The sequence below is a fragment of the Methylobacterium sp. M6A4_1b genome (assembly GCF_053345175.1).
Genome location: NZ_JBKEZQ010000008.1, coordinates 109,627 through 163,449, shown reverse-complemented (window position 1 = coordinate 163,449; position 53,823 = coordinate 109,627). Strand labels below are relative to the sequence as shown.

57 protein-coding genes (2 of these 57 cut by a window edge) are annotated in these 53,823 nt (G+C 71.6%); 23 read left to right on the top strand and 34 right to left on the bottom strand.

Features of this window, described 5'->3' with window-relative positions:
• The 3 genes from ACLBWX_RS10920 to ACLBWX_RS10910 form a co-directional block, all read left to right on the top strand.
• Positions 1-1,168: the 3' portion of an NAD-dependent malic enzyme gene (locus ACLBWX_RS10920; protein ID WP_447677083.1), read on the top strand. Its footprint begins 455 nt before the window's first position; the window shows 1,168 of its 1,623 coding nt (coding positions 456-1,623); the start codon falls outside the window, past its left edge; its stop codon occupies positions 1,166-1,168.
• 326 nt (positions 1,169-1,494) lie between these two features.
• Positions 1,495-2,532: an Hsp33 family molecular chaperone gene (locus tag ACLBWX_RS10915; protein WP_447677082.1), complete on the top strand. Its 1,038-nt coding sequence runs from the start codon at positions 1,495-1,497 to the stop codon at positions 2,530-2,532.
• Between the two features lie 174 nt (positions 2,533-2,706).
• Positions 2,707-3,921, top strand: coding sequence for a hypothetical protein (locus tag ACLBWX_RS10910; RefSeq protein WP_447677081.1), 1,215 nt, complete (start codon positions 2,707-2,709; stop codon positions 3,919-3,921).
• Between the two features lie 71 nt (positions 3,922-3,992).
• Here ACLBWX_RS10910 and speG read toward each other — a convergent pair whose 3' ends face one another.
• Genes speG through apaG form a run of 3 tightly spaced genes read right to left on the bottom strand, consistent with a single transcriptional unit; the run spans position 3,993 to position 6,157 of the window.
• On the bottom strand, positions 3,993-4,577 hold the full coding sequence (gene speG / locus ACLBWX_RS10905) for a spermidine N1-acetyltransferase (protein WP_447677080.1): 585 nt from the start codon (positions 4,575-4,577) through the stop codon (positions 3,993-3,995).
• Between the two features lie 13 nt (positions 4,578-4,590).
• Complete coding sequence (gene argE / locus ACLBWX_RS10900; protein WP_447677079.1) at positions 4,591-5,760, bottom strand: acetylornithine deacetylase; 1,170 nt, start codon at positions 5,758-5,760, stop codon at positions 4,591-4,593.
• Between the two features lie 4 nt (positions 5,761-5,764).
• The gene (gene apaG / locus ACLBWX_RS10895) at positions 5,765-6,157 is read right to left on the bottom strand and encodes a Co2+/Mg2+ efflux protein ApaG (protein ID WP_055950877.1); all 393 of its coding nucleotides are present in this window, start codon (positions 6,155-6,157) and stop codon (positions 5,765-5,767) included.
• Between the two features lie 144 nt (positions 6,158-6,301).
• On the opposite strand from apaG, the gene ACLBWX_RS10890 reads away from it, so the two are divergent.
• Together ACLBWX_RS10890 and ACLBWX_RS10885 are read left to right on the top strand one after the other, a co-directional pair.
• Positions 6,302-6,721 carry a hypothetical protein gene (locus ACLBWX_RS10890; RefSeq protein ID WP_447677078.1) on the top strand — a complete coding sequence of 140 codons (420 nt, stop codon included), beginning with the start codon at positions 6,302-6,304 and terminating at the stop codon, positions 6,719-6,721.
• Between the two features lie 101 nt (positions 6,722-6,822).
• Entirely contained in the window at positions 6,823-7,929 is a 1,107-nt protein-coding gene (locus ACLBWX_RS10885) for a 2'-deoxycytidine 5'-triphosphate deaminase (RefSeq protein ID WP_447677077.1), read from the top strand.
• A gap of 50 nt (positions 7,930-7,979) precedes the next feature.
• Here the strand turns inward: ACLBWX_RS10885 and ACLBWX_RS10880 are convergent, their stop codons facing one another.
• Positions 7,980-9,065: a YeiH family protein gene (locus ACLBWX_RS10880; protein WP_447677076.1), complete on the bottom strand. Its 1,086-nt coding sequence runs from the start codon at positions 9,063-9,065 to the stop codon at positions 7,980-7,982.
• Positions 9,066-9,199: 134 nt separating this feature from the next.
• Here ACLBWX_RS10880 and ACLBWX_RS10875 point away from each other — a divergent pair, with 134 nt between their 5' ends.
• Entirely contained in the window at positions 9,200-9,442 is a 243-nt protein-coding gene (locus tag ACLBWX_RS10875) for a hypothetical protein (protein WP_447677075.1), read from the top strand.
• A gap of 14 nt (positions 9,443-9,456) precedes the next feature.
• Here the strand turns inward: ACLBWX_RS10875 and sorB are convergent, their stop codons facing one another.
• From sorB to ACLBWX_RS10840, 7 genes are all read right to left on the bottom strand, one after another.
• Positions 9,457-9,789, bottom strand: coding sequence for a SorB family sulfite dehydrogenase c-type cytochrome subunit (sorB, locus tag ACLBWX_RS10870; protein WP_447677074.1), 333 nt, complete (start codon positions 9,787-9,789; stop codon positions 9,457-9,459).
• 23 nt (positions 9,790-9,812) lie between these two features.
• Positions 9,813-11,018: a SorA family sulfite dehydrogenase catalytic subunit gene (gene sorA, locus ACLBWX_RS10865; protein WP_447677073.1), complete on the bottom strand. Its 1,206-nt coding sequence runs from the start codon at positions 11,016-11,018 to the stop codon at positions 9,813-9,815.
• Between the two features lie 38 nt (positions 11,019-11,056).
• On the bottom strand, positions 11,057-11,785 hold the full coding sequence (locus tag ACLBWX_RS10860; RefSeq protein ID WP_447677072.1) for a GntR family transcriptional regulator: 729 nt from the start codon (positions 11,783-11,785) through the stop codon (positions 11,057-11,059).
• Positions 11,786-11,946: 161 nt separating this feature from the next.
• Positions 11,947-12,936 carry an Ldh family oxidoreductase gene (locus ACLBWX_RS10855; RefSeq protein WP_447677071.1) on the bottom strand — a complete coding sequence of 330 codons (990 nt, stop codon included), beginning with the start codon at positions 12,934-12,936 and terminating at the stop codon, positions 11,947-11,949.
• 5 nt (positions 12,937-12,941) lie between these two features.
• The gene (locus ACLBWX_RS10850) at positions 12,942-13,913 is read right to left on the bottom strand and encodes an NAD(P)-dependent oxidoreductase (RefSeq protein ID WP_447677070.1); all 972 of its coding nucleotides are present in this window, start codon (positions 13,911-13,913) and stop codon (positions 12,942-12,944) included.
• Positions 13,914-14,002: 89 nt separating this feature from the next.
• Positions 14,003-15,265 carry a UxaA family hydrolase gene (locus ACLBWX_RS10845; RefSeq protein ID WP_447677069.1) on the bottom strand — a complete coding sequence of 421 codons (1,263 nt, stop codon included), beginning with the start codon at positions 15,263-15,265 and terminating at the stop codon, positions 14,003-14,005.
• A gap of 25 nt (positions 15,266-15,290) precedes the next feature.
• Entirely contained in the window at positions 15,291-15,608 is a 318-nt protein-coding gene (locus ACLBWX_RS10840) for a UxaA family hydrolase (protein WP_056468338.1), read from the bottom strand.
• A gap of 294 nt (positions 15,609-15,902) precedes the next feature.
• Here ACLBWX_RS10840 and ACLBWX_RS10835 point away from each other — a divergent pair, with 294 nt between their 5' ends.
• Complete coding sequence (locus ACLBWX_RS10835) at positions 15,903-16,646, top strand: sulfite exporter TauE/SafE family protein (RefSeq protein ID WP_447677068.1); 744 nt, start codon at positions 15,903-15,905, stop codon at positions 16,644-16,646.
• Between the two features lie 17 nt (positions 16,647-16,663).
• Here ACLBWX_RS10835 and ACLBWX_RS10830 read toward each other — a convergent pair whose 3' ends face one another.
• The 9 genes from ACLBWX_RS10830 to ACLBWX_RS10790 are packed head-to-tail and all read right to left on the bottom strand — an operon-like array spanning position 16,664 to position 25,185.
• The gene (locus tag ACLBWX_RS10830; protein ID WP_447677067.1) at positions 16,664-17,680 is read right to left on the bottom strand and encodes an ABC transporter substrate-binding protein; all 1,017 of its coding nucleotides are present in this window, start codon (positions 17,678-17,680) and stop codon (positions 16,664-16,666) included.
• Positions 17,681-17,721: 41 nt separating this feature from the next.
• Positions 17,722-19,362, bottom strand: a complete 1,641-nt coding sequence (locus tag ACLBWX_RS10825) for a thiamine pyrophosphate-binding protein (RefSeq protein ID WP_447677066.1) — start codon at positions 19,360-19,362, stop codon at positions 17,722-17,724.
• Positions 19,363-19,401: 39 nt separating this feature from the next.
• Positions 19,402-21,132 carry an L-aspartate oxidase gene (locus ACLBWX_RS10820; RefSeq protein WP_447677065.1) on the bottom strand — a complete coding sequence of 577 codons (1,731 nt, stop codon included), beginning with the start codon at positions 21,130-21,132 and terminating at the stop codon, positions 19,402-19,404.
• Entirely contained in the window at positions 21,132-21,737 is a 606-nt protein-coding gene (locus ACLBWX_RS10815; RefSeq protein WP_447677064.1) for a fumarate hydratase C-terminal domain-containing protein, read from the bottom strand. Before ACLBWX_RS10815 ends, ACLBWX_RS10820 begins: the two co-directional genes overlap by 1 nt.
• A 26-nt stretch (positions 21,738-21,763) precedes the next feature.
• Positions 21,764-22,636 carry a fumarate hydratase gene (locus tag ACLBWX_RS10810; RefSeq protein WP_447677063.1) on the bottom strand — a complete coding sequence of 291 codons (873 nt, stop codon included), beginning with the start codon at positions 22,634-22,636 and terminating at the stop codon, positions 21,764-21,766.
• A 25-nt stretch (positions 22,637-22,661) separates the two neighbouring features.
• Positions 22,662-23,042 carry a succinate dehydrogenase, cytochrome b556 subunit gene (locus tag ACLBWX_RS10805; RefSeq protein ID WP_447677062.1) on the bottom strand — a complete coding sequence of 127 codons (381 nt, stop codon included), beginning with the start codon at positions 23,040-23,042 and terminating at the stop codon, positions 22,662-22,664.
• Positions 23,039-23,368 (bottom strand): succinate dehydrogenase, encoded by a 330-nt coding sequence (locus tag ACLBWX_RS10800; RefSeq protein WP_447677061.1) that lies wholly within the window; start codon positions 23,366-23,368, stop codon positions 23,039-23,041. Before ACLBWX_RS10800 ends, ACLBWX_RS10805 begins: the two co-directional genes overlap by 4 nt.
• A complete protein-coding gene (locus ACLBWX_RS10795; RefSeq protein ID WP_447677060.1) occupies positions 23,365-24,150 on the bottom strand; it encodes a succinate dehydrogenase/fumarate reductase iron-sulfur subunit in 786 nt (261 codons plus the stop codon). Before ACLBWX_RS10795 ends, ACLBWX_RS10800 begins: the two co-directional genes overlap by 4 nt.
• Before the next feature lie 3 nt (positions 24,151-24,153).
• The gene (locus tag ACLBWX_RS10790) at positions 24,154-25,185 is read right to left on the bottom strand and encodes an ABC transporter substrate-binding protein (RefSeq protein ID WP_447677059.1); all 1,032 of its coding nucleotides are present in this window, start codon (positions 25,183-25,185) and stop codon (positions 24,154-24,156) included.
• A gap of 105 nt (positions 25,186-25,290) precedes the next feature.
• Here ACLBWX_RS10790 and ACLBWX_RS10785 point away from each other — a divergent pair, with 105 nt between their 5' ends.
• Positions 25,291-26,079: a GntR family transcriptional regulator gene (locus tag ACLBWX_RS10785; protein WP_447677058.1), complete on the top strand. Its 789-nt coding sequence runs from the start codon at positions 25,291-25,293 to the stop codon at positions 26,077-26,079.
• Positions 26,080-26,110: 31 nt separating this feature from the next.
• On the opposite strand, the gene ACLBWX_RS10780 is transcribed toward ACLBWX_RS10785, so the two are convergent.
• Complete coding sequence (locus ACLBWX_RS10780) at positions 26,111-26,974, bottom strand: ABC transporter permease (protein WP_447677111.1); 864 nt, start codon at positions 26,972-26,974, stop codon at positions 26,111-26,113.
• Between the two features lie 28 nt (positions 26,975-27,002).
• Positions 27,003-27,797, bottom strand: a complete 795-nt coding sequence (locus ACLBWX_RS10775; RefSeq protein WP_447677057.1) for an ABC transporter ATP-binding protein — start codon at positions 27,795-27,797, stop codon at positions 27,003-27,005.
• Between the two features lie 505 nt (positions 27,798-28,302).
• Between ACLBWX_RS10775 and ACLBWX_RS10770 the strand changes: the two genes are divergently transcribed.
• The 8 genes from ACLBWX_RS10770 to ACLBWX_RS10735 all read left to right on the top strand — a co-directional run bounded on the left by ACLBWX_RS10770 (position 28,303) and on the right by ACLBWX_RS10735 (position 35,441).
• Positions 28,303-29,313: a 2-keto-3-deoxygluconate permease gene (locus ACLBWX_RS10770; protein WP_447677056.1), complete on the top strand. Its 1,011-nt coding sequence runs from the start codon at positions 28,303-28,305 to the stop codon at positions 29,311-29,313.
• A gap of 1 nt (position 29,314) precedes the next feature.
• The gene (locus ACLBWX_RS10765) at positions 29,315-30,595 is read left to right on the top strand and encodes a four-carbon acid sugar kinase family protein (RefSeq protein WP_447677055.1); all 1,281 of its coding nucleotides are present in this window, start codon (positions 29,315-29,317) and stop codon (positions 30,593-30,595) included.
• Complete coding sequence (gene pdxA, locus ACLBWX_RS10760; protein ID WP_447677054.1) at positions 30,592-31,593, top strand: 4-hydroxythreonine-4-phosphate dehydrogenase PdxA; 1,002 nt, start codon at positions 30,592-30,594, stop codon at positions 31,591-31,593. The genes ACLBWX_RS10765 and pdxA overlap by 4 nt, the downstream gene beginning before the upstream one ends.
• A gap of 107 nt (positions 31,594-31,700) precedes the next feature.
• Positions 31,701-32,474, top strand: coding sequence for a DeoR/GlpR family DNA-binding transcription regulator (locus tag ACLBWX_RS10755; protein ID WP_447677053.1), 774 nt, complete (start codon positions 31,701-31,703; stop codon positions 32,472-32,474).
• Positions 32,475-32,561: 87 nt separating this feature from the next.
• Positions 32,562-33,029, top strand: a complete 468-nt coding sequence (locus ACLBWX_RS10750) for a hypothetical protein (protein WP_447677110.1) — start codon at positions 32,562-32,564, stop codon at positions 33,027-33,029.
• Positions 33,030-33,498: 469 nt separating this feature from the next.
• Entirely contained in the window at positions 33,499-34,770 is a 1,272-nt protein-coding gene (gene oxlT, locus ACLBWX_RS10745; RefSeq protein WP_447677109.1) for an oxalate/formate MFS antiporter, read from the top strand.
• 141 nt (positions 34,771-34,911) lie between these two features.
• Positions 34,912-35,109 (top strand): hypothetical protein, encoded by a 198-nt coding sequence (locus ACLBWX_RS10740; protein WP_447677052.1) that lies wholly within the window; start codon positions 34,912-34,914, stop codon positions 35,107-35,109.
• Positions 35,110-35,273: 164 nt separating this feature from the next.
• Entirely contained in the window at positions 35,274-35,441 is a 168-nt protein-coding gene (locus ACLBWX_RS10735) for a hypothetical protein (protein WP_447677051.1), read from the top strand.
• A gap of 117 nt (positions 35,442-35,558) precedes the next feature.
• On the opposite strand, the gene ACLBWX_RS10730 is transcribed toward ACLBWX_RS10735, so the two are convergent.
• From ACLBWX_RS10730 to ACLBWX_RS10715, 4 genes are all read right to left on the bottom strand, one after another.
• Positions 35,559-35,966 carry a hypothetical protein gene (locus tag ACLBWX_RS10730; RefSeq protein ID WP_447677050.1) on the bottom strand — a complete coding sequence of 136 codons (408 nt, stop codon included), beginning with the start codon at positions 35,964-35,966 and terminating at the stop codon, positions 35,559-35,561.
• Between the two features lie 258 nt (positions 35,967-36,224).
• Complete coding sequence (pgl, locus tag ACLBWX_RS10725; protein ID WP_447677049.1) at positions 36,225-36,953, bottom strand: 6-phosphogluconolactonase; 729 nt, start codon at positions 36,951-36,953, stop codon at positions 36,225-36,227.
• A 73-nt stretch (positions 36,954-37,026) separates the two neighbouring features.
• Positions 37,027-38,001: a phosphogluconate dehydrogenase (NAD(+)-dependent, decarboxylating) gene (gene gnd, locus ACLBWX_RS10720; protein ID WP_447677048.1), complete on the bottom strand. Its 975-nt coding sequence runs from the start codon at positions 37,999-38,001 to the stop codon at positions 37,027-37,029.
• A 172-nt stretch (positions 38,002-38,173) separates the two neighbouring features.
• Positions 38,174-40,507, bottom strand: a complete 2,334-nt coding sequence (locus ACLBWX_RS10715; protein ID WP_447677047.1) for an NADP-dependent malic enzyme — start codon at positions 40,505-40,507, stop codon at positions 38,174-38,176.
• Between the two features lie 389 nt (positions 40,508-40,896).
• Here ACLBWX_RS10715 and ACLBWX_RS10710 point away from each other — a divergent pair, with 389 nt between their 5' ends.
• On the top strand, positions 40,897-41,151 hold the full coding sequence (locus ACLBWX_RS10710) for a DUF3297 family protein (protein ID WP_055950921.1): 255 nt from the start codon (positions 40,897-40,899) through the stop codon (positions 41,149-41,151).
• Between the two features lie 3 nt (positions 41,152-41,154).
• Here ACLBWX_RS10710 and ACLBWX_RS10705 read toward each other — a convergent pair whose 3' ends face one another.
• Complete coding sequence (locus ACLBWX_RS10705; RefSeq protein ID WP_447677046.1) at positions 41,155-41,847, bottom strand: hypothetical protein; 693 nt, start codon at positions 41,845-41,847, stop codon at positions 41,155-41,157.
• A 517-nt stretch (positions 41,848-42,364) separates the two neighbouring features.
• Here ACLBWX_RS10705 and ACLBWX_RS10700 point away from each other — a divergent pair.
• A complete protein-coding gene (locus ACLBWX_RS10700) occupies positions 42,365-42,622 on the top strand; it encodes a hypothetical protein (protein WP_447677045.1) in 258 nt (85 codons plus the stop codon).
• A gap of 113 nt (positions 42,623-42,735) precedes the next feature.
• On the opposite strand, the gene ACLBWX_RS10695 is transcribed toward ACLBWX_RS10700, so the two are convergent.
• Positions 42,736-43,056 (bottom strand): hypothetical protein, encoded by a 321-nt coding sequence (locus ACLBWX_RS10695; RefSeq protein ID WP_447677044.1) that lies wholly within the window; start codon positions 43,054-43,056, stop codon positions 42,736-42,738.
• Positions 43,057-43,106: 50 nt separating this feature from the next.
• Positions 43,107-44,921, bottom strand: a complete 1,815-nt coding sequence (gene aspS, locus ACLBWX_RS10690) for an aspartate--tRNA ligase (RefSeq protein ID WP_447677043.1) — start codon at positions 44,919-44,921, stop codon at positions 43,107-43,109.
• A 184-nt stretch (positions 44,922-45,105) separates the two neighbouring features.
• Between aspS and ACLBWX_RS10685 the strand changes: the two genes are divergently transcribed.
• Together ACLBWX_RS10685 and rnd are read left to right on the top strand one after the other, a co-directional pair.
• Positions 45,106-45,564, top strand: coding sequence for a hypothetical protein (locus ACLBWX_RS10685; RefSeq protein ID WP_447677042.1), 459 nt, complete (start codon positions 45,106-45,108; stop codon positions 45,562-45,564).
• Between the two features lie 79 nt (positions 45,565-45,643).
• Entirely contained in the window at positions 45,644-46,795 is a 1,152-nt protein-coding gene (gene rnd / locus ACLBWX_RS10680; RefSeq protein WP_447677041.1) for a ribonuclease D, read from the top strand.
• A 30-nt stretch (positions 46,796-46,825) separates the two neighbouring features.
• On the opposite strand, the gene ACLBWX_RS10675 is transcribed toward rnd, so the two are convergent.
• Positions 46,826-48,643 carry a hypothetical protein gene (locus ACLBWX_RS10675; RefSeq protein WP_447677040.1) on the bottom strand — a complete coding sequence of 606 codons (1,818 nt, stop codon included), beginning with the start codon at positions 48,641-48,643 and terminating at the stop codon, positions 46,826-46,828.
• Between the two features lie 135 nt (positions 48,644-48,778).
• Positions 48,779-49,105 carry an iron-sulfur cluster insertion protein ErpA gene (gene erpA / locus ACLBWX_RS10670; protein ID WP_447677039.1) on the bottom strand — a complete coding sequence of 109 codons (327 nt, stop codon included), beginning with the start codon at positions 49,103-49,105 and terminating at the stop codon, positions 48,779-48,781.
• 258 nt (positions 49,106-49,363) lie between these two features.
• Here erpA and ACLBWX_RS10665 point away from each other — a divergent pair, with 258 nt between their 5' ends.
• A complete protein-coding gene (locus tag ACLBWX_RS10665; RefSeq protein WP_447677038.1) occupies positions 49,364-50,641 on the top strand; it encodes a deoxyguanosinetriphosphate triphosphohydrolase in 1,278 nt (425 codons plus the stop codon).
• Positions 50,642-50,666: 25 nt separating this feature from the next.
• On the opposite strand, the gene ACLBWX_RS10660 is transcribed toward ACLBWX_RS10665, so the two are convergent.
• Together ACLBWX_RS10660 and ACLBWX_RS10655 are read right to left on the bottom strand one after the other, a co-directional pair.
• Positions 50,667-51,293 carry a PilZ domain-containing protein gene (locus ACLBWX_RS10660; protein ID WP_447677037.1) on the bottom strand — a complete coding sequence of 209 codons (627 nt, stop codon included), beginning with the start codon at positions 51,291-51,293 and terminating at the stop codon, positions 50,667-50,669.
• A gap of 92 nt (positions 51,294-51,385) precedes the next feature.
• Complete coding sequence (locus ACLBWX_RS10655; protein ID WP_447677036.1) at positions 51,386-51,994, bottom strand: PAS domain-containing protein; 609 nt, start codon at positions 51,992-51,994, stop codon at positions 51,386-51,388.
• Positions 51,995-52,283: 289 nt separating this feature from the next.
• On the opposite strand from ACLBWX_RS10655, the gene ACLBWX_RS10650 reads away from it, so the two are divergent.
• Complete coding sequence (locus tag ACLBWX_RS10650; protein WP_447677035.1) at positions 52,284-53,099, top strand: rhomboid family intramembrane serine protease; 816 nt, start codon at positions 52,284-52,286, stop codon at positions 53,097-53,099.
• A 209-nt stretch (positions 53,100-53,308) separates the two neighbouring features.
• The gene (locus ACLBWX_RS10645; protein ID WP_447677034.1) at positions 53,309-53,740 is read left to right on the top strand and encodes a CBS domain-containing protein; all 432 of its coding nucleotides are present in this window, start codon (positions 53,309-53,311) and stop codon (positions 53,738-53,740) included.
• Between the two features lie 66 nt (positions 53,741-53,806).
• Here the strand turns inward: ACLBWX_RS10645 and ACLBWX_RS10640 are convergent, their stop codons facing one another.
• A protein-coding gene (locus ACLBWX_RS10640) for a patatin-like phospholipase family protein (protein ID WP_447677033.1) crosses the window boundary here: on the bottom strand, positions 53,807-53,823 show its 3' end. 1,015 nt of this gene lie beyond the right edge of the window; the window shows 17 of its 1,032 coding nt (coding positions 1,016-1,032); its start codon lies off the right edge, out of view; it ends in the stop codon at positions 53,807-53,809.

Here is a 53,823-nt window from a genome sequence, read left to right as displayed (position 1 = left end):
CGCGAACGGCGCGCCGATCCCGATCGGCAAGCTCCAGCTCTACACGGCCTGCGCGGGGGTGCCGCCGGGATGCCTGCTGCCGGTCCACCTCGACCTCGGCACCACCAACGCCGCCCTGCGGGCCGATGCGCTCTATACCGGCCTTCGCGAGGCACCGCCCGAACCGGACGCGGTGGACGCCGTCGTGGACGCGTTCATGGCGGCGGCCAACGCGGTGTTCCCGGGCGTCTGCGTGCACTTCGAGGATTGGAAGGGCGACGACGCGATCCGACTCCTCGCCCGCTACAAGGACCGCTACCTCGTCTACAACGACGACATCCAGGGGACGGCGGGCGTCGCCCTCGCGGGGCTCGCCACCGCCCTGCAGATCAAGGGGGAGACGCTGGCCGATCAGCGGATCCTCTTCGCCGGCGCGGGCTCGGCCGGCATCGGCATCGCCGGCCTGATCGTCGAGGCCATGGTGCGGGAGGGCGCGGATGCCGACACGGCCCGGAGCCGCATCGCGATGTTCGACGTCGATGGGCTCATCGCGGCCGGGCGCGACGACCTCAACCCCTCGCAGCGGCCCTACGCCCACGACTGGACGCCGACCCGGGACCTCGCCGAGGCGGTCGCGCAGGTCAAGCCCACCGTCCTCGTCGGCGTCTCCACCGTCGGCGGCCTCTTCACCGAATCGGTGGTGAAGGCCATGGCGGGCCTCTGTGCGCAGCCGGTCATCTTCCCGCTCTCCAACCCCACGGACAACGCCGAGTGCACGCCGGAACAGGCCTATGCCTGGACGGGCGGCCGGGCGCTCGTCGCCTGCGGCGTCCAGTTTCCGGAGGTCGCGATCGAAGGCCGGACCCTCCATCCGGGGCAGGCGAACAACGTCTACATCTTCCCCGCCATCGGCCTCGCCGTCTATGCGACCCGGCCCAGCCGCATCGACGACGCGCTGTTCATCGCCGCCGCATACGGCACGGCCGATCAGGTCAGCCGGGCCGACCGCGACCGGGGCATGCTGTTCCCGCGCCAGACCCAGATCCTGGAGACGGAACTGACCACCGCGACGCGCGTGGCCGAGGCCATCTTCGACGCGGGACAGGCGACCGTCGCGCGCCCGGCCGACATCCGCGCCTTCCTCAAGGGTCTGCGCTACAGGCCGCGCTACGAGGCCGAGCCGGGCTGAGGCCGTCGGCGGATCGGGGCAGGCGGAAAATCCGGAGAGGGCCGCCGATCGTCACGGAGGCGCTTCGGGACGCGGGAAGGGCGTGCGAAACCGGCCGATACACGCCATATAGGGTCGGCGGACGGCCCGAGCGCGGACGGGCCCGCGTCCTGCCTCCCTTCCGCATGCCGCGTGTCCGAGCGGCGGTGACGGCTCCCCGCGGCCGGTTCCGGTCATCCCCCGCCGGGGAGATCGGGCCGGGTCCGTGGAGCCGCCGTGCCGCGCGACGGGCGCCGGACAGGGAAGAGGCCCCCGTCTCTCATCCGTCGAACCCGCGCGGAGTCAGCATGAGCACCGGACAGACCCCCACCGGACAGATGTCCGCCCAGCGCGAGACCCCCGTCGCCATCGAGGGCGACGACGACGTGGTGCTGCCCTTCGCCGTCGAGGCGCTGGACGTGCGCGGCCGGGTGGTCCGCCTCGGCCCCGCCGTCGACACCATCCTGCGCCGCCACGGCTATCCCGACGCGGTGGCGCGCCTCCTCGGGGAGGCCGCGGCCCTCACCGTGCTCCTCGGCTCGTCCCTGAAGTTCGAGGGCCGCTTCCAGCTCCAGACCAAGACCGACGGCCCGGTCGAGATGGTGGTCGTCGACTTCGAGGCGCCCGACCGCCTGCGCGCCACCGCGCGCTTCGACACGGCGCGGGTGGAGGCCCTCGGCGTCGGGCCGCTGCAGGACCAGGACCTGATCGGGCAGGGCCACCTCGCCATGACCATCGACCAGGGCCCGGCCAGCAGCCGCTACCAGGGCGTCGTCGCCCTGGAGGGCCAGAGCCTGGAGGAGGCGGCGCACCAGTATTTCCGCCAGTCCGAGCAGATCCCGACCCAGGTCCGCCTCGCGGTGGCCGAGCAATATGCCGGCGGCGCCCGGACCTACCGGGCCGGCGGCCTGCTGGTGCAGTTCCTGCCGCAATCCATCGACCGGGCGCGCCTCGCCGACCTGCCCCCGGGCGACATCCCCGAGGGTCACGTGCACCTCGACGCGAACGGCGTGCCCGAGGACGATGCCTGGGTCGAGGCGCGCAGCCTCGTCTCCACCATCGAGGACCACGAGCTCGTCGACCCGGAGGTCTCGGCCGAGCGCCTGCTCTACCGCCTGTTCCACGAGCGCGGCGTGCGGGTGTTCGAGGCGCAGGGCGTGCGCGAGCAGTGCCGCTGCTCGCCCGAGCGCGTGATGGGCATGATCACCTCGTTCTCGCCCCAGGAGCGCCGGGACATGATCGCCGATGACGGTCGCATCGGCATCACCTGCGAGTTCTGCTCGCGGCGCTACGACCTCGATCCGGCGGCGGTGGAAGCCGAAGTGGCGGCTCAGTCCGGAAACTGACGACGATGCTGCCGCAGCAGGTGTCGCGGCAGCATCGCCAAGCTTGACTGTCGTAGAGTACAAGACGCTGCAAGTGATCGCCCTTGCAGCCGAGGTTTGTATTTGAACCGTTTCTGAGGTTTCGACGTTTGGGGTTCCTCAAGAGTGCTCAACAAGAGCTCAGGAGGAACGTCGATGAAGACATTCGTGGTTGGCAAGAATCTCGTCGTTGGCTTGACCGCCCTGCTGATGACGACCTCGGCCTACGCCCAGGGTGCGGGCCAGGCCGGCGGCAGCGAGGCGGGGGGCCGCGGCGGTTCGGCCGCGCGCAGCCAGGGCGGCACCGACGGGATTTCGGGCGGAAGCGCCGCGGGCAATGCCGGGACCCGCGGCGAGACGGGCGGCCGGGCCGAGGCCGGCGGACGCCGCGAGGGGGGGCGCATGGAGACCGGCGGCCGCGGCGACACGGCGGCCCGGGATACCCAGGGCCGGGAATCCCAGAGTAGGGAATTCCAGGGCAGGGATTCGCAGTCCCGCGGCACCGACCGGGGTGACCGCGACGGCGCGCGCGGCGACCGGGCCACCCGGACCTCGTCCCGGGACGACCGGGTCAGCGGCCGCGAGCCGCGCGAGCGCGTCTCGGTCGACACCCGCAGCGAATCCCGCCGCGAGCGTTTCGAGGGCGGGCGCCGCTCCGGCCGCTTCGTCGTCATCGGCGGCCAGCGCGTGGTCTACGGCTCGCCGGAATACCGTCGCCTCGTCACCATCGAACACCGCGGCGGCGACCGCGTGGTCGAGCGCTCGCGCCGGCGCTACGTGACCATCCGGGGTCAGCGCGTCCTCTACGGCTCGCCCCGGTACCGTCGCCTCGTCAGCATCGAGGAGACGACCACCCGCCGTCCCGGCACCCGCTTCGTGGTCGTGCGCGGCCAGCGCGTGGTCTACGGCTCGCCCGAGTACCGCCGCCTGACGGTGACCGAGCGCCGTGGCGGCACCGTCGGTGCCCGCTTCGAGGAGCGGAGTTTCCGGGGCAAGGCCGTCTCGTCCCGCACCGACGAGCGGCGTGACACCCGGCAGGAGACCACGCGAAACGTCCGCGCGAACCAGGAGACGTCGCGCGACGGCATCCGCAACGCCGATCCCCGCCGGCAGGGCGGCCGCGACGGCGCCTCGGCCGAGCGGGACACGAACCGCGGCCGCGGGACGGAGGGCTCGGGCATCCGCAACGCGGCCGACCGGTCGGGCGGCGCCGAGCGCGGCACCATGAACACCGGCGGCCGGACCGGCGGCCCCGAGCGCGGCATGAATGCCGGCGCGCAGGACGGCAAGAACGGCAGCAAGAACGGCAGCATGAGCGGTGGCGGTGCCGGCGAGCGCACGGGCGGGCAGGGCGGCGCGGGCCGCAACTGAACGCAGAACGTGGCGCCGGGCCTCGTCGCAGAGGTCCGGCGCTGCGCCATGTCCGGACACGCCGCCGGGCTTCAGGCCTTCAGGACCGGATCGGAGATGTCGCCGCCGCCCCGGCGGGCGAGGTAGGCCGGCTGGAACAGGCACATCCGCACCGCGTCGCGGTACTTGCCGTTGACGAAGAACTCGTCCTTCAGGATGCCCTCGGGCTCGAAACCGCAGCGCTCGTAGATCCGCACCGCGCGGGCATTGTCCTTGTCGACATGCAGGTAGAGCTTGTGGATGTTCAGGACGCTGAAGGCGTAGTCCATGGCGATGCGCGTGGCGCGCGGGGCATAGCCCTGGCCCTGGAAGGCCGGGTGGATCGCGATCTGGAATTCACAGCGTCGGTGCAGGTGGTTGATCTCCACGAGCTCGACGAGGCCGGCGGGCGCGCCCTCCGAATTGGCGATGATGAAGCGCCGCTCGGTCTGGTTGTGGATGTTGCGCTCGTAGAGCTGCGCCAGTTCGGCGAAGGACTCGTAGGCCTCCTCGAACCAGTAGCGCATGATGCTGTCGTTGTTGTTGAGCTGATGCACGAACATCAGGTCCTCGCGCTCCAGCGGGCGCAGCTTCACCGGCCCGTCCGCCGCGATGGTGCGGGGCGTGAAGACGGTCATGATCCGAAGGCCCTCATGGCGCCACGCATTCGGCGATGAGGCGGTCCATGAAGGCCTCACCGGCGCGCAGCGCCGCCAGGGTGATGTACTCGTCCGGCTGATGGGCCTGGTCGATGGAGCCGGGGCCGCAGACCACGGTGGGGATGCCGGCGACCTGGAAGCGCCCGGCCTCGGTGGCGTAGGGCACCGAGATCGTGTGGTTGCGCTCCGCCACCCGGAGCGCCAGCCGCTCGGCCGCCGAGCCGGGCTCGGGCGCGAGGCCCGGCACCGAGACCTCCTCCAGCGTCTCGATCCGCCCGTAATCGCCGTAGCGGTTGAGCCGGTCGCGCAGCACCGTGCGCACCTTGGCCTCGAACAGGGCCGGGATCTCGCCCATGTCGAGGTCGGGCAGGCCGCGGAACTCCCAGTGGAAGGTGCAGACCTTGGGCAGGATGTTGCGGGCCGTGCCGCCCGCGATGGTGCCCACATGCACGGTGGTGGCGGGCGGGTCGAAACGCCCCGAGGCATCGCCCCGGGCGATCATCGCGTCGGCGATCCGGTTCAGCTCCGCGACGAGGTCGGCCGCCGCCATCACGGCGTTGGCGCCGAGCATGGGTTTCGCCGAATGCGCCTCGTGCCCGTGCACGGTCGTGAGGTAGGTGACGATGCTCTTGTGCGCGTCGGCCACCTCCAGGTCGGTGGGCTCGCCGACGATGACGGCGGCCGGGCGCGGCAGGTCGGCCCCGAAGCGCGCGATGGTGTCGGTCACGCCCAGGCAGGTGGTCTCCTCGTCGTAGGACAGGAGGATGTGGATCGGGCGCTTGAGGTCGGCGGCGCGAAAGCGCGGGATCGCCGCGAGCGCCAGGGCGCAGAAGCCCTTCATGTCGACGGCGCCGCGCCCGTAGGCGCGCCCGTCCGCCACCCGCAGGGTGAAGGGGTCTGTGCTCCAGGCCTGGCCCGTCACCGGCACCACGTCGGTATGGCCCGAGAGCACGACGCCGCCGTCGACCATCGGGCCGATGGTCGCGAACAGGGCCGCCTTGTCGCCGGTCGCGTTGGGCACCCGGACGAAGGGCACGCCGAGACCGTCGAGGGAGGCCGCCACGCTGTCGACGAGCGCGAGATTCGATTTCGCGCTCTCGGTGTCGAAGGCCACGAGCCGCGCCAGCCAGTCGAGGGTCTCCGGGCGCGGGCCTTCGGACATGATCCTAGTGCACGCTGCGGCGGACGTGGGGCGAATCGAGGGAGAAGGCCGGGATCTCCGCCTCGAAGCTCTCGCCGCCATGGGTCGCCATGGTGTAGCTGCCGGCCATCAGGCCGTCCGGCGTGGTGAGGGGGCATCCGCTCGTGTAGCTGAACGATTCGCCCGGCTCGAGCACCGGCTGCTTGCCGACGACGCCGGCGCCGCGGACCTCCTGCGTCTCGCCGCGCCCGTCGACGATGCGCCAGTGGCGGGAGCGCAGCTGCACCTGCTCGGGACCGTTGTTCACGATCTCGACCGTGTAGGCGAAGAAGTAGCGGCTCTCGGCCGGCGACGATTCTTCCTCGACGAAGCGTGGCATCACGGTCACGCTGATTCCGCGCGTCTGAGCCTTGTACATCCCCGTCATGCCTCCCTGGCCGGACCTGAACCCCGAGCGCGCTGCGTTCGCGACAAGCACAGGGCGCCGTGGTACGGCCCTGGCAAAACCGCGTCAATCGCGGCGAATGCGGGGGTGCCCGCGCAAGATCGAGGTCCGTGTCCCGTGGTCGAGGAGACCGTTTCGCGCCTGCGCGTCCCGTCGGCCGGCCGGGCGCTTCTCGGCAGCCTCGCCCTGGCGGGGCTGACCGGCGCCTTCGCCTGGGCCGCGCCCGAGCACAACGGCTGGGCCGCCCTGGCGCTCGCCGCGGCGCTGGTCCTCGACGGCCTGGCCCAGGCGGCGGGGGCCTGGCTGTCCCGTCGCGGGGGAGGCCCGCCGCGGATCGCCGGTCTGCCCTCCCTGGTGCTGGCCTTCGGACCGGCCGCCGGCCTCGGCGCGGTCCTGTTCGCGGTCGCCCTGGCGCTCTGGCCGGCCGGATTTCCGATCCTGGCCAGCGCCGTTGCGGGGCTGATCGCCATGGGCGCCATCGCGCGCCTCGCCCTCGCCTGGATCGTGCTGCGGATCGACCGGGATCCGGAGGCTTAACCGGACCTTAGGCGATCCGGCCGCATTTCGTGCAGAATGCGGCGTTCCCGCCCCGGCCGCGCCGGGGTGGTGCCCGATGGACGAGCGGGTGGTGCGAACGGATGCCGGACGCGATGCAGGACGAGGCGGCGGGCCGCCGGCACGGGATTTGGGCCGCGGGCGGGATCGAGGCCCTGACGCGTGCGGGCGCGATCCGGCCGGACACGCCCTACGCGCCGGACCAGATCCAGCCCGCGAGCCTCGACCTGCGCCTCGGCGCCCGGGTGTTCCGCGTGCGCACCAGCTTCCTGCCCGGCACCCGCACGGTCTCCGCCTGCATCGCGGCCTTCGCGCTGCACGAGATGGACCTGCGGAACGGGGCCGTGCTCGAGACCGGCTGCGTCTACATCGCCGAGTTGCAGGAGCACCTCGCCCTGCCGGGCGACCTCGCCGCAAGCGCCAATCCGAAGAGCTCGACCGGGCGCATCGACGTCTTCACCCGCGTCATCACCGACCGGGGTGCCGCCTTCGACCAGGTCGAGGCCGGCTATCACGGGCCGCTCTATGCCGAGATCTCGCCCCGCACCTTTCCGGTGAAGGTCCGGACCGGCTCGCGCCTGTCGCAGATCCGATTCCGGCGCGGCGAGCCCCGGCTCACCGATACCGAGCTCGCGGCGCTGCACGCGGCCTCGCCCCTGGTCGACGCCCCGAACCCGACCTTCCAGGGCGGGATCGGGGTCTCCATCGACCTCGCGGGCTTCTCGGGCCTCATCGGCTACCGCGCCCGGCGCCATACCGGGCTCGTCGACGTCGACGCGCCCGGCGCCCACCGGGCGGCGGATTTCTGGGAGCCCCTGCACGCCGACCCGTCGCGGGCGCTGATCCTCGATCCCGGCCAGTTCTACATCCTGGCCTCGAAGGAGGCGGTGCAGGTGCCACCCGATTTCGCCGCCGAGATGGTGCCCTTCGACCCCCTGGTGGGCGAATTCCGGGTCCACTACGCGGGCTTCTTCGATCCGGGCTTCGGCTTCGCCGCCGCCGGCGGCGCGGGGGCCCGCGCCGTCCTCGAGGTGCGCTCGCGCGACGTGCCGTTCCTGCTGGAGGACGGCCAGATCGTCGGCCGCCTCGTCTACGAGCGCATGGCCGAGCGTCCCGCCACCCTGTACGGGGCGGGCGCCGGCTCGAACTACCAGGCCCAGGGGCTGAAGCTCTCCAAGCACTTCGCCTGAGACAAGCACTTCGCCTGAGACAAGCCCTGCGCCCGAGGCGCGCCCGGCGCTCAGGCGATTCTCAGGGCCCAGATCAGCGACAGGCTGACGGCCAGGAGGACGACGAGGGAGCCGGTCACCGCCAGTGTGACCCGGCCGCCGACCCGCGCCAGCACCCGCACGTCGACGCCGAGGCCCAGCGCCGCCATCGACACCACGGTGAGGAGGCCCGCCAGACGCGTCACCGGCTGGGAGGCCGCGTCCGGGACGAGCCCGAGCGAGCGCAGGGTCGCGAGCGCCAGGAAGCCCAGGATGAACCAGGGCACGATCTTGAAGAACCCGAGCCGGCCGGGGCGGCCCTTGGCCGAGCCGCCTTCCGCCGGCAGGTACGGCGCGATGAACGAGAAGGCCACCACGACGGGCCCGAGCATCAGGACGCGCACGAGCTTGACCAGGGTGCCGACCTGGGTCGCCAGGATGCCGACCGGCACCGTGGCGGCGAGCACCTGCGGCACCGCGTAGACGGTGAGGCCCGCCAGCGTGCCGTACTGGTGCTCGGACAGGCCGACGAGGGGGATGAACAGGGGCAGGCCCAGCACCATCAGCACGCCGAGCACCGCCGTGAAGGCGATAGCCGCCACCACGTCCTTGCTGTCGGCCCCGATCACCGGCGCCACCGCGGCGATGGCGGAGTTGCCGCAGATGGCGTTGCCGCAGGCCACCAGGATCGCCATGCGGGGCGGCAGGCCCAGCACCCGGCAGATGGCGTAGCTGGCCACGATCGCCAGCACCACCGTGGCGACGATGCCGACGAGGAGGCTCGTCCCGGAGGCCACGATGGCCCCGAGGCTGATCGAGGCGCCGAGCAGGGTGACGGCGAGTTCGAGCACCTGCTTGGCCGAGAACGCGATCCCGGCCCGGTAGCGCTCGCCCGGGCTCCACAGGGTGCGCAGCGCGATCCCCAGCAGGATCGCGATGACCAGGGCCTCGACGTAGGGATGGCCCGTGGCGCGCTCCTCCAGGGCCTGCACGGCCAGCGCCGCGACCGTGACGGCGAGGCAGACGAGGAGGCCCGGCACGAGCGAGGCGATCCGGCCGCCGGCGGCCCCCGGTCTCCCCGCCCCGGTCGGGGCCGTCGTCATGCTCTTGGTGCTCATGCTGCCTTTCCGTGAGGCAATCGGAAGGAAATTCTGCCCCGGGCTCGCCTGCGAGAACAATGCTCTCCCCTGGCGAAAATCTTCGCAAAACCCATCCATTGATCGGGCAGGGTCGAAGCGCGACATTCACCCCCATGAGCAACCGGTCCGACACTGCGGCGATGGCCTACGATCCCTTCGGCGAACCCGTCGAGATCGCCTGCCAGGGTACGGCCAGCGCGGGCGACCGCCGGGCGCGCAGCGTCGCCGTGGTCGGCTTCTGGCTGGTCGCCGCCGTCCTGACGGCGAGCCGCGTCTACCTGGCGGACGAGCCGGTGGCGCAGATGGTCGCGAACGCTCATGCGCAGGTTGCCGCCTTCATCACCGCCATCCTGTAGGACGGTCCCGTCGTCTAGTACGCCGCCGCGAGGTATTCGGCGATGGCCTTGCCGTCGGCCTCGCTGATCGGCGCGTGATAGACCTTGCGCATCTTCGTCACCTCGCTGGTCCAGAAGGCCGCCCCCTTCCCCGGCGGCTGCATCGCGATGTAGTCGACCGAGTGGCAGCTCTGGCAATTGGCCTCGGCCGCCGCGAGGCCGGCCTCGTGGCCGGAGGCCGGGCGCAGCTGCGTGGTCGGCTCCGGCAGGTCGTAGCTCCGCGGCGCGGCGGCCGCCGGAAGGCCGGCCCAGGGTCCGGCCAGGAGGCCGCTGGCGGCCAGCGCCGCCGCGAGGGGGCGATAGGTCATCCGGTTTCTCCGCTCGCCCATCCTCACGCTGCCTGCACCCGAACGGTCTCGACCACGTTGCGCAGGTAGCCCGGCGGATTCCAGAGCGGCTCCATCGGCTGGGTCGCGCCGTCGTTGCCCGTCGCCCGGACCCGGAGCGCATGCGCACCGGCGGGGAGGTCCACCGATCGGGTCCAGGGCCGGAACGAATAGCGTCCGAGATCGGGACCGAGGGTCGCCTCGGTCCAGGTCCGCCCGTCATCGGTGGAGACCGCCACCGCGCGAATGCCCGAGCCGCCGTCGAAGGCGATGCCGCGCAGAGCCGTCCGCCCGGCCGGGATCGCGGCGCCGTCGGCGAGGTTGGTGACGAAGGAGCGGATGGTGAACCGGTTGATCGGCACGGTGGCCTTGGGGGCCTGGCCGGGCTCGACGCAGGCGCAGGCGTTGTCCGGGATGCGGTAGGCCGACGCCATCCAGAAGCCCTCATAGGGCCTGTCCGTCACCGTGATCGCGTTGAGGTGCTTGACCCAGTAGGTGCCGTAGAAGCCCGGCACCACGAGGCGTAAGGGATAGCCGTTGAGCCAGGGCAGGTCCTCCCCGTTCATGGCCCAGGCCAGCATCACCTCGCCGTCGCGGGCGTGGTCGATGCCGAGCGCCTTGGCGAAGTCCGGAGTCTCGGGCAGGACCGGGCCGTCGAGGCCTTCGAAGACGACCTGCACGGCGCCGGCCTTCACCCCCGCCCGGTCGAGCACGGCCTTCAGGGGCACCCCGGTCCAGCGGGCGTTGCCCATGGCGCCGTTGGCGAGCTGCCCGCCGGCGACGCGGGGCGCGACGAAGCCGCGCGAATTGCCCGAGCACTGGTTGACCGCGACGATCTCGGCGGCCGGCATCGCCTTCAGCGCGGCCAGCGACAGCGCGACAGGCCCGTCGACATGCCCCGACACCGTCAGGCGGAAACGCTCGGGGTCGATGGCGGTCGGGATGTCGGCGAGGTGGTAGCGGACGAAGAAGGCGTCGTTCGGCGTGATCACGGCCTCGTCGAACACCGCGAAGGGCGTCTCGAGCTGCGGGGGCCGCGCCGTCATCTGCAGGAGCGGGCGCTTGCCCGGATAGGCCACGAGGGGGCGCTCGCCATTGCCGAACGGCAGGGTGACGGCCTCGCCGGCCCGGGCCGCGAAGGGCGCGAGGGCCGCGCCGAGCAGCCCGGCCCCGGCCTGCCGCAGGAGCGTTCGGCGATCGGTCTCGGTCATTCCGGCATCTCCCCGTCCGGCTGAAGGCGTCCGCGCGGTCATCGCAGGACGGAGGCGTAGTGGATGTCCTCGGTGAGGCAGGTCGACAGGCGCCACTCCACCGGCCGGTCCTCGAGGTCGACGGCGACGCGGTCGACCTCGAGGACCGGGATGCCCGCGGGCATCCCCAGCAGGGAGGCCCGGTCGGGGCCGAGCGCGATGGCCTTCAGGCGTTCGTGCGCGGTGGCGATCGTGATGCCGAACCGGGTCGCGTAGAGGCTGTAGAGCGTGTTCGGAAGTTCCATCGCCGCCAGGCCGGGGAACAGGCTCGACGGCACGGCGATGGTCTCGACGAGGCAGACCCGCCCGTCGAGGGCGCGCACCCGCTCGAGGCGCACCACCCGCGCGTTGCGCAGGAGGGCGAGGCGGTCGCGCTCGTCGAGGGTGGCCGCGGCCTCCGCGATCGAGACGACGCGGCTCGTCGGGATGCCGGCCACCGCCCCGTCGGGGCGCAGCTTGAAGAAGCGGAAGACGCTCTGCTTGTCGTCGTGCTCGGCCACGAAGGTGCCGCGCCCCTGGCGGCGCACCAGCAGGCTGTCGGCGGTCAGGGCGTCGAGGGCCTTGCGGACCGTGCCCTGGCTGACGCCGAGCTCGGCCGCGAGGACGCCCTCGCTGGGCAGGATCTGGCCCGGCTGCCAGACCGCATCGGCGAGGCGGCGCAGGAGCGTGTCGTAGACCTGCCGATAGAGCGGCCGGAAACCCACCGCATTCCCACCTGTGCGTTCCATGTCGGTGCGCCGCTGCTCCCCGGGCGTGGGAGGAGGAAAGGAGAGGTTTCCCAGCACGGTGTCCCGTCCTTCGTTAAGGCCGAGGCCGGCTCCGGGCAATCGGTCGACCCGCAGGGCCGGCGGCCGGGGGCGCGCTCCGTTCGGAAGGTCGGCCTTCATCCTCAGAGGGCCTCGATCTCGGCCACGAGGGCGTCCGGGACGGCGAGCCCCTCCGCCTCGGCCCGGGCCCGGAGGGCGAGGCGGCGCGCGCCCGGCAGGCGGGCCCCGTCCTGCGTCTCGATGGAACCGGCGAGATCCGCGAACCGGGCCAGGGCCCCGGGGCCGAAGGCATCCGCCGCGAGGGCGATCACGAGCTGCCCGGTGCCGGGCGGATCGCCCTCGGCGTCGAGGAACGAGCTCGCCTCGCCGGCGAAGCGGCCCCCGGTCAGGCCGGCCGCGAGGAGTTCCACCATCAGGGCCAGCGCCGTGCCCTTGGCGTCGCCCAGCGGCACCATGGTGCCCTTGAGGGCCGCGGCCGGGTCGGTGGTCGGCTGCCCGGCCGCGTCGAGGGCCCAGCCCTCGGGGATGGCCTCGCCGCGCTGCCGGGCGGCCATGATCGGGCCGCGCGCCACCTTCGAGAGGGACAGGTCGACCACGATGGGCGCGCGGCCGGGCAGGGGGCAGGCGAAGGCGAGGGGGTTCGTCCCGAACACCGCCCGCGAGCCGCCCCAGGGCGCCATGGCGGCGGGAGTGTTGGCCAGCAGGATCGCCACGAGGCCGGCCTCGGCCAGGGCCTCGACGGGGCGGCCGGCCGCGCCGCAATGGTGGGAGCGCCGGATGCCGGCCGCGGCGACGCCCTGCTCCCGGACCAGGGCCGGAAGCTGCTCCAGCACCGCGTCGAGCGCCGGGTAGGCGAAGCCGTGGGCGGCGTCGACGGCGAGGAGGCCGGGCCGGGGCCGCGTCACCGCGACCACGGCGTCGCCCACCACCTTGCCGGCCCGGACCTGGGCCGCATAGGAGGCCACCCGCGAGAGCCCGTGGCCCTTCAGCCCGTCGGCCTCGGCGCCCACGAGGGCGCGGGCGACGCTGCGGGCGGCGGGCGCCTGCGTTCCGCAGCGGACCAGGGCGTCGGTGACGAGGGCGTGGGCGGCGGCGAGGCTCAGGGTGGTCATGTGGGTCAGCCCTCGGAGAGGTGGCGACGCACGGCCTGCGCCGTGACGCGGGACACGCGCACGTTCGATTCCCGGGTCACCCCGGCGATGTGGGGCGTCAGGATGAGGTTGGGGACGTCGCGGAAGGGGGCGCCGGCGCCGGCATCGAGGGGTTCCTGCGGGAAGACGTCGAGGGCGGCCCCGCCGAGGTGACCGGCGCGCAAGGCCGCCGCCACGGCCGCGCCGTCGACCACATCGCCCCGCGCGGCGTTGATCAGCACCGCCCCGGCCGGCATCCGGGCGATCGCGGCCGCATCGATCATGCCGCGGGTCTCGGGCGTCAGCGGCACGTGCAGGGACAGGACGTCGCTGCCGGCGATGAGGGCGTCGAGGTCGGCGCGCGCGACCGCAGCCCCGTCGGGCCGCCAGGCCGCGTCGTCGGCCGGCAGGAAGGGGTCGTGGGCCGAGACCCGCATTCCGAGGGCGAGGGCGCGGCGGGCGGTCTCGCGGGCGATGGCGCCGAAGCCGACGAGGCCGAGGCGCTTGCCCGAGATCTCCCGGCCCATCAGGGCGTTGCGCGGCCAGGTCCCGGCCGCCACCGCGGCGGTGGCGCCGTAGGCGCCGCGCAGGAGCAGCATCGCGGTGCCGATCACGTACTCCGCCACCGCGACGTCGTTGGCGCCGGTGGCGGGATAGACGGCGATGCCGCGGGCGCGGCAGGCGGCGAGGTCGATGTTGTCGAGGCCGACCCCGAGGCGCCCGACCGCCTTCAGGTCGGGGGCGGCGGCCAGGAGGGCCGCGTTCACCTGGGTGCGGTTGCGGACCACGAGGGCGTCCGCGTCGGCGAGCGCCGCCCGCAGGTCCTCCGGCCGGTCGACCAGCGCCGGGTCGTAGAGCGTGGCGAACCCGGCGAGTTCGGAGGCGATGGCCTCCGCGTCCATGAATTCGCTGATCACCACCTTGGGGCGGCGGGTCGGTGACTCTGCGCTCGTCGGCATTTCGCTTCGGCTCGGCTTGCGGGGGACGGCGTCGCGGGACGGTGCCCGCCGCGTTCCGGGGCGGAACGCGGCGGGAGAGGCTGCGCCGTTCAGGCGCTCCGGTAGAGCTTCGTCATCACGAACTCGCGGTGGCCGAGGGACTCGGCGGCCGTGAGCCGTCCGTTCGCGGTCCGCACCACCATGTCGATCAGGGCATCGCCGGCCTGCGGGATGGTCATCTCACGGGTGAGCACGCCCGAGACGTCGACGTCGATGTGCTCGCCCATGGTGCGCACCGTGCGGGGGTTGCCGGTGATCTTGATCACCGGGACGATTGGGTTGCCGATGACGTTGCCCTGGCCGGTGGGGAAGGTGTGGACCACGTAGCCCGCCGCCGCCATCAGGGTCACGCACTCGGCCGCCGCCGAGGAGGTGTCCATGTAGTACAGGCCCGGCCCCCTGGCGGGGGACTCGGCCGGCTGCAGCGCGTCGATGTAGCGGCAGTCGTGACCGATCTTCTCGAGGTTGCCGAGCGCCTTCTCCTCGATGGTGCTCAGGCCGCCGAGGATATTGCCCTTGGTCGGCTGGGAATCCGAGAGGTCGTCGGTCTTGTGGGCCTCGATGACGTCGTCCTGGTAGGACTTCCACATGGCGAACCACTTGTCGCCGATCTCCGGCGTGGCGGCGCGCTCGCGGCAGAGGTGCTCGGCGCCGGTGATCTCCGAGGTCTCGCCGAACACGCCGTAGATCCCCTGCGGGATCAGCTTGTCGTAGAGGTTGCCCACGGTGGGGCAGGAGGACAGGCCGGTGGTGGTGTCGGACTCGCCGCACTTCGTCGAGATCCAGAGGTCCGAGATCGGGCATTCCTCGCGGGGGAGCTCGGTGGCCCACTGCACGAAGCGCTTGGCCTGGTAGCTCGCCTTGGCGATGGTGGCGATGTCGCCGTGTCCCTCGATGCCGAAGCCGACCACGGGCTTGCCGGTCTTGGCGATGCCCTCGACGATCCGGTTGGTCCACTGGTCCTCGATGCCGATGACCACCACGGCGGCGACGTTCGGGTTCGAGCCGATGCCGATCAGGGTGCGGAAGTGGAGCTCCAGGTCCTCGCCGAACTGCAGGCGGCCGTAGGCGTGGGGGAGGGCCATCGTGCCCTTCACGTTGTTGGCGACCGCCTCGCAGGAGGCGTTCGAGAGGTCGTCCAGCGGCAGGAGGACGACGTGGTTGCGCACGCCGACGCGGCCGTTCTCGCGGCGCCAGCCCATGAAGGTGGCGGCCTCGATATCCGCCGAGGGCCGCGCGGAGCCGAGGGCGCGGGAGGCGAACTGGTCGGGGGCTCCGCCGACGAAGGGGGAGGTGGTCTCGGGGGCGTTCATGATGGACTCTCCGGGCATCGCGACCTCACCAGCGCTTCGTCTTGAGGTTCTGGACGTGGACGTGCTCGCCCTTGGCGACGTCCTTGATGATCTTGCCGATGTCCTGGCCGTACTTGATGGCCGTATCGCCCGCCTTCAGGTCGGCGAGCGCCACCTTGTGGCCGATCGGGATGTCGTGGCGGACATGAACCGCGAAGGTCGAATCGTTCTCGGTGATGACGCCGAACGCGTCGGTGTCGGCGCCGAGCCCTTCGATGACGGCGACGGCGACGTTGTCCAGCGGGCTGTGGGCGAGAAGGTGCGGCTTCGTCCGCCCCTCGCCCGATCCGGCGTGGCTGCTCATTCCGGGATCCTCCTTGGTGACGCCGTCGGCTCTTTGCGGCGACTGAGTCTTATATAAGACATCATAATTTTCGACGTCAACCGGGATTGCTCGATCGACGTCCGACACGGCACCCCAGCCGCACAATTCAACCCCGTTTCAGCAAGGTCTGGCGTGATTTTACTCGCCCGGCGCGGCCCTCGCTTGAATGGTCATGAATCTTATATAAGACAAGGATTCAGGGTATTCTGGCCCACGGTGCGGACCGCCCGTGCGGGGATGCCCCCCGACGATCCTCCGGAGACCGAGACGCACGTGAGCGAGACCCTCCAGATCGTCCTGTGCCTCGCCTGCGCGGGCCTCATCTCGGGCCTGACGGGCTTCGCCTTCGCCCTGGTGGCCTCCGGCACCCTGCTGTCGGTCCGGGCGCCCATCGAGGCGACGGCGCTGGTCCTCGCCTGCAGCATCCTCTCGCAGGCCCTGTCGGTGATGCGGCTGCGGACCCTGCCGCCACGGGCGACGGCCCTGGCGATGATCGGCCCGGGCCTGCTCGGCGCGCCGATCGGGATCTACCTCCTCAAGGACCTCAACCCCGAGATGGTGAAGGTGCTGATCGGGCTGTTCCTGATCCTCTACAGCGCGGGGGTGTCGCTGCTGCGCAGCGACTACCGGGTGTCATTCGGCAATGCCTGGAGCGACGGCGCCGTCGGCTTCCTCGGGGGCATCCTGGGAGGCATCGCGGGGCTGTCGGGCGCGCTTCCCACCGCCTGGAGTCTGGTGCGCGGCTGGGAGCCGCGCACGCAGCGCGCGGTCTACCAGAGCTTCACCCTGGTGCTGCAGGTCTGGTCCCTGGCGATCCTGGCGGTGTTCAACCCGTTCCCGCCCGAGCTTCTGGGCGACCTCGCCCTCGGGCTCCCCATCGTGCTGGTCAGCGTGCTCGTCGGGCTGTCGCTCTTCGCCAAGATCGACCAGCGCCGGTTCCGCTCCCTCGTCCTGGCGCTCCTGGCCGCCATCGGCCTGACCACGACCGCCCTGGCGCTTCCCGGCCTGCTGCACTGAGGCGGCCGACCCCGGGGTCAGCTGCCGGACTTGGCATGGACGTTGGCGAAGAACAGCTCCCGCCAGTCCCTGGCCCCGCGCCGGATCGCCTTCGTGCGCGCCATGAAGTCGACGTAGCGCAGGATCGCCTGGGGCGTCGTCGTGAAGGCGACCTGGGGCGAGGCGAGGATCGACGCGATCAGGCCCACATCCGACCCGTCGCGGGCGAGGCGGGCATAGGCCATCGCGGCCGCCTTCGGATCGGCCGCGATGGCGGCCACGGCCTCCTCCAGGGCCGCCGTGAAGGCGGCGTGGACGGTGGGATTGGCCTCCACGAAGGCGGCGGAGGCCCAGACCACGTTGAAGGTCGCGGGGCCGCCGAGCACGTCGAAGCTGTTGAGGATCGTGCGGATGCCGGGCTTGCGCAGCTCAAGTTCCTGGATCGGCGCGGCGGTGAAATGCGCGCTCACCTCCTGGCCCGCCAGGAGCGCGGCCATGCCGTCCGGGTGCGACAGGGTCACGGTCAGGCGGTCGAGGTCGTTGCGACGGGCTTCCCCGAGTTCCTTCTCGGCCGCCATCTGCAGGACCATGGCCTGGACCGAGACCTTGACGGCGGGCAGCGCGATCTTGTCCCGGTCGGTGAAGTCGCCGAGGGACCGGATGCGGTCCGCGTTGGTGTTCATGAGGAGCGGCATGGCGTTCATCGCCGCCACGCCCTTCACCGCCATGCCGGTCCCGTCGGTCTTCGACCAGAGCAGGACGAGGGGCGGCACGCCGCCGGCCACGAACTGGACCGAGCCGGACAGGAGCGCGTCGTTCATGGCCGCCCCGCCCGCCAGGGTGACGAAGCGGGCGCCGAGGTTCGGCAGGCCCTTCGCGGCGGCGTGCTTCCGGAGCAGGCCCTGCTCCTCCATGATCATCAGCGGCAGGTGCCCCAGGCTCGGCTGGCGGGCGATGCCGACCTCCTGCACCGCGGCGCGTGCCGGCCGCAGCCCGGCGAGGAGGGGCAGGCCCGCGCCGAGCAGCCCCCGGGCCAGAACCTCGCGTCGGCGCATGTGAACCTCCCTCGGTCGAAGCGGTGATGGGGCCTGTGCGGTCAGCCCGCCTTCGGCCGGCGGATCACGGGTGCGGGCACGCTCTCGATGAGCACGTTCAGGCAGGCCGGCAGGCCGCTCGCATGGGCCTCCTCCAGGGCCTGGGGCAGATCCTCGGCCCGGGTGACCAGGGCGCCGTGGCCGCCGAGCGCCGTGGCGACGCGATCGTAGCGCGAGCTCAGGAGGTCGCAGTGGCGCGCCCGGGCCGCGCCGTACTGGCGCAGCTGGATCTGGTACTCGGCGTTCCAGCGGGCATCGTTGCCCACCACCGCGATGAAGGGCAGGCCGTAGCGCACGGCCGTGTCGAACTCGGCCATGTGGAAGCCGAAGGTGCCGTCCCCCAGCACCGCCACCACGGGCCCCGCCGGGTCGTGGAGCCGGGCCGCCAGGGCGAAGGGCAGGGACGCGCCGATGGTGCCCGAGACCCCGTTGATGAGGCGCCGGGGTGCGCGCACCAGGGCCTGCGGCCATTGCCCGATCTCGCCGCCGTCGCAGATCAGCGTGCCGCCGGGATGCCGGTCGAGGAAGGCGGCGACGCCGCGGCACAGCTCCACCGGATGGAGGCGGCCCTCCGCGGCGCGCCGGTCGTCCCAGTCCGGGGGCCGGTACGCCACGGCCGCCCGCACGGCGGCGTGCCAGTCCGGCCGGCCGCCGGAACGAGGCTCGCCCGGGTCGCGGGCCAGGGCGGCGAGGGTGGGCAGCGCGTCGGCGGTGCCCGAGACGGCGAGCCGGGCCGGATCGACCCGCGCGGCGAGCGCCGGGTCGGGGTCGACGACGACGAAGCGGCAGGCCGGCGCCACCGCGGGCGCCTCGCCGAACTTCAGGGTGAAATCGAGGGGCTTGCCGACGAGCACGAGGCAATCGGCCTGCGCCAGCACCTCGGCGAAGGCGCCCAGGCTCGGATCGTTGAGGCCGCGCGGGCTCTCCATGCCGAGGACCGGCACGCCGGTGGCCGCTTCCAGCGCGGCCATCCGTGCGCGGCCCTCGGGGCCGCAGGCGGCCGGGCCGCACAGGATCAGGGGGCGCTGGGCGCGGCCGAGTTCCGCCGCCACCGCCGCGACGAGCTCGGCCCCGGGCTCGCCGATCCGGATCGTGGCGTCGGGAGGGGTCGACGGTGCGGCCGCCGCGGGCGCCTCCAGGAGATCGACCGGCAGGCTGAGATGGACGGGGCCGGGCCGGCCCTCGCGGGCGATCCGCATGGCCCGGGCGATGTCGTCCGCCAGGGTGTCGACGGAGGCCGCCGTCCACGAGGCCTTGGCCATGGGTCGGGCGATGTCGGCCTGGGCGAGTTCCTGGAAGGCGCCGCGCCCGAGTTCCGACAGGCCGGCATGGCCCGAGAGGAGGAGGACCGGGCTCTCCGCCGCGAGCGCCGTGAACAGGGCGGCGGCGCCGTTGGTCTGCCCCTGGCCGCCGGTGACCAGGGCCACGCCGACCTCGCCGGTCAGGCGCCCCCAGGCATCGGCCATGTGGACGCAGGCCGCTTCCTGGCGGACATGCACCACCGCGATGTCCGTGCCCAGGAGGGCATCGAAGACCGGCATGATGTGGTTGCCCGACAGGGTGAAGATGCGGGTGACGCCCAGGCGCTCCAGCGTCTCGACGACGACGTCGGCTCCGCTCGGCCGGCCCCGGGACTGGTCCATGGCGTCTCTCTCCGAGATCCGTCGGGTGGGCGCGCGGCCTCAGGCCGCGGCGTCGAGCAGGGAGGCGCCGGGGCGCACATGGGTGAAGGCGACGGGCTCCAGGGTGACGTCGAGCCCGTTTCCGCCCTGGCGCACCACGGTGTAGCGCGAGGTGGCGAGGTCCGAGGCCTCGGGGAAATCCTCCCGGAAATGCGCGCCGCGGCTGTCGGTACGGGCCAGGGCGGCGGCGCGGATCGACTGGCTGACGAGGACGAGGTTCTCGAGGTTGAGCCGGTCCATCCAGGTCAGGTTGTAGCGGCGGTTGCCGTCGGGAATGCCGGCCTCCGCGACCGCGGCGGCGAGGCCGTCGAGGCGGTCGCCGGCCCGGGCCAGGCCGGCCGCGTCGCGCAGGATGCCGACATCGTCCCACATGGTGGCGTAGAGAGCTTCGCGAATGGCCTCCAGGTCGCCGGCCCGGCGCCCGAGGGGACCGTAGGCGCGGGCGAGCCCCGCCTCGACGACGTGCAGATCAGGCTCGGCCCGATGCGTCACGCCCCGGACCGCGCCGGCCATGGCGGCGCCGGCCAGGCCCCCGAACACCGTCGAGTTGGCGACGCCGTTGCCGCCGAGGCGGTTGGCGCCGTGCACCCCGCCGGTATCCTCGCCCGCCGCGTAGAGGCGCGGCAGTTCGGTGCCGCAGCCGGGGCGGAAGGCGACCCCGCCCATCATGTAATGGGCGGTGGGGATCACCTCGACCAGGCCCCCGGCGAGGTCGAAGCCGCAATCGGCGCAGCGCTCGACCATGCCCTTGAACTTGCGCCGGACGTCGGCGGGGCCGAGATGGCTCATCTGGATGTAGACGCCGCCGTTCGGGCTGGCCTGGCCGTCGCGGATGCGCCGCATGATCGAGCGGCTCACCACGTCGCGGGTCGCCCGCTCCGCGCGCGGGTCGTAATGCTGCATGAAGCGCTCGCCCGAGGCATCGAGCAGGTAGCCGCCCGCGCCCCGCAGGCCCTCCTCCAGCACCGTTCCGGTCATCCGGGTGCCGGCGCCCGCGAGCAGGCCGGTGGGATGGAACTGCACCATCTCCATGTCGCGCAAGGGGAGCCCGGCGCGGAGCGCCATGGCGAGGCCGTCGCAGGTCTTGTCGCCGGACGGCGTGTGGAACTTGTACATGGTCGGGCCACCGCCCGTGGCGAGCAGGGTCGCCTTGGCCCGCACCAGCACGGGCACGCCGGTGCGCATGTCGAGCATCAGGACGCCGGCGAGACCGGAGCCGTCGGCCGCCGGGATCAGCTCGAGGGCGCGGTGGTCCTCCAGGCGACGGACGTCGCGGCGCCAGACCTGCTCGGAGAGGCGGTTGATGATCTCGATGCCGGTGAGGTCGCCCTTGTGCACGGTCCGGTCGAAGGTCTGCCCGGCGAAGGCCTTCTGGTGGACGCTGCCGTCCGGGTTGCGGTCGAAGAAGCAGCCGAGCTCGCTCTCCAGTTCGCGGATGCGGACCTGCGCTTCCGTGACCAGGGTCCAGGCCAGCGCCTGGTCGTTGAGCCACTTGCCGCCCTCGATCGTGTCCATGAAGTGGCGCTCGACCGAATCGCCGGGGGCGAGGGCGACGTTGTAGCCGCCCTGGACCATGCGGGTGCAGCCGCATTTGCCGAGCAGCCCCTTCACCGCGACGGTGACGTCGAGATCCGGCGCGGCCTTCTTGGCGTGCAGGGCGGCGAACAGGCCCGCCCCGCCGGAGCCCAGGATGAGGATGTCGGTCTCGATCGCTGCGAGGTCGGTCCGCATCAGGTGGCTCCCAGGCTCTGGATGATGGCGTCGCGCCGGCCGGCGACGTCGCGCTGGACCTCGGCGAAGAGCGAGCCGCCATGGGAATCCATGCCGACGAGCAGGGGGCCGAAATCGCGGATCGCGAACTTCCACAGGCTCTCGGGATGGAGATCGTCGAGGTCGATGTCGTCGATCCGCTCGATCCAGGTCGTCTCCAGGGCGGCCGCCCCCCCGACGATGGCGAGGTAGGCGCCGCCCTGCTCGGCGAAGGCCTCGAGGGTCTTCGGTCCCATGCCGCCCTTGCCCACGATGAGGCGCACGCCTTCCCGCCGCATCAGCGCATCGGTGAAGCGCTCCATCCGCATGGAGGTGGTGGTGCCGATGCAGAACGGGGCGTAGCCGACGGGAGCCTCGGCCGAGACCGGCACCTGGTGGACGTTGGGTGCGGTGTGGATGACGGCGTGGCCGGCGAGGTCGAGATGCGTCCGGCGCTCCCGGTCGAACATGTGGATCAGGGTCGCGTCCCGGATGCCGAACAGGGTCTTGCGCAAGGTCACGGTGTCGCCGATGCGCAGGGCGCGCGCCTGCGCTGCGTCGATCGGCATGTCGAGGATGTGGTGCATGGCGCGGGCCCTCCCGGAGGCGGCGTTCAGTCGAAGGCGATGCCGCCCGGGGTGAAGGTCGCCCGGGCCCTGCGGGCCGAGTGGCACTGGATGTTCACCGCCACCGGGTTCTGGGTGATGTGGGTCGCGGCGATCTCCACATGGACGGCGAAGCTGGTGGAGCGGCCGCCGAGCCCCTGCGGGCCGATGCCGAGCTCGTTGACGGCGCGCGACAGCTCCGCCTCGATCCGGGCGCCCTCCGGGTCGGAACAGGCGGTGCGCAGCTTGCGGGTCGCCGCCACCTTGGCGAGATGCATGCACAGGTCCGAGGTGCCGCCGATGCCCACCCCGACGATGGTCGGCGGGCAGACGCGGCCTCCGAGCTCGATCACCCGGTCGATGACGAAGCGCTTGACCGCGTTGATGCCGTCCGAGGGCAGCAGCATCTGCAGGAACGAGCCGTTCTCCGAGCCCGAGCCCTTGGGGATCATCTCCACCGACACGGTCTCCGCCCGGTCGTCGAAATCCACGTGGATGATCGGCACGCGGATGCCGCAGGAGGTCTGCTCGTTCACCCGGGTGATCGGATGGACCACGGAGGAGCGCAGGGAATGCTCGGTGGTGGCGCGGGCGCAGCCGCGCCGGATCGCGGCCTTGAGGTCCACGCCCTCGACGCGCACGTCGCGCCCGATGACCACGTTGTAGATCGGGATGCCGGTGTCCTGGCACAGGATGTTCCGGGTGCGCTCGGCCACCGCGATGTTCTCCACCATGGTGCCGAGGATCGCCCGGCCGGTGGCGCTGGTCTCGTCGCGGGCGAGATCGGCGAAGCCCGCCTTGATGTCGGGGGGCAGGAGCTTGAGGGCGCGGACGTAGAGGTCCTTGCACACCGCTTCGACTTCGGTGAGGTCGAGGTCCATGCCGGTCTCCTTTCAGGGGTTGGGCTCAGGCGCCGCCGAGCAGGAACAGGAGCCCGACCGCGAGCCCCGCCGCCACGCAGGTCGAGACGACGAGCGCCGTGCGCTCGCGGCGCGCGAACCACTCGATGGCGAGCACGCGCAGGCCCAGGACCAGGTGCAGGGCGAGCGCGCTGACGAGGCCCCACTCGGCCACGCGCACGAAGCCGTTATGGGTGAGCCCGAGGAAGCTCTCGAGGCGGTCCGCCCCCTGGAGCGCCGTCCCGAGGGCGATGAAGTGCATCGGCAGGAACAGGGCGAGGGCGATCCCCGAGAGGCGATGCAGCAGGGCGGCGGCGAAACCGGCGCGGGGGCGCGCCGCGCCGAAGGCGCCGCGCCGGGGCGGGGCGGTCTGGGTCCCGGCGCTCATGCGACGTAGACCGCGAGCGCCGCGCGCAGGCCGAGGACGAGGAGGAGCGCCGAGACGGCGAGCATAGCCCCGTCGAGGGAGCGTCCGCGCCAGCGCGTCCACTCGCGCAGGATGCCGCGCAGGCCGATCGGCGCATGGATCGCCGCCGCCACGACGAAGACGCCGTAGAACAGGAGGAAGGCGAGGTTGCCCTGCGTGCGGCCGAGGATCTCCCCGGCGGTGAGGCCGCCGCGCACGGCGTACAGGATCGTGCCGAGATGGACCGCCACCGCCACCGCCAGGATCACGGCGGTGCCGCGCTGGGCCACGTAGAGGAGGGGGCTCATGCCGACCTCCGGAAGTGCCGGGCCCTGAGCCGCTTCAGGGCGGACCGGGCGGTGGCGCGCTTCAGGCCCGCGATGGCGAAGGTCGGCGCCAGGGCCTTCGGGCAATGCTCGGTGCAGCTCATGTGGGTGTGACAGGACTGGCAGCCCGCATCCCCGGACACGGCCGCGAGGCGCGCCTCCTGACCCCGGTCGCGGACGTCGTTGACCAGGGTCCAGGCCCGGTTGAGGGCGGCCGGCCCGAGATAGTCGGGATTCCACGTCACCACGTCGCAGGCCGCGTAGCAGACGCCGCAATTGATGCACTCGATGCCGGCGTCCACCGCCCGGCGCTCCGGCGAATCCGGTGCCACCAGGGCGAAATCCTCGGGCGGCGCGGCGCCCGGTTCGAAGGCGCCGTGGGCGGCCGTCCACTTCTCGAAGAACGGCTCCATGTCGACGGCCAGATCCTTGACCACCGGCAGGTTGCGCAGGGGTTCGAGGGTGAGGCCGTCATCCTCCGCCACCGTCGCGACCCGCGTGCGGCAGGTCCAGCGCGGGCGGCCGTTCACCATCATGGCGCAGGAACCGCACATGCCGACCCGGCAGGCGAAGCGGTAGGCCAGGGTCGGGTCCTGCTCGCGCTGGATCTCGGTGACCACGTCGAGGACGGTCTGGGCCGGGCGCCGCGCCACGGTGAAGGCCTGGAAGCCGCCGTCCCGCCGGATGCGCACCGCCAGCGTCGCGCCCGGCGCGGCTTCGACGGCGGGATCGGCCAGCGACGCCGGGGAGACCGGGGCGTTCATGGCTCAGCGCTCCGCCTTGGCGGCGGCGCCGGGAAAGAACAGGTCGCCCTGATCGGCGGCCTTGGCGGAGACGAGACCGGCGCGGTTCATGTAGTCGAGATAGGCCAGCATGTTCAGGGGCGCGCTGGTCCACTGGGTCTGCGGCGCCTGGATGATCTCCACGGCTTCCGCCGGGCTCAGCCGGGCGTTCTCGGCCTTGATCCACAGGGCCGCCACCTTGGCGGGCTCGGCCTTGATCAGCGCCAGGCTCTCCTCCAGGGCGCCCCGGAAAGCGGCCACGATCTTCGGGTTGGCGGAGACGAAGCGGTTGCTCGCCCAGACCAGGTTGAAGGTGTGCGGCCCGCCCAGCACGTCGTAACTGTCGAGCACCTTGCGGGCGCGGGGATCCTTCAGCTCCATTTCCTGGAACGGGGGCGAGCCGAAATGCGCCGTGATCTCGGAGCGTCCGCCGAGCATCGCCGTCTGCGCATCGGGATGGCCCATCGAGACCGTGAGCGGGTCGAGCTTGCCCTGCTGGCCGGGCCCGAAGGCCTTCTCGGCGGCCATCTGCAGGGTGATCGCCTGGATCGAACTCTTCACCGTCGGCAGGGCGATCTTGTCCTTGTCCGTGAAGTCCTTGATCGACTTGACCGCCGGGTTCACGCTCACCAGCCAGAGCGGCATCGCGTTCAGGGCGGCGACGCCCTTGACCTGCAGGTTGCCCCGCGTGCGCCCCCAGATCGTCAGCATCGGCCCGACGCCGCCGGCGGCGAAATCGAGGTTCCCCGAGAGCAGGGCCTCGTTCATGCCGGAGCCTCCGGTGAAGCGCAGCCACTCGGTCTTGAGCTCCAGGCCCTGCTGGCGGGCGTGCTTCTCGAGAAGCTTCTCCTCCTCCATCACGGTCAGCGGCAGGTAGGAGATGCCGAACTGCTTGGCGAGGCGCACCACCGGGGCCTCCGCCCGGGCGGCGCCCGAGCCGGCCAGAAGGCTCGCCGAAAGGCTCGCAGAAACCAGGGCCGCGGCTCCGCAGAGCCGGATGAGACGGCCGAGCGCCATGTGTTCCTCCTGCGTAGGCCCGAATTCTCTGGTCCGGTGCCGAGGGCCACGATAGCCTCGCATCGACCCCTGTCAACGGTCATATGTCATATACATGAGTTGCCGATGTCGAACCGAAGCCGCGGCGCCGCCGAACCCCTGGGTCCTTCCGCGGCCCCGTCGCCGGTCGAGCCCGACACCGCGCCCCTGGCGAGCCGCCCGCTCTACCTGCAGGCGCGCGACCTGCTGCTGCGCCGGATCGTGGACGGGACCTGGAAGCCGGGCGGCTACCTGCCGAGCGAGCCGCAGCTGGCCCTCGACCTCGGCGTCTCGATCGGGACGATCCGCAAGGCCATGGAGGACCTCGTCGGACAGGGCCTGCTGGAGCGCCAGCACGGGCGCGGCACGCAGGTGGTGCCCCATTCGAGCGACCGGTCGCGCTTCCGCTTCCTGCGCTTCGTCCACGGCGACGGCCGGCCGTTCCGCCCCGTGGCCCATGTCCTCTCGGCCGGGACCGCACGGGCCGACGCGCAGGACCGGGCCGCCCTCGGGCTCGGACCGGGCGCGAAGGTGCTGGTCCTGCTGCGCACCCGCAGCGAAAACGGCGTGCCGATGATCTACGAGCGGATCGCGCTGCCGGCCGACCCCTTCGCCGCATTGAGGGCGGAGCCCGGCACCGAGATGCTGGAGGAGATCTACGTGCTCTACCAGGCGCGCTGCGGCCAGACCGTGGCGCGGGCGCGGGACACGATCGCCACCGACCGGGCGGCCCCCGCCATCGCGGAGGCCCTCGGCTGCCCGCCGGAGACGCCCCTGCTCCTCGTGCGCCGGGTCGCGGTGTCCCTCGCCGGCGCTCCGATCGAGTACCGCCAGAGCTGGACCGCGGCGCTCCGCTACCGGTCCGACCTCGACTGACGGACGGAAGACCCGTCCGACCCGGCCCGCCTCAGGCCTGCATGCCCCAGCGCTGCAGGGTGTGGCGCTCGATGGTCTGGAAGATCAGGTTCTCGACGCAGAGGCCGATGAGAATCACCGTCAGCAGCCCCGCGAACACGTTGGGGATGTCGAGCATGTTCTTGTTCTCGAAGATGAACCAGCCGAGGCCGCCCGAGCCCGAACTGACGCCGAAGACGAGTTCCGCCGCGATCAGGGTGCGCCAGGCGAAGGCCCAGCCGACCTTGAGGCCCGTGAGGATGCTGGGGAAGGCCGCCGGGATCAGGATCTGGGTGATGAGCCGGCTGCCGCGCAGGCCGTAGTTGCGGCCGACCATCTTCAGGGTCCGGGAGACCGAGAGGAAGCCCGAATGGGTGTTCAGCGCGATCGCCCAGGTCACGGAGTGGACCAGCACGAAGATCAGGCTGCCGTTGCCCAGGCCGAACCAGATCAGGGCCAGCGGCAGCAGCGCGATGGCCGGCAGGGGATTGAACATCGAGGTCATCGTCTCGAGGAAGTCCGTGCCGATGCGCGAGCTGATCGCGATGCCGGTCAGCACGGTCGCCAGCAGGATCCCGAGGCCGTAGCCGATCAGCAGCACCTTGATGGAGCCCCAGGCCCGCAGCACCAGCGTGCCGTCCGCGATCCCGCGGGCGAAGGCCGTCACGGTGGCGCTGAAGGTCGGGAACAGGAGGTCGTTGTCGAGGTAGCGCCCGTAGGCCTCCCAGATCAGGGCCAGCACCGCCAGGATCACGAGCTTGCGCAGCCAGCCATGGTTGTAGAGGCGCTCCATGGTCGAGAGCGGCTTCTCGACGATGGCGCCGCCATAGGCGCCGCCGATCTCGCGGACGATCTCGGGGCGGGCGGGGCGGAGCATGACGGGCGACACGAGCACCTTCGCGGTCCTAGACATTCTCCGCCTCCTTGATCTCTTCGGAAAACAGCATCTGGTGGATGCGCTTCTCCAGCAGCAGGGTTTCCTCCGGCGAGCCGGCCGTGTTGAGCTCGGCCTTGACCTCGCCGGGGTGGGGCGAGAGCAGGAGGATGCGCGAGCCGATCTTGATCGCCTCCGGGATCGAGTGCGTGACGAACAGCACCGTGAAGCGGGTCTCCTCCCACAGGGCCAGGAGTTCGTCCTGCATCCGGCGCCGCGTCAGGGCATCCAGCGCCGCGAAGGGCTCGTCCATGAGCAGGATGTCGGGCTCCATCGCCATGCCGCGGGCGATGGCCACGCGCTGCTTCATGCCGCCCGAGAGCATGTGCGGATAGCTGTCGGCGAAGGCCGCGAGGTTGACCTTGTCGATATAGTGCATGGCCCGCTCGTCGGCGGCCCGGCCCGACAGGCGCCCCGAGGCCTCGAGGGCGAAGGCCACGTTCTGGCGCACGGTCTTCCACGGCAGGAGCTGATCGAATTCCTGGAACACCATCATCCGGTCCGGGCCGGGCTCGGTGACGGCCTGTCGCTTCAGGCGGATCTGTCCCTCCGTCGGCGCCATGTAGCCGCCGACGGACTTCAGGAGGGTGGATTTCCCGCATCCCGACGGCCCGAGCAGGACGAACCGGTCGCTTGGAAAGACTTGGAAACTGACCCGGTAGGTCGCCGTGACGAGATGATGAGGGGTCTTGTACTGCAGCGTGACGCCATCGACTTCAAGCAGAGGCTCAGTGAAGTCCGATGGCAAGCCTGTCACCAAGCTCATAACATCCTCCCTTAAGCCACGCGCATGGCGGCGATTCTGTTTTCGCGAGCGGTCTGAAGCCGCTTTTCATCCGAACGCCTGCCTCACCGGCACCCGAAACCTGGAGCGCCGCAGAGTGGCACGATCGCTCCGGTGCAGCCAGAGCCCTGGCGCCACCGCATGCCCGACCGAAATCGTCCGTCGCGACACGTGGATACCAAGCACGATCCTTTCTGTAAATATAATAGCTATCTATTATAAGACAGGAATAAAAGACCAATCACGACGCTCTGACGCCGAGAGACCGGGATTTCGCCGCTCCGCCGGAGGCGGATCGTCGCCGGCCACGGGTCGCGGGAGAGGGCCTACCCGCCCGCTCAAGTTTGCGCGCATTACGCAAATTTCTTGACGCGATGCGCGTTATGATCAGAATGTTCTGGGTCGCTTCCGACAGAATCGTGCGGTCGACGTCACGAAATCTTCAAAATTCAAAAAACTGCGCAAAATGCGCATGGAGGAGACGCGCATGCAGATTCCGATCAAGCGGGCCATCGAGGCGGTGCCGGGGGGCATGATGGTGGTGCCGCTCCTGGCCGGCGCCCTGATCGCCACGTTCTTTCCCGGCACCCCGAAGCTGTTCGGCTCGTTCACCGGCGCGCTGTTCTCCGGCGCCCTCACGATCCTGGCGGTCTTCTACGTCTGCATGGGCGCCAGCATCGATTTCCGCGCGACGCCCTACATCATGAAGAAGGGCGGCACCCTGCTGATCGTGAAGGTGGGCATCGCCATCCTGCTCGGGCTGGTCTTCGGGCAGGTCCTCGGCGAGGCGCCCGTCGCGGCCGGGATGTTCGCGGGCCTCTCCACCCTGGCGGTCGTCGCTTCCATGAACGACACCAACGGGGGCCTCTACATGGCGCTGATGGGCCAGTACGGCCGCCCGCGCGACGTCGGGGCCTACACCGTGATGTCCCTGGAGAGCGGCCCCTTCCTCACCATGGTGACCCTCGGGATCGCCGGGCTCTCGGCCTTTCCCTGGCAGACCCTCGTGGGTGCGATCCTGCCGCTCCTCGTCGGCATGATCATCGGCAATCTCGACCGGGAGATGCGCGACTTCCTCGGCCGGGCGATCCCCGTGATGATCCCGTTCTTCGCCTTCGCCCTCGGGGCCGGCCTCGACCTGACCAAGGTCTGGCAGGCGGGTCTGCTCGGCCTCGCCATGGGCGTCGCCGTGGTGGTCGTCACCGGCATCCCGCTGTTCTTCGCCGACCGGCTCACGGGGGGGACCGGCGTCGCCGGGGTCGCGGCGGCCTCGACGGCGGGCAACGCCGCCGCCGTTCCGGCGATCGTCGCCTCGGCCAACCCGGCCTATGCCGATGCCGCCGGGCCGGCCACCATCCTGGTGGCGGCCTGCGTCGTCGTCACGGCGATCCTCGTGCCGATCGCCACCGCCTGGGCCTCCCGCCGCTTCGGCGGCGCCGCGGCAGAGGCCGAGACCCCGGAGGTCGTCGCGCCCGCCCGACCCGTCGCCGGTCGCTGACATGACCGCCGCCGATCCGGGCCGCCGCTGGCTGATTCTCGCCGACGACCTGACGGGAGCGGCCGACTGCGCCATCGCCTTCGGGCGGCGCGGCCTCGGCGCGGCGGTGACCTGGGGCGCCGCCGCGGGCCTCGACGTCCGGGACCTCGCGGTCCTGGCCTACGACGCCGACAGCCGCGGCCTGTCCGCGGCGGCGGCGGCGGAGCGGCACACCGGCCTGCTGGGACGCTGGCTCGAACCGGACCGGCTCCTGTTCAAGAAGATCGATTCGACGCTGCGGGGCCAGCCGGCCGCCGAGACCGCCGCCACGATTGCGGTCCTGGCGGCCCGGACCGGGTCGGCCTTCGGCATCTGTGCCCCGGCCTTCCCGGCCACCGGCCGGACCACCCTGGGGGGCCGGGTCCGGGTCGGGGGCCGCCCCCTCGAGGAGGCGGAGGTCTGGCGGCGCGACCACACCTACGCGAGCGCCGACCTCGGGGCCGTCCTCGCCGGCGCCGGCATCCGCGGCCAGACAGTGGCGCTCGCGGCCGTGCGCGGAGCCGGCCTCGCCGCCGACCTCGCCCGGATCGCCGCCGCGGGGCCGGCCGTCGCGATCTGCGACGCCGAGACCGACGCGGACCTCGACCGGATCGCGGCGGCGGGCCTGTCCGTCGCGCCGGCCCCGTTCTTCATCGGCAGCGCGGGCCTCGCGCATGCGCTCGCCGCGCTCCGGGCCGAACCCGCCGGTGCGCCGGCCCTCCGCGCGCCGACTCTCCTCGCGCCGAGCCGGTTCGGCAGCCTGATCGTGGTCGGCTCCCTGGCGGCCGCCAGCCGGGCGGCCACCCGCAGGCTTGCCGGGCAGGACGGCGTCACCCACCTGCCCGTCACGCCCGAGACGCTGCTGGGCGAGAACGCGGACCGCGCCGCGTTCGCCGCGCATGTCGCCGCCATCCTCGAGGCCGGCGGCGACGCCCTGGTGGAGATCACCGCGGCGGGCGCCCCCGACCCGGCCCTCGGCCCGCGCCTCGCCCGGAGCCTCGCCGAGGCCCTCGACCCGGCGGCGGCCCGGATCGGTGCCGTCGCGGCCACCGGCGGCGAGACCGCCGCGGCGCTGCTGGCCCGTTTCGGCGTCGACGGCATCCGGCTCGTCGACGAGATCGAGCCCGGCGTCTCCCTCGGCCTGACCCTCGGACGCCTCGCCGTGCCGGTCGCCACCAAGGCGGGCGCCTTCGGCGACGCCGACTCCCTCATCCGCATCCGCGAGCGCCTGCGCGCCGCCAGAATCGAAGGACGCCTGTCATGACCCGCTCCACGATCGCGATCACCATGGGCGATCCCGCCGGCATCGGTCCGGAGATCATCATGAAGGCCCTGGGGCATGCCGAGGTCCAGGCCGCGTGCCGGCCCCTGGTCATCGGCGACGCCGAGCGCCTGCGGCAGGCCGGCCGGATCGTCGGCTCGGGCCTTGCGGTCGCCTCCCTGTCCGCGGCCGGGGAGGCGGATTTCGACGGCGGGGCGGTGCAGTGCCTCGACCTCAAGGTCGTGCCCGCCGACCTGCCGTTCGGGCGGGTCTCGCCGGTGGCGGGGGAGGCGGCCTATCGCTACATCGAGAAGGCGGTGGCGGTGGTGCAGGCCGGGCAGGCCCAGGGCATCTGCACCGCGCCCCTGTCCAAGGAGGCGCTCCACGCCGCCGGCCACAAGTTCCCCGGCCATACCGAGCTCCTCGCCCACCTCACGGGCACGCCGGAGGTCTCGATGATGCTGGTCTCGCCCAAGCTGCGGGTGATCCACGTCACCACCCATATCGGCCTCATCGACGCCATCGCGAAGATCGAGCCCGGCCTCGTCGAGCGCGTCATCGCCCGCGGCCACGCCGTCCTGGTGAAGGCCGGCATCGCCGATCCGAAGATCGGCGTCTGCGCGATCAATCCCCATGCGGGCGAGAACGGCCTGTTCGGGCGCGGCGAGGAGGCGGAGAAGATCGCCCCGGCCATCGCGGCCTGCCAGGCGAAGGGCTGGGACGTGCGCGGGCCGCTGCCCGCCGACACGCTGTTCTTCCTCGCCGGACGGGGCGACTACGACATGGTGGTGGCGATGTACCACGATCAGGGCCACGGCCCGATCAAGGTCCTGGGGCTGGAGGCGGGGGTGAACATCACCGTGGGCCTGCCGGTGATCCGCACCTCGGTCGACCACGGCACGGCCTTCGACATCGCCGGCACCGGGATCGCCGACGAGCGCAGCCTGATCGAGGCCCTGCGCCAGGCGGTCGGCCTCGCCCCGAAGGCGATCGCCGCCTGAGGCCGCGCCCGTCCCGCGGCGCGGCCGCCGATCCGGGCGAAACGCCCTGGCCAGCGGCCGCGACCTGCGCCATGACGCGGGACCGAACCCGGGGGAGCCACGGACCCATGTCGATGCGCAGCCAGGAGCGTCGGGCGTTGCTGCTGGAGGCGCTGAGCGCCGGCGAGATCGACGTCGACGACGTGGCGGCCCGCCTGAAGGTCTCCGCCTCGACGGTCCGCCGCGACCTGCAGCACCTCTCCGCCACCCGGGCCGTGCGCCGGACCTATGGCGGGGCGATCCTGACGCGCCATCCGCCCGAGACCACCCTGACCGAGCGGCTCGCCGTGAACGGTGCCGAGAAGCGGGCGATCGCCCGCGCCGCCCTCGACCTCGTGGCGGACGGCGACACGCTGATCCTCGATGCCGGCTCCACGGTCGCGGCGTTCGGCCAGCTCCTCGCGCGGCGGCGGCTGCGCATCATCACCAACAACCTCGCGCTGCTGCCCTTCCTGGCCGAGGCGCCCGGGCTCGACCTCGTCGTCCTCGGGGGGGCGCTGCGGGCCACCAGCATGAGCACCGTCGGCCCCCTCGCCATCGAGGCCCTGCGCCTGATGACGGCGGACCGCGCGATCGTCAGCGCCGACGGGGTCGTGGCCGGGCGCGGCCTGTGCGAGGCGAGCCTCGACCAGGTCGCCCTCAAGTCCCTGATGATGCGCCAGGCGCGCGAGGTGATCGTGCTGGCCAATGCGGGCAAGCTCGGCCGCGCCGAGCAGACCGCCTGGGCGCCGCTTCCGCGCGACTGGACCCTGGTGACCGATTCCCCCGAACCGCGCGAGCAGCTGCGGCGCCTCGCCGAGGCCGGCGCGCGGATCCACGTGGCGCCCGACCGGGCGGGCTGAGGCCCGAGCCGGCTACCGCCGCCGCGTCTGTCCGAGCTAGGATCGGCCGATCCTGGGCCGGAGGCCGGACGCGTGCAGCGACGCCTGATGAAGTTCCTCCACACGATGGGGGCGACCGGACTGATGGGGGCGATGGCCGCCCTCGTCGTCATGCTCGGCGTGGCGCCGCCGCCGAGCGCCCTCGACGGCTACACCGCGGCGCGGGCCGCCATGGGCGCGGTCGCCACCTGGATCGTCCTGCCGAGCCTGGCGCTGACGCTGGTCTCCGGCCTTCTGGCCATGACCCTGAACCGCGGCTTCCTCAACGCGGGCTGGGCCTGGCTGAAGCTCGCCACCGGGGTGCTGATGTTCGAGGGCGTCCTCGTCTACGTGCAGGGACCGATGCGCCAGGAGGCGGAACAGAGCGCCCTGGCCCTGGCCGGCCGGGTCGATCCCGCCACCCTCGCGGCCACCCTCCGGCCGGAACGCAACACGCTCTGGGTGCTGCTGGCGGTGGCCACGGCCAACGTCGTCCTCGGCGTCTGGCGGCCCCGGCTCCTGCGCCTGCCCCGGTAGCGGATCGCGGTCCGGCCCCGATCCGGGCAGGGCCGCCGCCGGACGGGACGCCCTCGAGTCCCGGCGTGTGTTCAGGCCCGCGTTCTGGCGCCGAGCAAGTCTTCTCATGGAACGCGTCGCCCGACGGCAGGCAAAGGACAGCATCGCGCTACGCGATCGGAGGTCATCCGGCCACAGGCCGAGTCCTGATCAGGACGCGATCAGGTCGGATTCTGGTCCAAGCCGGTAGACGCATCGGGCAACCCGTTTAATCCCGAAAAATCGCACCCGTTTGTAGAATTATTCTGCTTGCACGGGTCTGTGGTATACCAAATAATACACATCTGCTGCCCGGCAAGTGAACCGCAGGATTCGCCTCAGGCGTGCCGGCTGCAATTGAGCATTTCGATCGGGACTCCCAACAAAACGCCTTCCGTCCCAAGCAAAACGAGGAACTCCGCCCATGGCGATGACTGCTGCCGCGCCCCCTATGACGAAGCCGTCCGTCAATCGATGGTTGCAATTGATTCTCGGCGTGGTCTGCATGGTCGCGGCCGCGAACATTCAGTATGCCTGGACGCTCTTCGTCCCCGAGATTCAGAAGACCTTCGGCTGGGATCGCGCGGCGATCCAGGTCGCCTTCACGATCTTCGTCGTGGTCCAGACCTGGCTGACGCCGATCGAGGGCTACTTCATCGACAAGTACGGCCCGAGCCGCGTGGTGCTGTTCGGCGGCCTGATGACCGGCCTCGCCTGGGTGATCAACTCCTACGCCACCTCGCTCACCGGCTTCTATGCCGGCTCGGTGGCGGGCGGCATCGGCGTCGGCTGCGTCTACGCCACCTGCATCAACAACGCCCTCAAGTGGTTCCCGGACAAGCGCGGCCTCGCGGTCGGCCTCACGGCGGGCGGCTACGGCGCGGGCTCGGCGCTGACGATCATCCCGATCGCCAACATGATCTCGCAAGGCAGCTACGCCCAGGCCTTCTTCATCTTCGGCCTGATCCAGGGCGGCATCATCATGCTGGCGGCCCTGGGCCTGCGTGGCCCCGCGAAAGGCGAGGTGGTCTATTCGAGCAAGGTGCTCCAGACCCGTCGCGACTACACCCTGCGCGAGGCCCTGCGCACCCCGGTGTTCTGGGTGATGCTGCTGATGTTCACCTGCACGGTGACGGGCGGCCTCATGGCGGTGGCCCAGCTCGGCGTCATCGCGCAGGATCTCGGCGTGAAGGAATTCCAGGTCAACCTGTACTTCTTCGCCATGGCCGCTCTGCCCTTCGCGCTGATGCTCGACCGGGTGATGAACGGCATCTCGCGCCCGCTCTTCGGCTACGTCTCGGACCGCATCGGCCGCGAGAAGACGATGTTCATCGCCTTCACCATGGAAGGCATCGGCATCGTCGCGCTGGGTTACTTCGGCACGAACCCGTGGGCCTTCGTCATCCTCTCGGGCATCGTGTTCCTGGCCTGGGGCGAGGTCTACTCCCTGTTCAGCGCCACCGCCGCCGACACCTTCGGCTCCAAGCACATCGGCAAGATCTACGGCGTGCTCTACTGCGCCAAGGGCTTCGCCGCCCTGTTCGTGCCGGTGGGCAACCTGCTGATGCAGGCGACCGGGACCTGGGCGACGGTGCTCTACACCGTGGCGGTGATGGACCTCATCGCGGCCTTCCTCGCCATCGCCGTGCTGCGGCCGATGCTGAAGCGCCACCACGCCGCGCAAGGCGTGGCCCAGCCGGCCGGCGCCCTGGCGCACGCCTGACCCGGCCGCGCCCCGGCTCCCGGGCCGGGGCGCCTCCGGGCTCCCAAAGCGAGCCGGGCCGGGAGCCCGGCTCGAAGCCGTCTGCGCCCCGGGCGACACCGAGCCGCCTCGGTCCGCCTTTCCACCGGCAAAGGTTCCGAGATGGCCCTGTCCGTTCTCCTCGCCCTGGTGAGCATCCCCTTCGCGATCGTCGTGCTGCAGACGGCCGACTTCAATCGCGACGTCTTCGCCGTGCTGTACGTGTCCTCCCTCGGCCTCGTCCTCTCGGCCATCCTGCTGGTCGGCGGATACTACCTGCTGCCGCTGCCGCCGATCGTCGCCGAGCCGGTGCACCGATAGGGATGCGCCGGCCGCAGCGCGCCGGGGGGCGGCACGGCCTCGTCCGCTCGGGTCCCCCGCATGAGCCGGGCTTCGGGCCGCCCGACCGCGCTGCAGCATGCGGCATAGGACATTCCGTTGTGCAGTGCGATAAGACGCGGTCGCACCGTCACCGGGGTCCCACGATGCTCTCTCTGTTCGTTCTCAGTCTGGCCGCCGTCGCCGTCGGCCCGATGCTGGCCCTGCTGATCGACGACGAGACGGCCGGACCGTCCGCCGCGGATACCGGCTCCGCGGGCATGTTCGTCGTGCTCAACGACAACGTCCGCGACCCGGTCCGGCGCGCCGCCTGATCCCGCGCCGGGAGATCCGTCGCTGCGACCCGGCCGGCTCGCGGCGCGACGGGTCTTTCATGCCCGGCCCTTTTCACGGAGCAGTCCCTGTTCGTGCGCAGTCCTCGAGGCGACGGGTCAGGGGGTTCTGGGAGCTCTGGCCGCCGCCGCGCGGGCCGGCCTGGCCAGCTTGACGGCCGGAGCCGCGGGCAGCGTCGGCTCCTCGATCGTGAGGGCGCCGCTCTCGTCGTCGAGCACCGGGATCAGGTCGAGGCTGAGGGCGGGGGCGCGCTCGCGGGCGCCGGCGGCCGCGGGCGCCGATGCGGCGCGGGTCGGCGCGGGGTCGGCGACTGCCGCGACGATCGGGGTCACGGATGGGGCCGGCGCCTCGACCGCGGCCCGGGCAACCGGCTCGCCGGCCCAGACCCGGGCCGGGGCGGGTGCCTCGTCCGCGACCGGGTAGGGCGCCTTCACGGTGAGGACGAGGAGGACCGGCAGGGCGAGGACGGCCACGAGGGCGAGGCCCGCGAGGGCACCGGAGCGCATGCCGCGCAGGACCGGATGGGGTGCGGCCTCGGATACCGAGCGCAGCGGTCCGATCCGATGACGGGATGCGCGGCGCCACCGCCGGGGTGGGGCGGGGCGGCGGGACAGGCCGTCGAAAGACTCCACGCCCATGACACAGCGTTGCGAGACCGGGACATTCCGGCAATGGCAAAGTGTTCGCTCACCGATACCGGCAAATCAATCCCTTTTGTCAGTGATGCGTCGGCACGGGGCGACGAATCTCTGATTTCCCGCAGATCAGGCCCCGGCCGCCTCCTGATCGACCAGCCAGACGAGGCGGCCAACACTGCGCAGGTGGCGCGCGGGCAGGTCCTCGCCACGCGCGAGTCGGCGCAGGGGTTCCTGCTTGCCGGCCCCCGTCACGAGGACGAGGGCCTCGCGGGCCGAGGCGAGGGCCGGGAAGGTGAGGGTGATGCGCGGCACGAAGGGGGCGAGCCCCGCCTCCGGCACGGGCGCCGTCCAGGCATGACGCTCGGCCACGGCCGGCTTGCCGGGGAAGAGCGAGGCGGTGTGCCCGTCCTCGCCCAGGCCGAGAAGGACGAGGTCGAACAGGGGACGGGCCGGGTCGAGGACGGCCGCGCCGTAGAAGGCCCGCAGGGTCTCGGCATAGGCCCGCGCGCCCGCCTCCGGCGTGCCGCCCGTCTCCATCCCGTGCAGGTGGCCGTCCGGGATCGGCGCGTCGCCGAAAGCCTCGCGGGCCATGCGGACATTGCTCGCCGCATCCGTCCACGGCACCATCCGGTCGTCGCCGAAGAACCAGTGCAGGCGCTCCCAGGGCAGCCGCGCCCGGTAGTCCGGCCCGCTCAGCCGGGCGTAGAGACGCTTGGGCGTCGAGCCGCCGGAGAGGCAGACCGCGATGGCCGGCCGCTGGGCCGAACCGCAGAGGGCCACCAGGCGTTCGGCGGCGGCCTCCGCCACCGCGTCGGCATCGGGCAGGATCTCGGCGGCCTCGGGCAGGGGGATCATCGGCGCGGAACCTCGATGGGGCGGGACGGGTCCGGGGGCTGCCCCCCGGATGCGCGGGGCGACCGCCGCGGGACTACTTCGGCTCCTGGTGCCCGCCGAAGCCCTTGCGCATGGCCGAGAGCAGCTTGTCGGCGTAGCTCGCCTCCTCGCGGGAGCGGAAGCGCGCGTAGAGGGCGGCCGAGAGCACGTTGGCCGGCACCGATTCCTCGATGGCGGCGTTCAGGGTCCAGCGCCCCTCGCCGGAATCGGCGACGAAGCCGGAGAAGTCGTCGAGGTGCTCGTCCTGGGCCAGGGCCCCGGCGGTGAGGTCGAGGAGCCACGACGAGACCACGCTGCCGCGGCGCCAGACCTCGGCGATGTCGCCGATGTTCAGGGTGAAGCGCTGGGCCTCGGGCAGGTCCTCGGAATCGGCGTGCCGGAGGATGTCGAAGCCCTCGGCATAGGCCTGCATCAGGCCGTACTCGATGCCGTTATGGACCATCTTGACGAAGTGTCCCGCTCCGCTCGGACCGGCATGGATGTAGCCGGCCTCCGCCCGCGGGTCGCGGCCCTCGCGGCCGGGGGTCCTCGGGATGGTGCCGACGCCCGGCGCCAGGGTCCGGAAGATCGGGTCGAGGCGCTCCAGGGCGGCCTTGTCGCCGCCGATCATCATGCAGTAGCCGCGCTCCAGGCCCCAGACGCCGCCGGAGGTGCCCACGTCGACGTAGTGGATGCCGGCGCCCTTCAGCTCGGCGGCGCGGCGGATGTCGTCCTTGTAGAAGGAATTGCCGCCGTCGATGACGACATCGTCCCGGGCCATCAGGCCGCCGAGGGTCTTCACCGTGGCCTCCGTGACGGCACCCGCCGGGAGCATCACCCAGGCGGCGCGGGGGGCGGTGAGCTTGGCGACGAAGTCCTCGACGCTGTCGGCGCCCGTCGCGCCCTCCGCCACCAGGGCGGCGACCGCCTCCGGGTTCTGGTCGAAGACCACCGCCTGGTGCCCGTCCCGCAGCAGCCGGCGGACGATGTTGCCGCCCATCCGGCCGAGGCCGATCATGCCGAGTTGCATCCCGTGTCTCCCGTGCCCGCGACGGCGCACCGGACCCGCGCCCGGCCGTCGCATGCTCCCTCGCCAGCAGGGCTATCGCATTTGGGCGGCGAGGGCGAGGCGGCGGTTCGGCCGCCGCCCCTGCCGCCCGCGCGCGGGTCTCCCCGCGCCGGACGCCGTCGATGCCCCCGCCTCAGGCCGAGGTCGGCCCGACGCCCGGCTCGGCCAGAATCGGGCCGGTCCCGACCTCGGCCGCCTGCGCCTCGACCACGGCGGCGGCCGTGACGTTGACGATGCCGCGGGCCGTCACCGACGGCGACAGGATGTGGGCGGGCTTGGCCGGACCGATGAGCAGGGGTCCGACGGGGAGGGCGTCGGCCAGAACCTTGGCGAACTGGAAGGCGATGTTGGCCGCATCCAGGTTCGGCAGGATCAGCACGTTGGCCGCCCCCTTCAGGCGCGAGGCGGGCATCACCCGGTCGCGGATGATCTCCGACAGGGCGGAATCGGCCTGCATCTCGCCGTCGACCTCGAGGTCGGACCGGCGCTCGCGGATCAGGCCGAGGGCGGTGCGCATCTTCACAGCCGAGCGCGAATCCGACTGACCGAAATCCGAGTGGCTGAGCAGCGCGATCTTCGGGGTCAGGCCGAAGCGGCTGACGTGCTCGGCGCAGGCCACGGCCACGTCCGCGATCTCCTCGGCGCTGGGATCCGGCCGCACGTGGGTGTCGGCGAGGAAGTAGGCGCCCTCCTTGGTGACGATCAGGCTCATGGCGGCGAAGTCGAGTACGCCGGGAGCGAGGCCGATCACGTCGCGGATCACCCGCAGGCGGGTCTCGAAGCGGCCCTCGAGACCGCAAATCAGCGCATCCGCCTCGCCGCGGCGCACCGCGATGGCCCCGATCACGGTGTTGTTGGTGCGCACCAGGGTGCGGGCGGCGTCCGGCGTGATGCCGCGCCGTCCGGCGGCCTCCAGGTAGGTGGCGACGTAGTCGCGGTAGCGCGGATCGTCCTCGGGATCGATCAGGTCGAAATCGACGCCCTGCTTGAGGGAGAGGCCGAAGCGCTTGATCCGGGTCTCGATGACGCGCGGGCGACCCACCAGGATCGGCCGGGCGACCTTGTCCTCGGAGATCGCCTGCGCGGCGCGCAGCACGCGCTCGTCCTCACCCTCGGTGTAGATCACCCGCTTGGGGTTCTCCTTCGCCTTGGAGAAGATCGGCTTCATGATGAAGCCCGAGCGGTGGACGAAGCGGTCGAGGCCGTCGGTATAGGCCTGGACGTTCTCCAGGGGGCGCCCGGCGACGCCCGAATCCATCGCGGCCTGGGCGACGGCCGGGGCGATGCGCAGGATCAGGCGCGGGTCGAACGGGCTCGGGATCAGCGAGCGCGGGCCGAAGGGCCGGGCCTCGCCGCCATAGGCGCGGGCGACCACGTCGGAGGGCGTCTCGCGGGCCAGCGCCGCGATCGCCTTCACGGCGGCCTGCTTCATCTCCTCGTTGATCGAGGTGGCGCCGACGTCGAGGGCGCCCCGGAAGATGTAGGGGAAGCAGAGGACGTTGTTGACCTGGTTGGGGAAGTCCGAGCGCCCGGTGCAGATCATCGCGTCGGGGCGCTTCTCCTGCGCCAGGTCCGGCATGATCTCGGGGTAGGGGTTGGCCAGCGCCATGATCAGCGGCTTGTCCGCCATCTTCTCCAGGTATTCGGGCTTCAGCACGCCGCCGGCCGAGAGGCCGATGAACACGTCGGCGCCCGGGATGACCTCGGCGAGCGTCCGGGCCTCGGTCTCCTGGGCGTAGACGTCCTTCCAGCGGTCCATCAGTTCGGTGCGGCCCTTGTAGACCACGCCCTTGATGTCGGTGACGGTGATGTTCGCGACGCGGGCGCCCAGCGACACCAGCAGGTTGAGGCAGGCCAGCGCGGCGGCTCCGGCGCCCGAGGTGACGATGCGGACGTCGGAGAGCTGCTTGCCGGCGAGTTCCAGACCGTTGAGGACGGCGGCCGCCACGATGATCGCGGTGCCGTGCTGGTCGTCGTGGAAGACCGGGATGTTCATCCGGGCGCGGCACTGCTCCTCGACCTCGAAGCACTCCGGCGCCTTGATGTCCTCGAGGTTGATGCCGCCGAAGGTCGGCTCCAGGGCGCAGACCACGTCGACGAGCTTGGAGACGTCGTGCTGGGCGACCTCGATGTCGAACACGTCGATGCCGGCGAACTTCTTGAACAGGACGGCCTTGCCCTCCATCACCGGCTTCGAGGCCAGCGGCCCGATGTCGCCGAGACCCAGCACGGCGGTGCCGTTGGTCAGCACCGCGACGAGGTTCTGGCGGATGGTGAGGGTGGCGGCCTCCTGCGGATCCTCGTGGATCGCCATGCAGGCGGCGGCGACGCCGGGCGAGTAGGCCAGCGCCAGGTCGCGCTGGTTGCCCAGCGGCTTGGTCGCCTGGATCTCCAGTTTCCCGGGCCGCGGCAGTCGGTGATAGACGAGCGCTCCCGACTTGAGATCGTCGGACATATTGTCGCCCATGGTCGTCCTCCTCAGGATTGCGCGCTGCCCCGGCGTCGGAGCGCGTGTCCCATCATCGGCGGGATTTTCGCTGGGGGCTCCTGTTGCACCGGCTGCCCAGTGGGCGCAACCCGCGCCGGGAGACCCGGATCGACCGTGCCCGCCCGCCGTTCGGACCGGTTTCCCCATCGGCACAAACTCCTATGCCGGGGCCTCCCTGTCGCGTCCGGATCGCGCTCCGACGCTGACGATCGGAGCGTTTTGTTCCATCGCGGCGCCGATCGCGCTCCCGGCCGCATGCGCGGCGGGGGCCGCGGGCGGCCCGGCGTTGCGGCGCCGCGCCGAATCCCGTACCCGCTTGCGTTCGAGATCCCCACCCGACGACGTGAACCGATCCAAGGCCCGCGACGATGTCCGACACGCCCCCCGACCGCCTCGCTGTGAATCCCAACAGCCCGTACTACGACGAGAAGATCCTCGAGCGCGGCATCGGCATCCGCTTCAAGGGCGTCGAGAAGACCAATGTCGAGGAATACTGCGTCAGCGAGGGCTGGGTCCGCCTCTCGGCCGGCAAGACCCTGGACCGCGCCGGCAATCCGATGACGGTGAAGCTCAAGGGCCCCGTGGAGCCGTATTTTCGCGACGACGCTCCGGCCGAGGGCTGAGCCTCAGGCCGACGCGTCCTCCAGCGGGAACGGCGTCGGCTCCCAGCAGGGCTCGATCTTGGTCCCGCGGATGTTGTCCGCCTCCCGGCCGTGCAGGATGTTCGCGAGGGCGGCCCGGTCGCCGGCCAGGAGCGGTTCGGCCACGCTCAGGACCATCCGGCGGCGTTTCTGGACCCAGGGGACATCGGGATACCGGTTTTCGCGAAGCTCCGGCTCCAGGGTTTCATAGAGCGCCCGCGCCGCAACAAGGTCGCCGAGAGCGATGTGGAAGATCAGGCGCATTTCCGGCCATTGCGGCACCTTGCGATCGGTGCCGTCGGTGTAGACCGCCCAGAATGCCGGCAGCGAATCGATCGCGCGAAGCCGGGGCAGCGCTTCCGTCGCGATGACCGAGAGCAGATCCTCGATCATCGTCGGGTCCGTCCAGTCCCAGTATGCCACGCGGGACGATGCAGGACGATGCAGGTAGCCGGAATAGCCGATGCTCGTCAGCGGATCAGAACCCGGTATGAAGGTCTGCAACATCGTCCATTGCGGCGTACACAGGTCCTTGTGCGAACTTCGGTCGATCAGGACGCGCAACGCCACGTGCCGAACCGGAAGCAGCCAGAGATAGTGGGACCCGATCTGTTTCAGGTCGTCAGACTGCGCTGCCAGCGGCCCGAAAACCTGTTTGATCTGCTTGGCGTTCGTCATCGGGACGGCCTTATTTCATTCACGATGATGCGCTGCGTGCCAGGGAAATTGATGGCAACCATCCGTGCGATCTGGGTGGCACGTAGCGCTGCCAGGCCGCTCTTGCCGGTCCTGAAATCAGAGACGGAGTCATCGAGGATACCCTGAACCTCGCCACGACGCGGACAGGCGGCGTCCAATTCCGCTTGGTCGACCCGACCGACCCACATCGCCGGATTGTTCGCATCTGCCCCGGGCTCATACGCGCTGGCCGGCGCCTCGAAGATCGCAGTTCCGTCGCGGTTCTTCCGGAGAGAGAGAGAACCGAGAGCAAGGCCAATGCGGCCTCGACGGTCGCCTTAATCCGTGAGCTGGAAGAGCCCGGGGCTCTCGCATTCTGGACGAAGGCCTCCGGCTCCACCTGACCATTGACCAGGGTGGCGCGCGACAGGAACTCGCCCATCTCGCCGTCGCGGATGGTCTGGGTCCGCCCCTCCATCTCGAAGAGGGTTCGGGTCCCGTCCGACGCGACGACGACGTGTCGCTCGTCCCAGGTCTCGGAGGGCCGGCTGCGCATCCGCAGCGAGAGCACCCGCGAGCCATCATCGGCGGCGACCTCCTGCCCGCCGTCTCCAGAGATCCATTGCCCGGCCCCGGTCTCGCCGGCGGGCGTCCGGGGCTGATCGGGATCGTATTTCCGGAAGAGGAGATGCTCGACGCGGAGCAGGCCGAGTTCGACCCTCAGGGCCGCGAGGTCATGGGGGAGTTTCGCGCGTTCCGCGCTCTCACGACCTGACAACGACATGGGCGGTGCTCCAGAGAGATTGAGCGACCGGCCCATTTCTCTCACGGAATCACCGAAATATCAATAAAAACCTATTTTAGCTTTATATTCAAAGACTGAGAAGGTCAGTCCGCGCTGACCCCGAGCACCCGCTCCCGCTTCGCCCGCTCACCGGCGAAATTCCGCACTGCCACGGCCACCGCCTCCGCCAGCGCCGCCTCGGAGGTCGGGTCGCGCAGGACGAGGCTGGTGACGGCGTCGGGGTGGTTCCGGCGCTGCTTCGGAGTGCGGGCGTGGTTCGAGACCCGCAGGGCGAAGGCGCAGGCCTCGGGCTTCAGGTAGACGCTGTCGCCCCGGGTGTTGCGGGCCACCACCGCGAAGCCCTGCGCCGTGAGGATCGCCACGGCGCGGACCAGGGCCTCGGCCGGACGGAGGAGGTGGCTCATGCGCGCCTCAGCGGGGCCTTCCCCGCGCGGGGAAGGCCGGTCTCGTCGCCTCAGGCGCCCTTCTCGGGCAGGTTGAGGCGGATGTGGAGCTCGCGCAGCTGCTTCGGCGTGGCCTCGGCCGGCGCCCCCATCATCAGGTCCTCGGCGCGCTGGTTCATGGGGAACAGCACGACCTCGCGCAGGTTCTGCTCGCCGCAGAGCAGCATGACGATGCGGTCGATGCCCGGCGCGATGCCGCCGTGCGGGGGCGCGCCGAGCTTCAGCGCGTTGAGCATGCCGCCGAACTTCTCCTCCAGCACCTCGACGCCGTAGCCGGCGATGCCGAAGGCCTTCTCCATCACGTCGGGGCGATGGTTGCGGATCGCGCCCGAGGACAGCTCGGTGCCGTTGCAGACGATGTCGTACTGGAACGCCTTGATGTTCAGGATCGTCTCGGCATCCGACGGGTCGAGGGCGAGGAACGCCTCCCGGTCGAAGTTCGGCATCGAGAACGGGTTGTGCGAGAAGTCGATCCGCTTCTCGTCCTCGTTCCACTCGTACATCGGGAAGTCGGTGATCCAGCAGAACGCGTACTGGTCCTTGTCGGAGAGGTTCAGCTCGTCGCCGATGCGGATGCGGGCCTTGCCGGCGAGCGCGGCCGCCTTGGCCTCGGTGCCGGCCGAGAAGAACACCGCGTCGCCGGCCTTGGTGCCGGTCTTCTCGGCGATCAGCGCCTGGACCTCGGCGGGGATGAACTTGGCGATCGGACCCTTGCCGGTCAGCGTGCCGGCGTCGTCCTCGAAGATGATGTAGCCGAGGCCCGGCGCGCCCTCGGCGCGGGCGAAGTCGTTGAGCCTGTCGAAGAACGAGCGCGGCTGGCCCGCCGCCCCCGTGGCGGGGATCGCCCGGACCACGCCGCCGGACGCGATCACGCCCTTGAAGGCCTTGAAGGCCACGTCCTCGCGGGCGAACGCGTCCGTCACGTCGGCGATCACCAGCGGGTTGCGCAGGTCGGGCTTGTCGACGCCGTATTTCAGCATCGCCTCGGCGTAGGGGATGCGCGGGAAGGTGCCCGTCACGCGCTTGCCGTCCGCGAATTCCTCGAAGACCGAGCGCAGCACCGGCTCCACCGCCTGGAACACGTCCTCCTGGGTGACGAAGCTCATCTCGATGTCGAGCTGGTAGAACTCGCCCGGGGAGCGATCCGCCCGCGCGTCCTCGTCGCGGAAGCAGGGCGCGATCTGGAAGTAGCGGTCGAAGCCCGCGATCATGGTGAGCTGCTTGAACTGCTGCGGGGCCTGCGGCAGCGCGTAGAACTTGCCCGGGTGGACGCGGGACGGGACGAGGTAGTCGCGCGCGCCCTCCGGCGAGGAGGCGGTGAGGATCGGCGTCTGGAACTCGAAGAAGCCGCCGTCCCGCATGCGCCGGCGCAGGCTGTCGATGATCGCGCCCCGCTTCATGATGTTGGCGTGCAGCTTCTCGCGCCGCAGGTCGAGGAAGCGGTACTTGAGCCGGGTCTCCTCCGGGTAGTCGAGGTCGCCGAAGACCGGCATCGGCAATTCGCCCGCGGGGCCGAGCACCTCGAGGTCGTCGATGTAGACCTCCAGCGTGCCGGTCGGCAGGTCCGGGTTCTCGGTGCCGGCGGGGCGGGTGCGGACCCGGCCGTCGATGCGGATGACCCATTCCGAGCGCGCCGCGTCGGCGGCCTGGAAGGCCTTCGAATCCGAATCCACCACGCATTGCGTCAGGCCGTAATGGTCGCGCAGGTCGATGAACAGCACGCCGCCATGGTCGCGGATGCGGTGGCACCAGCCGGAGAGGCGGACGCTCTGGCCGACATCGGACGCCCGGAGCGCCCCGCAGGTATGGGTCCGGTAACGGTGCATGACGGGCTGCTGCATAACGGGCTGACGGATCACGGGCTTTGGGGATTGAGCGGCGCACCATTCACGCGGGGGAGGTGAAGTCAAGGCGAGGCCGATGCGCCGGCGGGGCGCGAAGGCCGCCGGAACGCGGCGGACGCGGCCCCGCCCCCTTCCGGAATCACCCGGCGATTCCCATATCAATCCTATGAATTCCAACGCTTTTTTCGACATTCTGCGGCAGGCCGGGGCGGAGGCTGCCGAGCCCGCTCCCGGAGCCGCCGCCGCGCCCGCGACGGGCGAGCGGCGGACTCGCGAGCGACAGGAGGGCCAGTGGCGCGTCCTGCCCCTCGAGGGCACCTTCGAGATCGTCTACGAGGATTCGCGCGGGGCCTGGAGCACCCGGCGGGTCGAGGCGCGCGAGCTGAAGCTCGGGCCGGGCCGGACGCTTCTGGGCGGCATCGACCGGGGCCGCGGCGGCTATCGGGGCTTTCGCGCCGACCGCATCCGCCGCCTCGCCGATCCGGCGGGCGCGACGCGGATCGAGGCCGGGATCCTGGACTGGCTCCTCGCCCGCGCCGAGACGCAGCGCCGCGCGCGCGCGGCTCAGGTCCGGGCGCTGGCGTCGCGCCGGCATGGGGCCAAACCGCGCGCGTTCGCCGCGTAACGGTGTGCGGGGCCTCGAATTCTGGTGAGGGGGTCCGGCGTCCCTCGCCTGGGGCGAGAACCTTCGGTATAGCCGATTCATGGATCTGATCGCCACCACTGCGGCCCTGGCCGAGGCCTGCACCCGCCTGTCCGCCCATCCCTTCGTGACCGTCGACACGGAGTTCATGCGCGAGACGACCTACTACCCCAAGCTCTGCCTCATCCAGATGGCGGCGCCGGACGGGACCGGCGTCCTCGTGGACCCGCTCTCGCCCGACCTCGACCTCGCGCCGTTCTTCGCGCTGATGGGCGACGAGGGCGTGGTGAAGGTGTTCCATTCCGCCCGCCAGGACCTGGAGATCATCTGGCTCCTCGGGGGCCTGCTGCCGCAGCCCTTCTTCGACACCCAGGTCGCCGCCATGGTCTGCGGCTACGGCGACTCGGTCTCCTACGAGCAGCTCGTCAACGACGTGGCCAAGGCCAAGATCGACAAGTCCTCGCGCTTCACCGACTGGTCGCGCCGGCCGCTCTCGGACGCCCAGCTCAGCTACGCCCTCTCGGACGTCACCCACCTGGTGAAGGTCTACGAGGTGCTGGCGGGCCAGCTCCTCTCCACCGACCGGGGCGAGTGGCTCGACGAGGAGATGAGCGTGCTCACCTCGCCGGAGACCTACCGGGCCGATCCGGGTTCGGCCTGGCGCCGCCTCTCGGGCCGGATGCGCAAGCCCCGCGAGATCGCGGTGCTGATGGAGGTCGCCGCCTGGCGCGAGCGGGAGGCCCAGAGCCGCAACGTGCCGCGCGGGCGCATCCTCAAGGACGAGGCGGTGATCGACGTCGCCACCTCGGCCCCGCGCGGCGTCGAGGCCTTGGGGCGCCTGCGCTCGATTCCCGCCGGCTTCGAGCGCTCGCGCACCGGCACCGACATCCTCGCGGCGGTGGAGCGGGGCTTCGCCCGCGACCTCTCGGAGATCGCGCTGCCCGAGCGCACCCGCAGCCGGGGCGGCAACGGGGCGCTGGTCGAACTGCTCAAGGTCCTGCTGAAGGCCGTGTGCGAGACCGAAGGGGTCGCCCCGAAGATCATCGCCACGGTGGACGACCTGGAGGCCATCGCCGAGGACGACGACGCCGACGTGGCCGTGCTGCACGGCTGGCGCCGGGCGCTGTTCGGCGAGAAGGCGCTCGCCCTCAAGAGCGGCCGCCTCGCCCTCTCGGCCGAGCGCGGCCGGGTCGTGGTGCGCGAGCTGGCGTGAGCCGCCAGCCCCGTTTCCGTTCGCCTTGGCTTAGTTAGCCTTGGCGTTGACCTCGAGCCGGTCGAACAGGGCGGCCGGGGTCGGGGCGGCGCTGAATTCCAGCATGCCGATTCCGGCGGCGTTCTTCGGCCGCAGGCTGACCGAGAGGGTGCCGGGCTTGGTCACGAACTGGCCCATCGCGGCGCCGATGGCCTTGGCGCCCACGGAGTTGCCGAGGATCGCGGGCACGCCGAACACGCTCGCGGTGACGTATTCCTGCTTCAGTTCCTCGGGCTTGAGGCTGAGCACCTTCGATTGTGCGGCGATGAAGCGGTCGAACAGGCCGGTATTCTCGATGGTCAGGTCGAGGGCCTTGGCGGTGGCCGACAGCATGGCGAAGCTCGACACCGCCATGTCCGGGTTGAACACCTCCGGGCCGATGCCGCCGATCATGCCGTTGATGCGCAGGCTGCCCATGTCCTTGCCGGAGACCGAGACCTCGCCGAGCTTGAGCTCGCGGGCGGCCTCGTCCCAGGAGGTGTCGGCCACCACGGCGAGGTCGAGGTCGCTGTAGCCGTAGAGGCCGAGGGAGCCGAGGCCGGGCACCCCGGCGACCGCCGAGGCCGGCAGGGTCAGGCCCGACAGGCTGAGGCGCCCGGCGGTCGGCACGCCGTCGCGCGGAGGCGCGAAGTTCATCGAACCGTCGCGCAGGCCGACATGGGTCGGGCCGGGCACCGCCTTGTCGGCGGGATCGCGCGGCGCCTTCGCCTCGGCCGGAAGGTCGAGGCTGAGATCCTTCAGGGCCAGGGTGCCGAAGGCCGGCGTCAGCAGGCGCAGCTCGGAATCCGAGGGCGGCGCGGTCAGGGCGGAGAGCTTGCGCAGGGCCGCGACCGTCGGGCCGAGGGAGAAGCCGTCCAGCGAGAGGCGCGCGAGGCGGGCCTTGGCGCCGTCCACGCCCGCGAAGGCGATGTCCTCCAGGAGGAGGCCGGCGCCGGTCATCCCGAGGCGGGCGATGCCGAGGCTGAAGGCGTCGCGGGGCTTGGCCTCCTGGACGCTGAGGCCGGTGGCCTCCAGGGAGCCCACCGAGACCGCCTCGGCGAGGTCGGCCCCGAGGCTCATCAGCCGCGCGCGCTCGGGCGGCGCGAGCCGCTCGTAGTCGACGGCCGTGAAGGCCTGGAGCGCGCCCGTCCAGGTCGCCGGGATCTGGCGGCCGCTGAGGTCGCGGCCCTCGATCCGGGCGATCTTCACCGCGGTGCCCCGGGCATCCACGTAGGCGATGTCGTCGACCGCGAAGGTGGCGTAGATCCGCTGCAGGGCGCTCTTGCCGTCGCCCGGCTCGCCGTAGAGGCGGGCCAGCACGGTGAGGTCGAGGTCGGTGGCGCGCATCCGGCCGTAGGTGCCGGTGCCCTTCTGGGGACCCCCTTCGAGGAGGATCGAGGCTCCGGCGGCGGTGAGTTCGGCGACGCGCCCGGCGCGAACGTCGCGGGCGACCACGTCGCGATAGGTGACGACCGGCGTCGCCCCGGCCGCGCCGGTGCGCTCCACCCGCAATTCGGGCAGCGCCAGGCTCGCGGCGTCCAGGCGCACGAGGCGGGAGGCCCAGGATTCGCCGGGGCCGGGCTTCAGCAGGGCGGTGAGCTCGTCCTTCGAGAGACGGGTGCCGCTGGCGGTGAGGCGCGGCGCCCTGAGCACCGTGTCGCCGAAGGTCAGGGTCACGTCCTGAAGCGTGACGTCCTGGACCGCCGAGGCCGCCTCCTGGGCCTGCGCCGCACCGGGCTGCAGGGCGCCCCCCGCACCGAGGAGGACGAGGACGCAGGCCGAGGCACCGGTCGCCCACGCGAGGAGGGGGCGGCCTTTCGAGCAGGTCATGGGCTTATCCGGATCGCTGGCGAAGAGGCGCTTTCAGGGGAAAGGCCCGGAGGCGTCTGGGAGAGGGCCCATCCGTGCCGCAGTTTCACGCGCGAGGCAATCGCGGGAGCCGCCCCCCCCGGGACCCTGCCGCATTCACAGCGAGAACGAGGTTCCGCAGCCACAGGACGCCGTGGCCTGGGGATTCTCGATCTTGAAGGACTGCCCGATGAGATCGTTCACGAAATCGATGGTCGAGCCGCTCATGTATTCCAGCGACATCGGGTCGACCAGGACGGTGGCGCCGTCGCGCTCGATCGCGACGTCGTCGGCGGCCCGCGCCCGCTCGATGTCGAAGGCGTAGGAGAAGCCCGAGCAGCCGCCGCCGTTCACGCTGATCCGCAGGGAGGCGCCGGGCGGCTCGGTGCCCATGATCTCGTTGATGCGCTTGGCGGCGCGGGGCGTCAGGGTGATGTCGGCCATCGGGATGCTCTCGCGGGTGCTCTCGAGATCCGCCGGCCGTCCCGGCCGGTCGCGGGCCGGGACGGCGTTGGAACAACTGTTATGGGATACAAGATATGCCTGGGGAACCGATGCTGCAACGCGACGGCGCGTCGGGGACGGGGCCGAGGCGGGCGGAACGCGAGGCGCCGGGCTCCTGAGAGAGCGGGACTTCGAGGCAGCCGGACTTCGAGGCAGCCGGACTTTCGAGGCAGCGAGATTTTGGGGCAGCGAGACGTGATGCAGGCGGATGAGACGGAGCGGGGCGCGGCCCGGCGGCGCGGCGAGCGCTGGCGGGCGCCCTATGCCACCGATCCGGCGGCCACCCGCGGGCGCCTGATCCCGGAGGCGATCTCGCCCACGCGCAGCGACTTCCAGCGCGACCGCGACCGCATCATCCATTCCTCGGCCTTCCGGCGCCTCAAGCACAAGACGCAGGTCTTCGTCCATCACGAGGGCGACCATTACCGGACGCGGCTGACCCACACCCTGGAGGTGAGCCAGATCGCCCGGGCGCTGGCCCGGGCGCTCGGCCTCGACGAGGACCTCGCCGAGGCGCTGGCCCTTTCCCACGATCTCGGCCACACCTGCTTCGGGCATACGGGGGAGGACACCCTGGATGCCTGCATGGCGGCCCATGGCGGCTTCGACCACAACGCCCAGGCCCTGCGCATCGTCACCCGGCTGGAGCGGCGCTACGCCGGCTTCGACGGGCTCAACCTCGCCTGGGAGACCCTGGAGGGCCTCGTCAAGCACAACGGCCCGCTGCTGGAGCCGGACGGGCGCCCGACCCGGCGCTGGACGGGCCGCGGCATCCCGGCCGCGATCCTCGAATACGACGCGCTCAACGACCTCGAACTCGCCCGCTTCGCCGGGCCGGAGGCGCAGGCCGCGGCCCTCGCCGACGACATCGCCTATGACAGCCACGACCTCGACGACGGCCTGCGCGCCGGCCTGTTCGACCTCGCCGACCTCGCCGCGGTGCCGTTCCTCGGCGGCCTCCTCGACGAGATCGACCATCTCTACCCGAACCTGGAGCCGTCGCGAAAGATCCACGAGCTGGCGCGGCGGGTCATCACCCGCTTCGTGGAGGACGTGATCGCGGAGAGCACCCGGCGCCTCGCCGCTCTGAATCCGGGCTCGGTGGCCGACATCCGGGCGGCGCAGGCGCCCGTCATCGCCTTCTCCGCGGCGATCGCGCGGGCGGATTCCGAGATCAAGACCTTCCTGTTCGCCCGCATGTACCGCCATCCCGGCGTGCTCGCGGTGCGGGCCAAGGCCAACGTCATCGTGTCCGACCTGTTCGCCCGGTTCATGGCGGAGCCGGGCGCGATGCCGGCGGAATGGTCGGCGGGCCTGGAGGGGGCGGAGGCGGGACGCCTCGCCCGCCGGGTCGCCGACTACATCGCGGGCATGACCGACACCTACGCGGCGCTGGCGCACAGGCGCCTGTTCGCGACGACGCCGGACCTGCACTGGAGCCCGGGGAGCCGCAGCCTGCCCCTCACCGATCCGTAGGACGCCCGTCAGGGTCGCGAAGACCTCAGAGGGTGAGGCCCTCGTGGAACAGGTCGGGGGAGATCGGCAGCATGAAGTGCACGCCGATGCCGCCCTCGAAATGGCGCACCACCCGGCCGGGGGTGCGCCCGACCATCAGGCTCATGCCGATCGCCGGGGTGCTGGTGGTGGTGAGCGCCACGCCCGACATCGAGATGTCGATGATGCGGGCCGCCACCTCGCGCCCGCTCTCCAGGCGGAGGACGACACCAGTGACCAGCGGAGTCAGGCGCTCGTGCGTACGGCCCTCGGGCAGGCCCAGGCTCTCGCGATTGGCGAGCCAGGTCAGCTGCGAGGCGATCTTGTCGCGCTTGCGCGGCGTCGCGCTGAGCCGGACGGCGAAGCCCCCGGGCATCAGGCGGGCGATCGTGCCCTCGATCCGGCCGACATGTTCGAGGTAGAGCACCACCCGCTCGCCGATCTCGCCCATGACGGCGCAGGTGAGGCGGACCCCGCCCGGCGACATGTCGACGGTCTGGCACGGATATTCCCGCCGGTCGGCCAGCATGTAGCGCCCCAGCATCGAGACCTTGACGCGGTGGTGCCGGCGCAGATCCGAGATCCGGACGTCGCGGGACGGCCTTGCGGGCGGACGGGTGGCGACCTCGATCATGGCGGCGGGGCGACTCGTTTCGAGGCTTCACTGCCCGCGAGGCTACCGGTTGCTGGTTACGAAAGGTTTGCCCGTGTCGCGCGAACACCCGATCAGGCGCGTCCGCCGGGATGAACGAGGAGGTGGCCGCGCCGGAGCGGGGCGCTGTCGTTGGCGGGTTCGGGCAGGTCCCGGAGGGTGGCCCGGGCATCCCGGTGGGACGGGGCGGCCTCGTGGCCGAGGATGCGCAGGGAGGTCGTCCGCATCTCGGTCAGGGGCCGGATGCCGAGCCAGTGCGGCACGCAGGTCGGGCTGAGGGCGCCGAGGATGCGGGACTGCGTCTCGCCGCGGTGGCGCAGGGGCAGCAGCAGGAGTTCGAGGTCGATGCTCTCGCCGCGCTCCGTGAACCCCTGCAGGCCGGCCACGACCCCGACCGTGTCGAGGGCCACGGCCTCGACCAGCAGCCACGGATCGGCGTCGGGCCTCCCCCAGAGGCCGGCGAAGTCCCGCCCCTTCAGCTCGCGCCCGAACAGGGCGCAGACATGCGTCCCGGCCAGGCGCACCGCGGCCGCGCCCCGCGCCATGTCGACCTCGAGGATCAGGCTGTCGGCGAGCAGGTTCCGGATCTCCCCGGGCTCGATCTCGCTGCGCTCCGGCGCGGCGCGGGCGTGCCGCAGCTTGTCCCAGTAGGCGTGGAGCAGGCGGCTGGTCGGATGCTTCATGGGAGTCCCACAATGGCACGGTCCGGCGAGGGACCTTCTCGGATCGGGCGCTTCCGGGACGGTTCTGGGCCGCTCCCGAAGTCTCTGCCAGGCACTGCGCAGAGCTTATGCCGACCACCCTCGCGGCGCCCCCCTTAACCCTTCATCAAGGTTAACGAGCGTCAGGAGTTGTCCACCGCCAAGTTTGGGCAGGGCGAGGCCGGGCGGAGCGCGGCGATTGTTCACGCGGCGCGGCTTTCCGGCACCGCGGGGCTTGCGGCCCCGCATCCCGCCCCGACATGGTGGCCCCATGGATGCCAGCCCCGACCTGCCGCCGCAGAACCGCGTTCCGATCTTCAACATGCCGGGCGTGGTCACCGCGTCGATCGGGGTGCTGGTGGGCATCCACTTCCTCCGCGCGTTCGTGCTGCCGGACACCTGGGACATCGCCGCCCTGATCGACCTCGCCCTGATCCCCGGGCGCTGGAGCGTGGCCGTCGACCCCGCGCGGGCGGAGGAGCTGCTGCGGGCGGCCGCGGCCCTGGCGGGCGACCCCGATGTCGTCGAGGCCCGGCAGGCCTTCGCCCGCTACGTGGTGGCCGACCCCGCCGCGATGCCCTGGACCTTCGCGAGCTACGCGCTGCTGCACGGCTCGTGGATGCACGTGATCTTCAACACCGTCTGGCTCGCCGCCTTCGGTTCGCCGGTGGCCCGGCGCTACGGCCCCTGGCGCTACGGCCTGATCGCCCTCGTCGGCGCGGTGGCGGGCGGCATCCTCCACGTCGTCCTCGACCCCCTGAGCACCGCGCCGCTGATCGGGGCGTCGGCGGGCGTCTCGGCCCTGATGGCGGCCGCGGCGCGCTTCGTGTTCCAGCCGCCGCCCGCCTATGCCGGCGGCCCGCCCTGGCAGCGCCCGGCACCGCCCCCGCTCCAGGCCATCCCGGAGCTGATGCGCAACCGCACCGTGGTGGTGTTCCTGGCGATCTGGCTGGTCACGAACTTCCTGTTCGGCGTCATCGCCCTGCCGCTGGGGGCCGAGGCGACCTCGGTGGCCTGGGACGCGCATCTCGGCGGCTTCGTCGCAGGCTTCTTCCTGCTGCCGCTGATCGACCGGACCCGGCGCTGACGGCGGGCCCGGGGCTCCGGCCAAGGCGCTGAATTATCCTGCTTTCTTCGCGGCCGGAACCGGCGGGATCTTGCCATCTGCGCGCGCGCGCCACACAATCGCCGCAGACCGAGCCGGGCACCCCGCCGCGACAGGCCAGCCCGGACAGCCAAGCCCGGACAAGCCCGGCCGCCCCGTCCCCGGGGTGAAGACAGGAAAAGGACACGTCCATGACCGTTGCTCGCATCCTCGCCGAGAAGGGCCGCTCCGTCGTCACGGTGGAGCCGCAGCGCACCCTCGACGAGGCCATCCACCTCCTGGCCGAGAAGCGCATCGGCGCCGTCGTCGTCAGCGATGCGGACGGGGCGGTGCGCGGCATCCTCTCCGAGCGCGACATCATGCGGGCACTCGCCGGCAAGGGCGCCAACGCCCTCGACGCCCTGGTCTCGGAACACATGACCACCGCGGTGACCACCTGCACCCGCGCCTGCAGCATCGAGGAGGTGATGCACCTCATGACCGAGGGCCGCTTCCGCCACGTGCCCGTGGTCGAGGAGGGCCGGCTGGCCGGGCTCATCTCCATCGGCGACGTGGTCAAGCGCCGGATCGAGGCCGTCGAGGCCGAGCATCAGGCGATGCGCGACTACATCACGATGGCCTGATTCTCGGGCCTGATCCTCGGGCCTGATTCCCGAGGGACGATCCGGCTGCGCCCGCGTCGGGGCCGGTCAGCTCCGGGCGGCGG

Coding starts and splice junctions, on each gene's coding strand:
- ACLBWX_RS10825 (WP_447677066.1), bottom strand. CDS start 19,362: ATGGACCAGTCCCGGGGCCGGCCGAGCGGAGCCGACGTCGTCGTCGAG.
- ACLBWX_RS10650 (WP_447677035.1), top strand. CDS start 52,284: ATGGATGCCAGCCCCGACCTGCCGCCGCAGAACCGCGTTCCGATCTTC.
- ACLBWX_RS10885 (WP_447677077.1), top strand. CDS start 6,823: ATGCCGGACGCGATGCAGGACGAGGCGGCGGGCCGCCGGCACGGGATT.
- ACLBWX_RS10910 (WP_447677081.1), top strand. CDS start 2,707: ATGAAGACATTCGTGGTTGGCAAGAATCTCGTCGTTGGCTTGACCGCC.
- oxlT (WP_447677109.1), top strand. CDS start 33,499: ATGACGAAGCCGTCCGTCAATCGATGGTTGCAATTGATTCTCGGCGTG.
- ACLBWX_RS10880 (WP_447677076.1), bottom strand. CDS start 9,065: ATGAGCACCAAGAGCATGACGACGGCCCCGACCGGGGCGGGGAGACCG.
- ACLBWX_RS10915 (WP_447677082.1), top strand. CDS start 1,495: ATGAGCACCGGACAGACCCCCACCGGACAGATGTCCGCCCAGCGCGAG.
- ACLBWX_RS10780 (WP_447677111.1), bottom strand. CDS start 26,974: ATGCTCCGCCCCGCCCGCCCCGAGATCGTCCGCGAGATCGGCGGCGCC.
- ACLBWX_RS10815 (WP_447677064.1), bottom strand. CDS start 21,737: ATGCACCACATCCTCGACATGCCGATCGACGCAGCGCAGGCGCGCGCC.
- speG (WP_447677080.1), bottom strand. CDS start 4,577: ATGACCGTCTTCACGCCCCGCACCATCGCGGCGGACGGGCCGGTGAAG.
- ACLBWX_RS10660 (WP_447677037.1), bottom strand. CDS start 51,293: ATGATCGAGGTCGCCACCCGTCCGCCCGCAAGGCCGTCCCGCGACGTC.
- ACLBWX_RS10705 (WP_447677046.1), bottom strand. CDS start 41,847: ATGACGAACGCCAAGCAGATCAAACAGGTTTTCGGGCCGCTGGCAGCG.
- ACLBWX_RS10800 (WP_447677061.1), bottom strand. CDS start 23,368: ATGAGCCCCCTCCTCTACGTGGCCCAGCGCGGCACCGCCGTGATCCTG.
- ACLBWX_RS10695 (WP_447677044.1), bottom strand. CDS start 43,056: ATGAGCCACCTCCTCCGTCCGGCCGAGGCCCTGGTCCGCGCCGTGGCG.
- ACLBWX_RS10845 (WP_447677069.1), bottom strand. CDS start 15,265: ATGAACGCCCCCGAGACCACCTCCCCCTTCGTCGGCGGAGCCCCCGAC.
- ACLBWX_RS10770 (WP_447677056.1), top strand. CDS start 28,303: ATGCAGATTCCGATCAAGCGGGCCATCGAGGCGGTGCCGGGGGGCATG.
- ACLBWX_RS10830 (WP_447677067.1), bottom strand. CDS start 17,680: ATGCGCCGACGCGAGGTTCTGGCCCGGGGGCTGCTCGGCGCGGGCCTG.
- ACLBWX_RS10840 (WP_056468338.1), bottom strand. CDS start 15,608: ATGAGCAGCCACGCCGGATCGGGCGAGGGGCGGACGAAGCCGCACCTT.
- ACLBWX_RS10685 (WP_447677042.1), top strand. CDS start 45,106: ATGAATTCCAACGCTTTTTTCGACATTCTGCGGCAGGCCGGGGCGGAG.
- ACLBWX_RS10675 (WP_447677040.1), bottom strand. CDS start 48,643: ATGACCTGCTCGAAAGGCCGCCCCCTCCTCGCGTGGGCGACCGGTGCC.
- pgl (WP_447677049.1), bottom strand. CDS start 36,953: ATGATCCCCCTGCCCGAGGCCGCCGAGATCCTGCCCGATGCCGACGCG.
- ACLBWX_RS10645 (WP_447677034.1), top strand. CDS start 53,309: ATGACCGTTGCTCGCATCCTCGCCGAGAAGGGCCGCTCCGTCGTCACG.
- apaG (WP_055950877.1), bottom strand. CDS start 6,157: ATGTACAAGGCTCAGACGCGCGGAATCAGCGTGACCGTGATGCCACGC.
- ACLBWX_RS10795 (WP_447677060.1), bottom strand. CDS start 24,150: ATGAACGCCCCGGTCTCCCCGGCGTCGCTGGCCGATCCCGCCGTCGAA.
- erpA (WP_447677039.1), bottom strand. CDS start 49,105: ATGGCCGACATCACCCTGACGCCCCGCGCCGCCAAGCGCATCAACGAG.
- gnd (WP_447677048.1), bottom strand. CDS start 38,001: ATGCAACTCGGCATGATCGGCCTCGGCCGGATGGGCGGCAACATCGTC.
- ACLBWX_RS10740 (WP_447677052.1), top strand. CDS start 34,912: ATGGCCCTGTCCGTTCTCCTCGCCCTGGTGAGCATCCCCTTCGCGATC.
- ACLBWX_RS10715 (WP_447677047.1), bottom strand. CDS start 40,507: ATGGGCGACAATATGTCCGACGATCTCAAGTCGGGAGCGCTCGTCTAT.
- sorA (WP_447677073.1), bottom strand. CDS start 11,018: ATGACCGAGACCGATCGCCGAACGCTCCTGCGGCAGGCCGGGGCCGGG.
- aspS (WP_447677043.1), bottom strand. CDS start 44,921: ATGCACCGTTACCGGACCCATACCTGCGGGGCGCTCCGGGCGTCCGAT.
- sorB (WP_447677074.1), bottom strand. CDS start 9,789: ATGACCTATCGCCCCCTCGCGGCGGCGCTGGCCGCCAGCGGCCTCCTG.
- pdxA (WP_447677054.1), top strand. CDS start 30,592: ATGACCCGCTCCACGATCGCGATCACCATGGGCGATCCCGCCGGCATC.
- ACLBWX_RS10860 (WP_447677072.1), bottom strand. CDS start 11,785: ATGGAACGCACAGGTGGGAATGCGGTGGGTTTCCGGCCGCTCTATCGG.
- ACLBWX_RS10735 (WP_447677051.1), top strand. CDS start 35,274: ATGCTCTCTCTGTTCGTTCTCAGTCTGGCCGCCGTCGCCGTCGGCCCG.
- ACLBWX_RS10765 (WP_447677055.1), top strand. CDS start 29,315: ATGACCGCCGCCGATCCGGGCCGCCGCTGGCTGATTCTCGCCGACGAC.
- ACLBWX_RS10710 (WP_055950921.1), top strand. CDS start 40,897: ATGTCCGACACGCCCCCCGACCGCCTCGCTGTGAATCCCAACAGCCCG.
- ACLBWX_RS10855 (WP_447677071.1), bottom strand. CDS start 12,936: ATGACCACCCTGAGCCTCGCCGCCGCCCACGCCCTCGTCACCGACGCC.
- ACLBWX_RS10665 (WP_447677038.1), top strand. CDS start 49,364: ATGCAGGCGGATGAGACGGAGCGGGGCGCGGCCCGGCGGCGCGGCGAG.
- ACLBWX_RS10850 (WP_447677070.1), bottom strand. CDS start 13,913: ATGCCGACGAGCGCAGAGTCACCGACCCGCCGCCCCAAGGTGGTGATC.
- ACLBWX_RS10810 (WP_447677063.1), bottom strand. CDS start 22,636: ATGGACCTCGACCTCACCGAAGTCGAAGCGGTGTGCAAGGACCTCTAC.
- ACLBWX_RS10805 (WP_447677062.1), bottom strand. CDS start 23,042: ATGAGCGCCGGGACCCAGACCGCCCCGCCCCGGCGCGGCGCCTTCGGC.
- ACLBWX_RS10750 (WP_447677110.1), top strand. CDS start 32,562: ATGAAGTTCCTCCACACGATGGGGGCGACCGGACTGATGGGGGCGATG.
- ACLBWX_RS10790 (WP_447677059.1), bottom strand. CDS start 25,185: ATGGCGCTCGGCCGTCTCATCCGGCTCTGCGGAGCCGCGGCCCTGGTT.
- ACLBWX_RS10820 (WP_447677065.1), bottom strand. CDS start 21,132: ATGCGGACCGACCTCGCAGCGATCGAGACCGACATCCTCATCCTGGGC.
- ACLBWX_RS10755 (WP_447677053.1), top strand. CDS start 31,701: ATGTCGATGCGCAGCCAGGAGCGTCGGGCGTTGCTGCTGGAGGCGCTG.
- ACLBWX_RS10655 (WP_447677036.1), bottom strand. CDS start 51,994: ATGAAGCATCCGACCAGCCGCCTGCTCCACGCCTACTGGGACAAGCTG.
- rnd (WP_447677041.1), top strand. CDS start 45,644: ATGGATCTGATCGCCACCACTGCGGCCCTGGCCGAGGCCTGCACCCGC.
- ACLBWX_RS10730 (WP_447677050.1), bottom strand. CDS start 35,966: ATGCGCTCCGGTGCCCTCGCGGGCCTCGCCCTCGTGGCCGTCCTCGCC.
- ACLBWX_RS10785 (WP_447677058.1), top strand. CDS start 25,291: ATGTCGAACCGAAGCCGCGGCGCCGCCGAACCCCTGGGTCCTTCCGCG.
- ACLBWX_RS10775 (WP_447677057.1), bottom strand. CDS start 27,797: ATGAGCTTGGTGACAGGCTTGCCATCGGACTTCACTGAGCCTCTGCTT.
- ACLBWX_RS10875 (WP_447677075.1), top strand. CDS start 9,200: ATGAGCAACCGGTCCGACACTGCGGCGATGGCCTACGATCCCTTCGGC.
- argE (WP_447677079.1), bottom strand. CDS start 5,760: ATGTCCGAAGGCCCGCGCCCGGAGACCCTCGACTGGCTGGCGCGGCTC.